The following is a 57,671-nucleotide window of genomic DNA, read 5'->3' as shown; positions in this document are numbered from 1 at the left end:
CAGGGCTAAATATCCTGAAAGTTACCAGCGAAAAGCGACGACTAAGCTTTTAGCCGCTGTGTTTAAAGTTATCAATAGTGAGATTTGCGCCGATCCACATCAGGCAAAGTTTCGCCAGGGCGATACGCTGGGAGAACAAAATAAGCATTGGTTCCGTACAAAGTTTTTGATGCAGTATCGTTTGTTCTTTAGATTCAGCGAGCAACATAAAACCATCATCCTTGCATGGATGAATGACGCTGAGACCAAACGTGCTTATGGCAGTAAGCGTGACGCCTATAAAGTATTTTCAGGAATGTTGCATAACGGCTATCCACCTGACGACTGGGCTTTGCTGTTAAAGCAATCTCAGGATTGGGCGAATACAAATTCTTAAGTTCATTAAATCCTGAACAGAATCCGGTGTGCTTTTTTCAGACGCTCGTGCTCAGGGTGATCTTATCACTGTTGAGAGGCGCTGATTACAGTAGCAGAGTGCGAGCCGTTGCCGGCCCGCACGCTGTAATAACTGAAAATTATATAAAACAGGCAGCGTCAGAGACGAGTGTGAGTCGCGCGTTAACCTTCAATCGCGCAGTAGTCGCTTCCGGCGTGCCGTCAGATCACGCAGCAGCGTGTCAGTGGCAGGATCGCTGAACAGCGTTTCCAGCGTGGCGCTGAGCTTGCGTCGCCAGTTCGGATATTCATCGCTGGTGCCCGGAATATTGACCGGCGCCGCCATATCCAGCCAGTCCTCCGGTTGCAGTCCCAGCAGGGCGCTGTGGCTATCAGCCAGATAGCGCTGCATCGCCCGGTTTAATGCCTTGCTCATGCCGGTGCGACGTGCATCGCGTCCGGCACGTTTCGGCAGGGCACCAACGCGATGCAGACTCTGCAGCAGCGCCTGCTTCGCCCGCAGCCGATCCTGATACAGCCCGGCCAGCACCACTTTGTCAGGATAGAGGCCGAGTTGTGCGCCGGTGGTCAAATCATCGCTCTGCCACCAGCCACGCAGCGTCGGAAGATCGTGCGTGGTGGCGACCGCCATTGCCTGCCGTGGCCATTCGGCGGGCGGACGAAAACTGTGGGCTGACTCCTGCTCAAAATAGAGCACCTTATAGGAGTAGACCCCGCCATCACGCAGCTTATCGACAATCGCTTCCGGCACCGTACCGAGATCTTCGCCAATTACCATGCAGCGATGACGCTGACTTTCCAGCGCCAGAATCGCCAGCAGATCGTCGATGGGATAGTGCACGTAGGCACCGTGCATCGCGCTATCACCGGCCGGAATCCACCACAGTCGCATTAGCGCCATCACATGGTCAATGCGCAGTGCGCCGCAGTGGCGCATGTTGGCGCGCAGCAGGGCGATCCACGGCTCCCAGGCGCGCTGACGCATCACCTGCGGATCCATGGGCGGCAATCCCCAGTCCTGGCCGCGCGGGCCGAGAATATCGGGCGGCGCACCGATGCTGGCCTCCATGCAGTAGAGATCGCGCTCGCTCCAGGTCTCTGCGCCACCCTGCGCAACACCCACCGCCAGATCGCGGTAAAGTCCAATCGGCATCTGCTGCTGCTGGCAGATGTCCCAGCAGTCGGCAAACTGCTTCGCGGCCAGCCACTGCAGCCAGAGCCAGAAGCGCACCTGATCGGCGTGCTGTTGCAGGAAGGCCTGCACGGCCGGACTGCCGGGATCCTGCAACGCCTCCGGCCACACCGGCCAGCCCCAGCGATCACTATCCTGTGCTATCTGATCGGCGTGCAGCGCATCAAACAGCGCCTGATGCTGAAGACTCTCGCCTCCTTCACGTATAAATCTATTAAACGCCTGCACCTCGGGATCGCTGGCGTCACGCTGAGTAAACTGCGGCCACGCCAGCCTCAGCGCGTCCATTTTCAGCCGGGTCACCGCCGCATAATCCACCCAATCTGCTGCGCGAGCCTGCTCCAGCGCCTGTTCTGTTTCCGGACGTTGCCACCAGGCCTGAGCGGCAGTGCTCTGCCGGAAATCAGCGACTGCGCCCACATCGATGTAGAGCACATTGAGCCAGCGCCGGGACGAGGGGCTGTAAGGGCTGGCACTCTCCGGGCTGGAGGGAAACAGCGCATGGATAGGGTTAAGACCGATAAACGCGCCGCCGCGTGCGGCCACCTCCGGCAGCATCCGGCGCAGATCGCCAAAGTCGCCGATTCCCCAGTTCTCCGCCGAGCGCAGGGTATAGAGCTGCACGCAGGCGCCCCATAATGACTCACCTGCCAGCAGGGCCGGGGGTTCATAACAGCGGGCCGGGGCAATTATTATCCGGCACGACCACTGCTGCGCACCCTGTTGCAGCGTCAGCTCATGATAGCCTTCAGGCAGCGGCGGCAGATGCAGCGGCTGAGAGGGCTGGCAGCGACCTGAGCTGATTTCACCCGCTTCACTGGTGAGATGCCAGTGGGCATCGTCAGCGAGCTGTGGCGACAGGCTCAGCAGATCGCCGCTGCGAAAAATCACCACCGGTGGCAGCGGCGTGCTCAGCGGATGGGAAGGCTGCATCACCGCCAGCAAACGCTGGCGGGTCAGGGTCGGGATCGCCTGTGGCTTGCCGTTAGCATTGATATACTCAGCGGCGATGCCCGCCCGGGAGAAATCGTCCATAACCGGATCTGTTTTCATGGCGTTCCTTAGCGTTTCGCTTGCCAGATGCGCTGCTGGTAATCGCGGATAGCGCGATCGGAGCTGAACATGCCACAGCGTGCGGTATTGAGGATGGTGGCACGTGTCCAGGCCTCCTGATCGCTCCACAGCGCTTCTACCTGCGCCTGTGCGTCAAGGTAGGGCTGGAAGTCAGCCAGTACCAGATAGGGATCACCGCCTTCCGGGCCGAGACTCTGCAACATCGCATCAAAGGCGTGGCAGTCGCCCTGGCTGAAGGTGCCATCTTCCAGCGCCAGTAAGACCTGATTGAGCTGCGAATCTTTCTTGCGCCACTGCGCCGGGGCATAACCGTCTGCTTTTAACGCCACCACCTGTTCCACGGTATGCCCGAAGATAAAGATGTTCTCGCTGCCAACCTGCTCAGCGATCTCGACGTTCGCTCCATCCAGTGTGCCGATGGTCAGTGCGCCGTTCAGCGCCAGTTTCATATTTCCGGTGCCGGACGCTTCTTTACCGGCGGTGGAGATCTGCTCAGAAAGGTCGGCGGCGGGAATCAGCCGCTCGGCGACGGAGACGTTGTAATCGGGAATAAACACGACTTTCAGACGGTCACCGATGCGGGGATCCTGATTGATCACCTCGGCCACTTTGTTGATGGCATAGATGATGTTTTTCGCCAGTGCATAGCCGGGCGCGGCTTTGGCACCAAACAGCACCACGCGCGGCGTCCGGTTTGCCTGCGGATCGGTGACCAGCGTCTGCCACAGCGCAATGATGTGCAGCAGGCTCAGATGCTGGCGTTTGTACTCATGCAGTCGTTTGATCTGTACGTCAAACAGCGCGGTGGGGTCAATCTCAATGCCGGTCCGCTGTTTTACCCAGTGCGCCAGCGCGACTTTGTTCTGCTGCTTGATGGCGCGATATTCCGCGCAGAAGGCGGCGTCATCCGCAAAGGCTTCCAGCCCCTGCAAGGCATCGAGATCGTTCAGCCAGGGTTTTTGCAATGTTCGGGTGATCAGGGCACTCAGTGCCGGGTTGCACTGATTGATCCAGCGGCGCGGCGTAATGCCGTTGGTCACGTTGTGGAATTTCTCCGGCCACATCTGGTGATATTCCGGGAAGAGATCCTGCACCACCAGTTTCGAGTGCAGCGCCGCCACACCGTTGACCGCGAACCCGCTGGTCACGCAGAGGTTTGCCATCCGCAGCTGGTTATTATGGACCAGCGCCAGTCTGGCCCACTTCGCTTCATCGTCCGGCCAGCGCGCGGTGACAGCCGTTTTTAGCTGCGCGTTCAGGGTATTGATGATCATCATATGGCGCGGCAGCAGGCTGCGCACCAGACGCACATCCCAGCACTCCAGCGCTTCCGGCATCAGGGTGTGATTGGTGTAGGCAAAAGTGTGCTGTGTGATCTGCCAGGCGCGATCCCAGCTCAGCTGATGCTCATCCAGCAGCAGACGCATCAGCTCCGGGATGGCCAGCGTCGGATGGGTGTCATTAAGCTGGATCACTTCATGATCGGCCAGGGTTTCGATGCTGCGTCCGGCCCGATGATGGCGACGCAGAATGTCAGCCAGCGCGCAGGCGCACTGAAAATATTGCTGCATCAGACGCAGTTTTTTACCGTTCTGATGATTGTCATTGGGGTAGAGCACTTTAGTCAGTTTTTCAGCATCAATACCCTGTTGTTCAGCGCGCAGAAAGTCGCCGTCGTTGAAGCGATCAAGGTTAAACGGCTGGGCATGTTTCGCCTGCCATAGACGCAGTGGCTGGCTGATACCATTCTGATAACCCACCACCGGCAGATCCCAGGCTTCGCCGAGCAGTTCAAACGCCGGTTGCCACTGTGGCTGACCCGCAACCGTCACCACTTTACCGCCCAGCCCGACCCGCACGTTAAGCGCGGCGTTGTGGTTAAACCACGGATAGCGGTCGCGCTGCCAGTCATCCGGACCTTCAATCTGCGCGCCCTGTTCGAAGCGCTGGCGGAACAGACCGTACTGATAGTTCAGACCGTAGCCCGTAGCGGGCTGACCCACATTCGCCATGGAATCCAGGAAACAGGCTGCCAGGCGACCCAGGCCGCCATTACCCAGCGCCGGATCTGTTTCGGTTTCCAGCACGTCAGTGAGTGAGATATCCCAGGCGGCCAGGGCCTCGTTGACCGCGTCATACCAGCCCAGGTTCAGCAGGTTGTTGCCGGTCAGGCGACCGATCAAAAACTCCATCGACAGATAGTTAACATGGCGCAGTTCTGTCGGGGCCGGGGGAGCAGGCTGCGCGGCCAGCATATCGGCCAGCGCACCGCTGAGTGCCTGCCACCACTGTGTCGTGGTCATCTCCTGCGCATCGCGCAGGCCAAAACGCTGCCACTGACGGGTCAGGGCAGCATTGAACTGAATCGGGTTGAAATCGGGCTGTGTCATGGTTGATGTCCTGTAAAACGGAAAATGGATCAATGTGGCGACAGTCTGCCCGCGCGGAAACCCTCGCTCATCCTCCTGCAAAGAATTAGCGGAGGAGGATGGGGAGGGTGGAGAGGATGAGGCTAATCCGAAATCGTTGAAGGAGTGTGATAGCACACGCTTTTGTAAAGATTAGTTAATGGGTTTGCTTGCATTCATCTGACGAAATGCTGAACCTGTGTAAGGAATAATTACGAAGCGTAAAATAATGATGCGCTCGACAAATGGAGAAACGCGCGCCCATGTTAATACCCGCTAAACTCAGCCGCCCGGTGCGTCTTGAAGGCACTGTGATTCGGGAGAGATTGCTGCAAAAGCTCACCGCTGCCGGTAACTATCGGCTGGTGCTGGTCACCAGTCCGGCGGGCTATGGTAAAACCACACTGGTGTCGCAGTGGGCGGCAGGGAAAAGCGATCTGGGGTGGGTTTCTTTAGATGAGGGCGATAATCAGCCGGAGCGCTTTGCCGATTACCTGATCGCTGCACTGCAACAGGCCACCCACGGTGGCTGTCCGCGCAGTGAACTGCTGGCGCAGAAGCGGCAGTATGTGAATCTCAATGCGCTGTTTTCTCAGCTCTTTATCGAGCTGGTGGAGTGGCAGCAGCCGCTGTGGCTGATCGTTGATGACTACCATCTGATCACCAATCCGGTGATCCACGACGCGATGCGCTTTTTCCTGCGCCATCAGCCTGAAAATCTGACGCTGATTTTGATGTCACGTAACCTGCCGCAACTCGGTATCGCCAACCTGCGGGTGCGTGAGCAACTGATTGAGCTGGGCAGCCAGCAGCTGGCTTTTACCCACCAGGAGGCGCGACAGTTTTTTGACTGCCGACTGGCGGCCCCGCTGGAAAGCGAAGAGAGCAGCCGACTCTGTGATGATGTAGCGGGCTGGGCCACTGCGCTGCAACTGATCGTACTGTCGGCGCGACAGGGTGCCAGTTCGGCTCAGCATTCCGCCCGGCGTCTCTCTGGCATTAATGCCAGCCACCTCTCCGATTATCTGGTTGAGGAAGTTCTGGATAACGTCGATCTGCCTACCCGTCATTTCTTACTGAAAACCGCGCTGCTGCGTTCAATGAACGATGAACTGATCGCCTGTGTCACCCGCGAAGAGAACGGCCAGATGCGGCTGGAAGAGATTGAGCGTCAGGGTCTGTTTCTGCAGCGCATGGACGATTCAGGCTGCTGGTTCAGCTACCATCCGCTGTTTGGTAACTTCCTGCGTCAGCGCTGCCAGTGGGAACTGGCGGCGGAACTGCCCGCGCTGCATCGGGCTGCGGCAGAGAGCTGGATGGCGCAGGGTTTTCCCGGCGAGGCGATTCATCATGCGCTCGCCTCTGGCGACGCCACCATGCTGCGGGACGTGCTGCTGAAGCACGCGTGGACGCTGTTTAATCAGAGCGAGTTGCCGCTGCTGGAGAACTCCCTGAAAGCACTGCCGTGGGAGATGATGCTGGAAAATCCAATGCTGGTACTGCTGCAGGCGTGGCTGATGCAGAGTCAGCATCGCTTCTCCGAAGTCGACAGTCTGCTGGCGCGTTTTGAACAGGCCAGCCGCTGCGAGATCGACGCAGCACTGCGCGGTGAATTTAATGCATTGCGCGCCCAGGTGGCGATTAACGATGGCAATACCGATGAAGCGGAGCGGCTGGCGAAAGTGGCGCTCGATACTCTGCCAGCGAGCCGTCACTACAGCCGCATTGTGGCAACCTCGGTACATGGCGAAGTGATGCACTGCAAAGGCGAGCTGGATGATTCACTCAAACTGATGCGGCAGACCGAACAGATGGCGCGGCGCGATGAAGTGTGGCACTACGCCCTCTGGAGCCTGATTCAGCAGAGCGAGATTCTGTTTGCTCAGGGCTTTTTGCAGGCAGCCTATGAGATCCAGAGCCGCGCCTTTGTGCTGGTCGACGAGCAGCACCTGGCGCAGTTCCCGCTGCATGAGTTTCTGCTGCGCATTCGCGCTCAGTTGCTGTGGGCCTGGGGACGGCTGGAAGAGGCGGAGCAGGCGGCCCGGGAAGGCATCAAAGTACTGAACGGTTTCCAGCCGCAGCAGCAGATTCAGTGTCTGGGTTTGCTGGTGCAGTGCTCACTGGCACGTGGCAATCTGGATAACGCCCGCAGCTACCTGAACCGGCTGGAAAACCTGCTGAACAATGGCAACTGGCACAGCGACTGGATAGCCAATGCCGACAAAGTCCGGGTCATTTACTGGCAATTGACCGGCGACAGCCAGAACGCCCGCGACTGGATGCGGCAGACGCCTAAACCTGCCTTCGCCAATAACCATTTTCTGCAGGGACAATGGCGGAACATCGCCCGCGCGCAGATCCTGCTGGGTGATGTCAGCCAGGCGGAAGTGGTGCTGGAGGAGCTGAATGAGAATGCCCGTGCCCTGCGCCTGATGAGCGATTTAAACCGCAATCTGTTGCTGCTGAATCAGATCTACTGGCAGACCGACCGCAAAGCGGAGGCGCAGCGTGTCCTGATAGAGGCGCTGAAACTGGCGCGCAGCACCGGTTTTATCAGCCATTTTGTGATTGAAGGCGAGATGATGGCGCAGCAGTTGCGGCAATTGATCCAGCTGAATACCCTGAATGAGCTGGACAGCCACCGCGCCCGGCGAATCCTGCTGGAGATCAATAAATATCACCGTCACAAGTTCGCCCATTTCGATGAAGGCTTTGTCAGCCGGTTGCTTAACCATCCTGACGTGCCGGAGCTGATCCGAACCAGTCCGCTGACGCAGCGTGAATGGCAGGTGCTGGGATTGATCTATTCTGGCTACAGCAACGATCAAATCGCCGGTGAGCTGGCGGTGGCCTCCACCACCATCAAAACCCACATCCGTAATCTCTATCAGAAGCTGGGCGTCACCCATCGCAGCGAAGCGATGAATCAGGTGCAGTCGCTGCTGAAAATGATGGGCTATGTCTGACGACAGGCGTTTACAGGGGCGGGCTTCAGCCCGCTCTGCCGCATGTCAGCACACCATCGAAACAGGCGGTCTTTATCAATGGGAAGCGGGGCAGTTACTTTACTGCGCAACATGCAGCTCTGATTTGCCGGATTTCGGGCCCTGATTTCTTCCAGCCGGTGCATAAATATCGCATGCATCTGCGCGTTACGGGTTTCACCTTTATTCAGCCCCGCGAGGTCCCGCCTGCAGCAGTTAGGGTAGTGCTTCCTGAAATTACGGATTTCTGAGGTTCAGGAAAATTAATTCTGAGTGGTTAAACAGTGTCCCCTTACCATACCTCTTAAAAGTCAGATGAATTATAGAAAATGATATATGCTTTTGCTTTTTTTTGAGTTCAGGATTGTCATTCCCTGCTTATGAAAAAAGTGCCTTAATAAAAATGCAATATGTATTATTTCATGAAAAGAGTAAATTGTTAGCAGGGTAATTATTAGCCTTTAATGTCATTAGCTATTAACTAGTTAGTTAAAAAATAGCATCCCCGAAAATTTTTTTTAAAATTAAACGAAAACATTCTAAAACAACGAAAAACGTTTCATTACACTCCATAGTTTTTATTTTTTAGATAATTTACTTTTAATGAAATAGCTCATTAGCTATGGGGTGGGCCAGCGATTATCTCATGTATTTATTATCTTTAAGGATGGATTATGAGACATAAAAAATTAACGCTTGCTTTGGCTGTTTTTGTTCTCTCTGCGGCGCGACTTGCAGTCGCTGCACCGTTACATAACCAACCGTTTACGAATCACTCCCCACAGACCTTCTTACTTGTCGGCGATGCTAATGGAGGTGACGGCGGCAACGGGGGTTCTGGTTCTAATTCTCCTGGTGGCCCTGGCGGCGATGGAGGAAATAACAGCGCCAGCGGTAACGGGAATGGCAGCGGTAATGATAACGGCACTGGCAACGGCTCCGCTAACGGTAATGGTTCCGGAGACGGTGACGGCGGCGGTGATGGTGGTGATAGCGGTGGCGATGGTGGTGGTGGTGATGGCGGCGGTGCGTAATCAGGCTGCAGAATCTAACTAAAAATGGTCGCCTCATGAAGGCGGCCATTAATTAAAGGATGAAACTTCTATGTCAAAGCTACACAACACGCTGATTTTTTTTCCACTATCTGCAGGGCTGCTCCTTTCCCTGCCGGTATTCAGTCAGACACTCCCGCAGGACACTATTCAGCTGTCTGCCTGTGAGAGCCTGAACGGACAAGATGGGAACGGCAGTTCGCCTGATGGAGAAAGTGGTAAAGACGGCGTGCCCGGTACAGGCTGTCTGAACGGAGGTAACGGCGGTAACGGTTCTGCTACAGGTGGTAACGGCGGAAATGGGGGAAATGGGGCAGGCGCCGCGACTGAACCTTACCATAAACACCACAAACATCATAAAAATGGACAGGGTAGCGCCAATGGTGGCAACGGGGGTGATGGTGGTTCAACTGACAATGCGCCCGGAGGTGCTGGCGGTGATGGAGGTAACAATGACCAGTCAGAACATCTGTAAACGATACCGTACCCTACTAAGGTGCTCCACTCTGATACTGGTGATTTTTACACACTACGGTTATGCCTCTCCGGCCTCCCCGATTCCTTTTCCTGATTCCTTATCACTGATTTCTGATGGTGGAAACGGCGGGGACGGTGGTCCGGGCGAAAACGGAGGGGATGGCGGTAACGGCGGTAATGCTGGTACAGGCTCCAACTCAAATGGCGGAGATGGCGGAAATGGCGGCACTAACGGAGCCGATGGAGGGGATGGTGGCAACGGAGGAAGCGGGAACAACTCATCCGGTGGTGATGGTGGTGATGGTGGTGATGGTGGTGATGACGGTGATAGCGGTGATAGCGGCGGCGGCATATAAGTCATAGCGCAGAGGATGATATGAAAAACCTTCTCATGAAAGCTGTATATCTCATTATTCTCACCTCAGCATTACTGAGACCTTTCATGGTCGTACTCACGGTAACCTCTTCTCTGGCGGCCGGAATATTCAGCACTGCGGCATGGGCAGACGGCGACGGTGGCGACGGTGGTGACGGTGGCGGTGACGGAAACGGGGGAGACGGAGGGAATGCTGGTTCTGGCAGCAACGGAAATGGCGGCGACGGCGGTAATGGTGGTGAAAACGGAGGAAATGGAGGGAACGGCGGTAATGGTGACGGATCAGGTAATGGCGGAAACGGAGGCGATGCGGGTCCTGGCGGCGTCGGCGGGCAGGGTGGCAGTGGCGGGAATGAGGGAGGACATGATGGTTCTCCCGGGATGAGTGGAGCTAAATAGTTATCCCTATGCCGTTAACGTGGTTTGCCGGAGGTTGATGACCCCGGCGACCTCATAAACACAGACTAAGCAGACAGCAAGGCAATGCGGAGACACCGGGTTGCCAGGCCTGAACTGCAAAGCCGGTGAAGTCATATCAGTCGTTTTTACCGGCACCAGTAAATCCCGATCTTCCTTAAAAGATATCGCATAGTGTCAGCCTGAGTGATGGCAGCTTATCCGGCACCACCCAACCATCCAGTTCCCGCCCGGCCTCTGCCGACTCCTGTGACATAACCCCAGCCTCTTCTGCAGGGGAACGGGTTGAATCGCGGCATGCTGGTCACGGATGTTATGTTGCATTAGATCTGAAAGCCGTTCTTATCAGGCCAGGATATTAAGGATCGCAACATAAAAAGAAGATACATGTGGTGAGTGTCCGCTATGAGCAAGGAGCGGACGTTCCGTTCTTAATGACTGACTGTTACCATTGCATCCAACATAGCACCCGGCTCATCCAACCTTACCCACAACAAAAATTAATATCCATAAATCAGCTCTATACACGTATGACATCACCAACTCCTCAAGTCACAAAATATTTTGCCGATAACGATTTTTTAACGATCCAAAGTCCTGGAAGACAGATATGAATAAATTTGTTTATTGTATGATTGCTTTGTTTTTTTCCGGTTTATGTTCCGCAGCTGAAGATTTAGGCTTGGGGACATATTTATGTGATGTCCGGATAACCAGCTCTCATACAGAGACGCAGCTTTTGCCAAAAGCTGCTGTCGTTGAAGACAATGGAAGTAACTACAAAGTGAAAATGCTGGGTAATGAGGTAGCATCCCCAGCGCTTGAAAGTGTCATGGGTGGTATTAAACAGCAGGCTACTGTTAACGGAATAACCTTCGTAAGACGTCCTAATTACGATGATCGTTTTATCATCGAAAATGCGCATTCCGGCTTCTTTTATAAAATGAGAAACTGCAAAAAAAACTAATATTTTTTCCGCTGATGCTTTAAGCATTAGTATAGGATGGCTTTTAAATTAATTGTGTTTTAAAAGTCCCTGTTTACTATATTATCTTGATTGTGAACCTCATATCTTTGCAGCCATGTTATGATTAAAATGCTTCGACAAATTGCTGTCACCTATTCGGCCGATGAGCAATTTAAACTGCTATCATGTCCGTATGCCTTCCAGTTTAACGTTCAAGCTGTATTACCTTTGTATTAATTTCTGGCAACTGCAATGAGGCGGGCCAGACTAAGTTCAGATTTATGTCCGCTATGAGTGAGGAGCAGCCATGACCCCAGGGATGGTTTAAATAAGTGATATCCCTTTACCCGTTTTGAGCTGATGCTTTTCTTAGCAGGATGCTTTATGTTGGTCACACTCATCCTGCAGGGTATAACCATGATAAAAGTAGAAAAATCAGATCCATTCTCTTCAGAATCCCATCGTTTAATCGAAATGCTATCAGCAGAACTTGCCGCTATTACTGGTGATAACGGCAAAAGCAATTTCACCACCCAAGCAATGGGTGATGACAAAGCTTTATGGGCATTAGCAAAGAATTCTCAAGGCAAAGCTGTGGGATGCGGTGCTATACGGCCATTTACCCAAAATATAGCCGAGCTTAAAAGAATGTTTTCAGACCGAAGTGAGTCAGGGATTGGTGGTGCTTTACTCACTTTCCTTGAAAAATCAGCAAAAGAGATGGGATATATCGAAGTTAGGCTGGAAACCCGCCACATCAACTATCGTGCTGTAAATTTCTACATGAAAAATGGTTATGTCCCTATTGAGAATTACGGCCCATATATAGGCAGGACAGAAGCTATCTGTTTCTCAAAGGCATTGCGCTGACTATATTAATTGGAACTGACGTCTGCTCCTGTCACAAAGTGGACTGTCATCGGGCTGATGACCGCTATATGCCAGTAGCGGACACTGTTTTTAATGTGATTCATTTTGTTCTGCACTTCCTGGAGCACAAAGGAAGTCAAACTACGTAGCGATTATTGCTAGCCCCGCTAAGGATAAAACCCATTAGCTAAGCAAACGAACCGCGCCTGGAGACTTACCCGTTACACGCTTAAAAGCCCGGCTGAAAGCAGCCTGAGAGGAGTATCCCAACCGTTGCGATGCGGTGTCGACGGTGATGTTTTCTGACGACAGCCAGCGGACAGCGAGATGCATCTTTACTTCTGTTGCATACCGTAGCGGTGGGACGCCGATGGTGGTCTGAAACCTTTCGGCGAATGCGGAGCGGGATATATGCGATTCGGCAGCGAGTTCTGCCACGCTCCAGTCACGGCCCGGTTCGCGATGAATCGCCAGGATGGCCTGAGCCAGACGCGGATCGCGCAGTGCTGCAGCCAGGCCAGGGCTATTGCCGCAACCATCTTCCACCCATCCTCTGATAAACATCGCTCCAGCCACATCGGCAAGCCTGGCGAGAATACCTGCATAGCCCACGCGTCCGGAGCATATCTCACGCTTCATCGCATCAAGTATATGCATGAGTCCCGGCCACTGAATCCCCTTTGCATCGGCATGCATAATTTCAGGCAGCACATCCGCCAGCCGCTGCATGCTTCCCAGATCGATTTTCATGCAACCAAAAAACAGCACAGCGCCTGGCGTTTCCTGAGTACTCGGGCAGGTATCAATGCCACTCACTTTTTCATCCAGTGGTGCCGTTTCAATATTGTCGATATCCAGCACGTCGGCGGCTGTTGCCGACAAAAGCTGATGCCGTTCGCCGTGGGGAAGAAATACAGCCTCTCCGGCTGAAAGCGTAAGAACTTCGCCGTTTGCACTATGGAGCACCATCTCCCCCACAGCGACGTAGTGCAGATAAGCATGACCGGGCCTGCTTGCGAAGTTCAGGCCAAACGTATCTCCCGTCTGGATACGCTGATATCGCACGCCGTATAGCCGCAGGCCGGAAAGCAGCTCGCTGATGAGTTCTGATGACAGAGCGAAGGATGAAGTCATATGCCTTTCCGGGTTTTGGGTAAAAAAGTGAGGGTTTTAGAGCATAGATCATCCAGCTGCGCCTGAATAGACTTCTTCTCCTGAAACGACTTTCCAGGAGACTTAGAAATGACGGATGAAACTTCTATCAGGGTTCACAAAGAAAGAGTGCAAAGAGATGAGAAAATCCAGCCAGCCTGGCTTGCGGTTTTTTCTTTAACCATGGGTGTTTTTGGCCTGCTCACCGCAGAGTACCTGCCTGCCAGCTTATTAACGCCTATTGCCCGGGATTTGGGTGTGTCAGAGTCTCTTGCAGGACAGGCCGTAACAGTGACGGCGGTGATTGCGTTATTTGCCGGATTACTGATACCGCGATTAACGCGTGCGCTGGACCGGCGCATCGTGTTGTTGAGCTTTACTGCCCTTATGATCTTCTCAAATCTGCTCGTGGCGCTCTCTTCAGGTATTGTCATGCTGCTGGCAATGCGCATCCTGCTGGGTATCGCGTTGGGTGGATTCTGGAGTATGGCAGCGGCGGTTGCGATGAGGCTAGTGCCGGAGAGGCTGGTACCGCGGGCGCTGTCGATCATTTTTAGTGGAATCGCGGTAGGTACTGTTGTTGCCGTACCGCTGGGAAGTTATCTGGGCGAGATGTCTGGCTGGCGTAGCGCGTTTATTGCCGCTGCTGCGGTTGGCGCACTCTCTTTCATTTTTCAGTGGCTGACGCTGCCCGGAATGCCGCCGGTAGTCAGGACCAGGACGGCATCCGTATTTTCTCTGCTCCAGAGGCCGGGCGTGAGCGTGGGCATGCTGGGGTGCGTGCTTGCACACACCGGCCAGTATGCGCTGTTTACCTATATACGGCCTGCGCTGGAAGGACTCGCACACATAGATGCAAAAGGGCTGGCGTTAATACTTCTGGTGTTTGGCGTTGCTAACTTTATCGGGACACTGTCGGCAGGGTGGCTGATGGAACGCAGCCTGCGTTTTACGCTGATTATTATGCCTGCTCTGGTGGGAGCTGCGGCACTGGGTATGATCACTCTGCCGTTATCAATCGCCGGGCTTACGGCGCTGGTCATGCTGTGGGGGCTGGCATTTGGTGGCATACCGGTGGCATGGTCAGGTTGGGTCGCCCGGACTCTTCCCGATGAGGCCGAGAGCGCAGGGGGTATGGTGGTCGCCGCCGTTCAATCCTCCATTGCCGCGGGTGCAGCAATAGGTGGTCTGATATATGGCCTCAACGGGGTGACGGGGGTATTCATTACAGCTGCCTGTATCATGCTTACTGCCGCGCTGGTTATTGCATTCCGGGTCAGGGTCTCGCCATCAGCTGAAGGAACGCAAAGCATATAATTTCAGTGGCATTTTAATATGTTGGGACACCTCAATCGAACAGCTTAACATCCCCGGACCGCACAGCGTTCCGGGCCTGCTGGCTGAGTCTGTTGGCAAAGGGGCGGGTTAACTGCTGAAGCTGGTTAAATGCGTTTTGAGCGAGGAGCGGAGCTTAGCAATAATCAGTAAGTGCCGTTTACTCGCTATTCTGAAATATCACCATTCTCAGTGGTGATTCAAACGTGCAGAGAAAACATTCCTTAACAGAGACGCTTGAAAAACAGTTTCCAGGTGATATCTTCAACACATAACTACCTCATCAGGAAGACAGTGTGATTACTCTCAGGAATATGAATGAAGAAGAATTCGTAAATTATCGTTCTCTTTTCATCCATGAATATTCGCAGGATCTGCAAAACAATCGCGGATATCTTTCCGAAAAAGCACGAATCAAAGCCATAGAATCTATTGATACAGTGTTAACAAAGGGAGTTGTGACCCCGGCTAATCAGCTGTGGTGTATCCAACAGCCTGATGAACCAGAGGACGTTATTGGCATCCTCTGGCTGTCGATCACCGGGTCATCAGCCTGGATAAGTGATTTCTACATTTATCCTGACTGGCGCGGCCGTGGATTCGGTGGTCTGGCCTTATGCGAAATGAAAAGATTGCTAAAAATAATGAACATCGATGAAGTCGGACTTAGGGTAGCTCCGAATAATGCCTCAGCCAAAGCACTGTATCAGAAGAATGGCTTTCATATTACCGGCATCAATATGTCTCAAAATTTAAAATAAATAATTTAATAAAGCGTTCTTACCAGTAGCCAAAGAGAATATCTTTTTTAAAGACCCCGCCGTGCAGCGCCTCATAATACACATTTGAGGAAATATTTTTTACGACACACTGCATTATTCTCCATAACCCGCTGAGAAAAGAACGGCCTCTTAATCACAACGGGTTTAACCGTTACCTCATGGGTGATTTTGACTAAGTTTGTCCCGTGAAAAGAATCAGCTTTGTAAGGGGCCGCTCCTGGCATAGAGCAGTCTGACATCGGATAATGCGCGCTATGAGCGAAAAGCGGATGCGATGAAATGAACGCTTACGACCTTATTCGATCAGGATTTTTCACACATCTCTGGCCAGCGTATTGCCTGCAGCACAGCCCTGCCTCTGCCGACCCAGGGTGATCCAGACCATTAGCGCGCAAATCAGCGTGACAGCAGCCAGAACTCTAAAAAGAAACGTATACGCAGTGTCATAACTGTCCTGAAGCAATAATCGTGAAATACCGGGTAACATCGCAGCGGCCTGCTCAGTACTGCCGCCACCCAGCCATGCGGCAGCCTGGTGAATGACCTCTGGCGCATACCCGTGAACGGTGTTTTTCAGATTCAAATCATTCATTTCTGTTAAAAATGCTGACGCCATCGCCAGAGCGATCCCTTCTCCGGCAACGCGAACGGTATTAAAGAGGCCTGCGGCCATGCCCGCTTTCTCCACAGATACAGCTGAAAGTGCCAGACCATCCATCAGTCCCCATGGAAGCGCAGCGCCGGTACCCGTCATAATCAGTGAAAGCACAAGAAAATTACTGCTGTTACGCGGTAGTGCGTATCCGAGGAAAAGCAGCCCGACTGATGCAATAATAAGTCCTGCAGCTGAAACGGTTCCTGGAGAAAACCACCTTGTCAGCAGTGCGGCAATGGAAGGGAAAACCAGCATTGGAGACGTCAGCGCCATAAGATAAAAAGCGCTCCGGGACTCACTCATCCCGTCACCGCCCATAAAATGCAGCGGAATAATAATCAGCAGCACAACATAGCAATAGCATGTTGCTATCGGCAGTAGCAGAACGCCGGCAAAGCGCGGGCGCAGCAGCAGAGAGATATCCAGAACAGGATTTTCAACCCCCAGGCAACGCACTACGAACCCGCTGAAAAGCAGCATGGCGCAAATGAAAAGGGTGAATGTGGGAAACGATAAAAACCCAAAGGCAGGTATAAGCATCACCGCTGATGTAAATAACATCAGGGATGCAGTAAACATGATTAATCCTGTGCCGTCTGGTTTCTGATGTCCGCTCTCTTCTGATGCTGGCAGAAACGCAGCACCGGTCAAAATTACAATGCCTGAAAGCAGAGCTAACATGGCATACAACCATCTCCAGCCCAAAGCATCCGTAATGAAACCCATCAACACAGGGCCGAACGCCAGGCCCACGCCAAACATAGTGCCAAGTACGCTGAAGGCCCGGGTCCTGTCCGGACCTTCATAGAGACGGGCCAGTGCGGCGCTGCCGCTGGCCAATATCAAGGCCGCAGCAAGACCCTGCAGTGACCTGAACAACCCAGCCATAAAGATATCCTGTGTCAGGCAGATCATAACGCTGCTCAGGCAAAACAGGGCTGAGCCTGCGGTAAAAATGCGCTTTCTGCCAGTAACATCCGCAGCAACACCGGCTGACAACAAAAAACTGCCGAAATTCAGCATAAATCCATTCGTCAGCCATGACAGCGCGGCAGGCGAGCCGCCAAGAGCCTGTTGTATTGCCGGCGTGGAGATTACACCACCGGTAAAGCTTAACGGCAGCAATATAGCCGCCAGATAGACAGAAAAGGCTGCCATATTCCTGGCGATTGGACTGGGTGTTCTGGCTGAAGTTGCCATTGGGTGACCTTATGTTTCCGAAAAGCGGATGGGTTAACAAACTTCAGTAATGTTATTGCAGACATCAGAGTGAATAAATACACTGAAAATCTCTTCTTAACGGACATTAAGTTTATAATTAATGGACAGTCTGACCTCTCTTACTTCGTTTGTCCGGACAGCGGAGACGCTGAGTTTTGTACAGGCCGCAAGGCTGCTTGGGATTTCTGCCTCAGCGGTCGGGAAGAATGTCGCCAGACTTGAGCATAAACTGGGCGTACGTCTCTTAAACCGCAGTACAAGAAACGTGAGTCTGACAGCGGAGGGGGCTGCTTTATTAATCCGCTGCCAGCATATTCTTGAGCAATTACAGGAGGCGGAGTCAGAACTGACGAGCAGCTTAGCGCAGCCTGCCGGGAAGCTCAGGGTTTCACTGCCTGTCATTGGCTACAGGTTGATCCTTCCTCTTCTGCCGGACTTTTCCCGCCGTTATCCTCATGTAGAACTCGATCTCGATTTCAGCGACCGGCTGGTAAACATCATTGATGAAGGATTTGATGTAGCCATACGAAGCGGTGAACTGACGGACTCCCGACTGAAATCTAAAAAGGTTGGTGATTTTCGTTTTGTGCTCTGCGCCAGCCCTGACTATTTGAATGAGTATGGCGTACCCGGCTCGCCAGCGGATTTAACGATGCACAGGTGCATTTCTTTTCGTTTTCCTTCAACTGGGCTGCTCCAGCCCTGGGAACTGCGCGGTATGTGCCCGGGTACTGACTTGAGGACAGCCTCTGTTCTGACCGTAAATAATATAGAGGCTTCTGTTCGCCTGAGCCTGTCAGGTATGGGGATTTGCTATGTGCCCGGTTTTGTCGTTCGCGAATCTTTGAACACGGGGCAACTGAAAGAGGTATTGCCAGGTAGCTGTACCAGGCAGGGGGTTTTCTCGGCACTCTGGCCGGCTAGCCGGTATCTTTCACCGAGAATACGCTGCTTTGTCGATTTTATTGGTGAGTCCGGCCTGTCTCTGTAATCTGTACCAGGCAGTTAATGCTTTCTGAAATCGTATGCACTTTTATGCTTATCTCAAAATCATGAACGTCCGCTCCTGGCACAAAGTGGACATGAATCATGTATAAAATTCGTTAAGAGAGAAGTTGATATTAACAATCTTTCCTACCTCTTATGAGGTAATTGTTAACATCAGTATTGTCTAATTACTGGGTAACAGGTTAGACCTTGTTGCGATTCAACCTAAATATTCTCTTTCTTACGCCTGCTATAAAGTTAATGAATAGTTAACCGATAATGATGATTAAGATGCTTTTAATCTGCATTATTTGTGTTCTTATAAAAATTAATTCAGCAGGGTGTAAAAATGAGTAATATTCTTAACAATATTAATCTTACCGCTAAGTTTGCAATTCTGGGCTTGTTTTGCCTTGTTCTTTTTTCAGTTCCTACCGTGCTTTTTGTGTCAGAAGGTAATAAATATATTCAGGACAAGCAGAAAGAAGTAACAGGAGTGCCTGCTGAAAACAAAATCCTTGCCCTGTTGAATCTGATACAGCGCCATCGCGCTGAAACAGCCCTCGCTATTGCGCAAAAAAATCCTGCCACCTCATCGCGTCTAAGTGTTAGAGATGACATTGTTACTATCACCGATGCCATCAAGAAAGAGATGGCGCAGACAGAAGGCAGTGCGGGTTTAATCGAAAAAATCAATGGGGTGCGTGCACAGTGGGACGCGCTGCAGCAGGACATTGATGCTTCGAAACTGAATCAAACGACCAGTCTTGACGCACATGCGCAACTCATCCGCAAACTTCTTAACACAAACCGCGACGTGCTGGATTTTTACGGTTTGTCGCTTGATTCAGATATCAGTACGTACCGCCTGATTATCAGCAATTTCTCATCATTGCCTGAGCTTACCGAAAGTCTGGGTAAAATTCGTGCGTTCGGGACTTCACTGCTTGCCAGGAAAGAAGCCGTTAGTGAGGCTGACTCTGTCCGTATGGAATCATTAATCAGCACGGGTGCCTATAATCTGGATATGTTTGCTCAGGACTCAGAGAAGCTTTTTTCGTCTGATACAGGGCTGAAGCAGAAATTCAGTGCCGATGCAGACGCGGCCGTGCAGGAAGCACAAAATGCCCTGAAAACTGCAGGGGCGTTATTTATTAGCCGCAGTATGACGAATCAGAATCCTCAGGACTATGCCGCAATTTTTACCAGCGCGATTAACAGATTCAGCACCTACGCGATTGCGGGCGGTAATGAACTGAATGACATGCTGAACCAGCAGATTACGGACCACCGGAATGCACAGTATGGTTTGCTGAGCGTTCTTCTCTTTATGGTCCTGCTTTCTGTCTTTTTCGCATTGATCATTATCCGTTCTGTTACACGACCTATCGGTGCCGCGTCAAAGCTTGCGCTTGAAGTAGCAGAAGGCGATCTGACAGCATCTTTTTCCGTGACAGGACGCAATGAAACAGCCGGTCTGCTTAAGGCATTACTGCAGATGAGTCAGCGCCTGACGGTGACGGTAGAAAACATTAAATCTAATGCCGTCACCATTGCCACCTCATCTGAGGAGATTGCCCGCGGTAACGGCGATCTTTCTGCGAGGACGGAAGAACAGGCTGCATCACTGGCTGAAACAGCCGCCAGTATGGAACAGCTCTCTTCGATCATCGGCAACAATGCTGAAAACACCCGCCATGCTGCAGAAATGGCCAGCTCGGCTACCAGCGCGGCATTGCGTGGCGGTCAGGCAATGGAATCAGTGCTGGGTTCCATGGAGAAAATCAGCAGCAGTGCAGGGCAGATTAAGGAAATCATTTCTGTCATTGATGGGATTGCGTTTCAGACGAATATTCTCGCGTTAAACGCGGCTGTTGAAGCTGCCCGGGCCGGTGAGCACGGTAAAGGCTTTGCCGTTGTTGCGGCGGAAGTCAGGTCGCTGGCACAGCGCTCGGCTGGCGCGGCGAAAGAAATTAAAGGACTGATCGAAAAGTCTGTGGAGAATGCTGAGCAGGGCATTTCGATGGCCCGGGATGCAGGTGAAAAAGTGAAGGAGAGTATGGATGCGATTGAACAGACAGCACAGCTGGTGAGAGAAATTTCATCTTCTTCAGAAGAGCAAAGTGCAGGCGTATCGCAGATAAATATTGCCGTTACTCAGATGGATCAGGTCACACAGCAGAATGCCGTGCTCGTTGAAGAGTCAGCATCGTCTGCTGATGAACTTGCAAGTCGAGCCGCTAATCTGAGGGACGCTGTTAGCGTGTTCCGCACAAACGCTGGTTAAAATTTCCGTTAAGTGCTTCTTTTATATGTCTGTAAACGGCGTGCTGTCGGCGCATTTCTGAGGTCTGTCATCTCAGTAACAGTATCTCATAAGCCATCCTACGGGATGGATTAATTCCTTCCTTACATAACTTTGGCACAAAGCGGACATACGTGCTGCAAGGTCCGCTTTGAGCGAAAAGCGGCCGTCAAATGTACGATGACAGTGTAGTTTTGCCAAAATAGACATAACATACCTATCGCACATGCAGGCGACAGGCAAAAAACCGCCATCTGAGTGGGTCAGCTGCGGAAGCAGCCGGGGAGAAAAGGTTATGCATCCCGGAAAATCCGGCGTTCAGCGAACGCTGTCACCTGTAAGCCTTGCTAAAAAAAAGCGAACGGCACAAACCATGTGCTGCCGATCACGTAACGCCGAGAGAAGAATAAAAAAACCGCCGTGCAGGCGGTTCAAAGAGGTATTCAGTGGTTTTTGCTCTTATCATGGCCGGTCGGAGCAGCCGCCGTTTGAGCTTAATGATAAAAGGCATCGGCAAGATAGCAAGCGTATCTCGGGCCGCGTTCCGGACGGATCCCACGGTATCTGCAGGATAAATAACCCGCTTTAGGCAAAAAAAAACCGCAGGGGGCCGAAGACGTGCAGTGGCTGAAAACTCCTGAATCCCTGGCCTGGTGTTGGCTTGCCGCTTATCTTGAATCTACTATGTGTAGTATCGATAGTAGCTTAGAAAACTACAACATATTGTATCTGCGACAGCTCGTTGCGGTCCGACATTCAGAGTTATAGGGGTTTTACCAACCAGCGGAAGATTAAGAGTACTAATGAGGGGGCCATTATTCTGAATCAATCGTAACCAATTTTATATCACCTATAATTTTCAGGAGTGTACAGCATAAAATCAACCTTTCCTGACTTATATTCATCAGGCTGCTCACCCATTTCAAGATAATGTAGCGCCAGTGTTATTGCCAGCTGAGCATGCCTCAACGTATTTTGATCTATGGTCAATGTCAGCACTCGTTGTTCGAGTAATTGCCGTGTTGTATTGTAAAGTTCATGAGTGACGTAAACTACTTTACCTCTAAGATTATAATCATTCAAAATCTCACTAACCTGAGTGTTACCCATGCCTGTATTATAAATTCCGACAATATCTTTATCAGATGCAAGGGTTCGGTTTAATAAAAGACTGATAAGCTCCCGTTCATCCTGACTGTAAATAGGTTCGCGCACATTGATTTTAGGATAAAATTTCTGCATTACTGAAATAAAGCCATCGACACGCTGACGATGGACTGCGTATTGCGTACGGCCGCTAATTATCACCACGTCCCCATGTGATGGTAGCATACCACCAAGTACAAAGCCTGATGTACGGCCTGCGCTATATTGATCAATTCCTACGTGGCACAATCTATCAGATCCTGGTAAATCTGCCACAAGGGTTATTACCGGGACACCGCGAGATTTACACAGGGTCAGCATTTCATAAATAAGTGGGCTCTCATGTGCAAATATAATCAAAGCGTCCATTTTTTTACTGCTGGCTTCAATGTGTTTTGCCATTTTTTCCGGAGAAGCTTCAGAGAATAAAGTTTTATGAAGTGTTATTCTGCGATAGCCTAAGTTATCAGCCAGCATGGAAAAATCTTTAGCAAGCTGTTCGAAAAAAAAAGATTTATTACTGCTCAACAGGACCTCAAGCTGCCAGGAGGGTCTATGCTTTTCCGGCAGAATACGCTTAAGTCCCGCATCACGGGCGGCCTTGAGTATTAGATTCTCCATGGCCGGCGATACTCCACCCCGATCATTAAGCACCCGATCAACTGTTGCAACACCTACACCTATTTTCTTTGCAAACTCAGTAATAGTTAATTTTTTCATATTTTATCGTATTTACTTTAACAGGTTTCGTCACTATCAAACTATAGTAAGTAATCTATAACACTGCCAGCGTTACAATCTTAACTTCAATTTATATTCTTTTCACATAAAAGACAAATAAATTTCACTTAAAATTAAGAGTAACACTCCAACAAAACTCTACTTTAAGAAATACATAAAACTTACTCGCATAAAAATTAACTTGAACTTATAGAACTTTTTCAAAAGCAACGCTGCGAGACATCGCATTCCTTACGAACAAATCAGCCGACTCTAAGTTTGACCAAAATGGCATTTAATTTTTAACAGAATCATATCATTAAACAATGAGTAGAATTATTTGCCACAATAAATAATGGCAATATTTAAAGTATTATTTACTCTGGATTTTTGACGCGATTTAAATATAGACCCTTTTTTCATGCAACAAATAGATGCATATGAAAAACATTAATATTCAGCCTTACCATGTCAATCAGCTTTTATATTAGATTATACTTAATAATAGTTTGATAGGATAAGATTTTACTCTCTACGAAAGTTTTCAGCCGGCGTAAGGAACTAACAGCATGAGTGAGTTAAATTGAAGATGTTAACAGCAATAGATGCTAACCATAATGTTCACTGCCTGAGTCAGCAGAGCCCGTCAGGAACCCGGACTCAGCAAAGTTATTAAAAGCTTAGTTATTTTTATAGCTCTGAGCCCGTGTTAAACAGGGGATTCACCTAATATCCAGTTAGGCCCGGTATCAGGAAAGCCTGCCGGATAGCGGCTCGCGGCATTATATGACTGAATCCATCCGGGATAACGTGTACCCGGATGACTGACCTTGTCCAGCATTTCTTTTTCCTCCTCGCTGAGATTAACAGACAGCGCGCTAAGGTTATCTCTGAGCTGATGCACATTGCGCACACCCGCTATGACGCTCGTCACCTGCTTAGAAGACAGCAGCCAGGCTATTGCGATGCTGGCAGGAGTAGTGCGGTGTTTTTCAGAAATTGTTTTGAGAACATCCACGATGTCCCATGCCAGGCTTTTATCAACGGGTGGAAATTCAATTTTTGCGCGTCTTGCAGAGGCCTCATGACTACCACTGCGGTCAAATTTGCCTGAAAGCAGGCCTCCTGCAAGAGGGCTCCAGCATAACAGTCCGGTTTGGCTATCCTTAATTGCCGGAAGGAGTTCATGTTCAATGTCGCGGCAGGCCAGTGAATAAAAAGACTGTACGCTGGCAAATTTCTCCAGCTTATGTTCACCTGAAATACCCAAAGCTTTGGCAATCTGCCAGCCGGCATAATTCGAACAGCCTATATAGCGAACCTTGCCCTGACGCACCATGTCGTCCAGTGTCCGCAGAACCTCTTCAATCGGTGTTACGGTATCAAAATTGTGGACCTGATAAAGGTCAATGTGATCGGTCTTAAGCCTTTTAAGGCTGGCTTCCAGCGCCTGCATAAGGTGATAGCGCGACTGCCCTGCATCGTTTGCGCCCGCATTCATTCTGCTGTGCGCTTTTGTTGCAAGAAAAACCTGACTGCGTCGCTGTGCCAGCACTTCGCCCAGCACGCTTTCAGAGCCCCCCATACCGTAGATATCCGCGGTATCAATAAAATTGATGCCGGCGTCCAGCGCCTCACCAACGATAATGTCCGCCTCTTTGCCCGTCAGGCGGCCGATGGCATTACCGGCGGCATTATCCGCCCCGCCAAATGTCATCGTCCCGAGACAAATGCGTGAAACATAAATCCCAGTTTTACCCAGTTCTGCGTATTTCATTTTGTTTTCTCCGTTAAGCTTCAAATGATAATGACGCAGACAAACGCTTTCTTTTATTATAGAAATCCCTTTTTTATTATTCATTCGTCCAGGAAGTTATGGATCCGTTGTCTGATATTCTTTCACTTCTGAAGGCAGAGGCCATCCTTACGGCCCGTATGGAAGCACGTGGCCCCTGGGCAATGCGGTTTCCCTCTTATAAACACATTAAGTTCGGCACTGTGCTTGAGGGGAAATTCTGGCTTTGGATGGACGGAATGCAGCCTCTGCTGCTTGAAAAAGGGGACTTCTATCTTCTGACTTCGGGTGACGCTTACTGCTGTGGCTCAAGTCCGGCATTGATGGTAAGTGACGGACGGCAGATATTTTCTTCTCACCGTGAAGCGGATGGTGTGGTCCGCTACGGACAGGGAGAACTTATCAGTGAGGGGATTGGGGGGAGATTCGTATTTGAGGAGGCTTCCAGCCCGCTGCTTTTAAAACATCTGCCTCAGGTGCTGGTTTCACGACGAGAGGAAAGTTCTTCTCCTGCACTCACCGCCCTTATCACTTTGCTTTCGCATGAAACATCAGCGCTTCGTCCCGGACACGACATTGTGGCCAGTAGCATGGCAATACTTGTTCTGGTGCAGATGCTGAGGGAATACTTAGAGATTAATCAGAAAGGGACATCCTGGCTGAATGCCCTCGGTGACAGGAAAATAGGACCCGCACTGACACTGATACATTCTTCTCCATCTGCAGACTGGACGCTGGCAAGTCTGTCTGCAAAATCGGCTATGTCCCGCAGTGCGTTCGCCAGTAGGTTTCATCAGCTTACCGGTTCAACGCCCGGGAATTATCTGACGTCATGGCGAATGGAGCTGGCATGCGCTGAACTCAGAAAGCATCACTTAAGTATTACTGAGATAGCCAGATTAACCGGATATAAATCTGTTCCCTCTTTTTCTCTGGCCTTCAAACGTCATACCGGAAGAACGCCAGGAGGCTATCGTAATCTGCATAAGAACTGTTAACAGGCCACTCCGATAATTGTCTTTTTAATGCATATGCATAATTATCAAAAATTTATCGCAGTATTCAAATATACAATGTCCGCTTCTGGCACAAAGCAGCCGTTCTGGCGGCGACTTATCTAAACAACACGGGGAACAGTTTATTCCCCATGTATGGCAGGAATATACCCGCCGCGCGTTCATCATGATTACGGTTGCTTGCTGTTACCCAGCACTTTGTTAATCGCTGCGGTCCCACATTGATCGTCGGATTCCGCACTGCCAGTGCCCGCCATGCCGATAGCGCCGATCCACTGGCCGCGATATTGCACCGGCACGCCGCCGCCAAGCAGCAATAGCTCATTAACCGTATTCAGGTTGACGCTTTCCGGTGAGGATTGCGCCTTTATGGTCAGTTGTCTGGTTGGCGTTTTGGTGGAGAGCGCAGTAAACGCTTTACGCCATGCCGCCTGAGTGTTGTGCGGCCCCACGTTGTCATCCCGCATCAGCGTGACCAGATTTCCACCCCGATCCACCACGGCGACTACGCCTTGACGATTCATATTATGGCAGGCGGACAAGGCCTCCGTTGCCAGTTGATTACTCAGCGCCTGCGTCATGTCATAGACGGAGGCTGGCTCAGCAGCGAGCGCCACGGCAGGTCCGGTAGTCAGCATCAATGCCAGCAGTAAACGTTTCATTTATTTCAGCTCCCGCGATAGGTGGAATATCCGTACTGGCTCAGCAGCAACGGAATGTGATAGGTGGTCGTGGTATTGGTGATATGGAACTCCACCGGGATTTCGGGGAAGAAACTCTGCTGTTGATGTGCCGCAAAATAGTGACCGGTTTTAAAAATCACCCGATAGTCTCCCGCCTCAAAGGGCTTTGCTGGCCAAAGGGCATCAATCCGACCCTGCTGATTAGTATTGGCGGTATTCAGTACTTTCCAGCTTTCTCCCTGTTTCTGCTCAAGCATTACCTCAACCTCTGAGGCCGGCAGCCCGGTCTGCTGGTTCAGCACGTGAACGCTCAGCGGATTTTTACTGTCCGCGAAGGTGACCGCGGGAACGGCAAGCAGCGTAGTGAGGGCCAGGGCAGTGAGACTCTTTTTCATTTTTTAATACTCCGGTGTTAATCACCCCGCTGTTATACCTGTACGGTTGTTCGTTCTGCCTGTCAGAAAGATGACCATATTGTCATCTGGCGCTGAAACGCTGGGGCGGTCATAAATTTCATGGCAAACTGCGCCGATGAAACTATTACTGATTGAAGATAACCAGAAGGCGAGCGCCTGGGTGCGTAAGGGGCTGGAAGAAGCGGGCTATATCGTGGATTACGCTGCAGATGGACGGGATGGTCTGCATCTCGGGCTGTCACATCCCTACAGCCTGGTGATACTGGATATTATGCTGCCGGGAATGGATGGGTGGCAGGTGCTGAAAACCCTGCGTACCGCCAGTCAGATTCCGGTAATTTGCCTGACTGCCAGAGACTCGGTGGATGATCGGGTGAAAGGGCTGGAACTGGGGGCCAATGATTACCTGGTTAAGCCGTTCTCTTTTGCGGAGTTGCTGGCTCGGGTAAGAAATCAGCTCCGGCAGCAGCAGCCGCACAGTAGCGTACTACGGGTGGGCGATCTGGTGCTGGACTCAGCGCGCTTTCAGGTTCTGCGTGACGGTGTCACTCTTGCACTGACGCGCAAAGAGTTCATGCTGTTATGGCTGCTCGCCAGCCGTCACGGTGAGATTCTGCCGCGGACGCTGCTGGCCAGCGAAATATGGGGCGTTAATTTCGACAGTGAAACCAATATCGTCGATGTTGCTATCCGCCGCCTGCGCCGTAAAGTCGACGATCCCTTTCCTCAAAAGCTCATCACTACGGTAAGGGGCATGGGATATTGCCTGTCAGAAAAAGGAGGCGAGGGTGACTAGCCCTTCTCTGACGCTGCGGCTGACCGCGATTTTTACGCTGATCATGGCGATGGCCTGTGGCGGCATCAGCCTGATTCTGTATAAAGCGTTACGCAGCGAACTGGTCTGGCGGGACGATCAAACATTGATTAACCGGGCGGCGCAGTTAAGACAACTGCTTGAAGATGGTGCCCATCCCAGCTCGCTGCCGCTCTACTTCAATCGGATGGTCGATATCCATCAGGACATTCTCAGCATCCGCTCGCAGCATGAGCAAAACGTCAGTATTAATCATACCGGAATATCGTTGCCCGCAATCTCGCCCACGCCGGTCAGCATGCCACCCAGTGAGAAACAGCTGCACCGCTGGATCAGTGCGGATAAGACGGAAGCGTCGGCGTTAAGCCTGCAGGCAAACTCCTCGCTCGGGCCGGTAACCATTACGCTTGCCCGGGTCGCGCGGGAGCGAGCACTGATGCTGGAGCGTTATCGCCAGCAAAGCATTCTGGTTTCACTGGCGGCCATTTTGCTGTGCGCCGCTGTCAGTCCGCTGTTGATTCGCAGAGGGCTAAGGGCGATCGGCCGGTTAAGTAAGATCGTGGCAGAAACGGCCAGTGACCGGTTAAATCAGCCCGTGCCGCTTCAGGCTATCCCGCAGGAGCTGCTACCGATTGGCAATGCGCTTAACGCTATGCGTCAGCGCTTATCCACGGACTTTATCCGTCTGACCCAGTTTGCCGACGATCTGGCCCACGAAATCCGCACGCCCATTAATGTGTTACTGGGCCAGAATCAGGTCGCGCTGGGTCATGAACGCTCAGCCGCTGAATATCAGACGCTGCTCGAAGGCAACATTGAAGAGCTGGAGAGTCTGTCGCGTCTCACTGAAAACATTCTCTTCCTGGCTCGCGCCACGCACCACAATATCAGACTCAATAAACAGGACTTCCTGCTGCAGGATGCGCTGGAAGCGCTGATCGACTTTCTTGAACCGGTTGCGGAAGAGCAGGAGAAGGCCATTGAGCTAAGCGCCGAAGGCAGCCTCAACGCAGATAAAATGCTGTTCCAGCGTGCGATGAGTAATCTGTTGATCAACGCCATTCGTTATTCGCCAGAAAAAGGCACGATTCAGGTCAGTACCTGTCATCACGCTGACTACGTTGAGATTGAGGTGTCGAACGCGGGCGAAGCGCTGGAGGAGCCTGAAAAATTATTTGAACGCTTCTGGCGGGGCGATAACGTCCGTCATACGGCCGGAAGCGGGCTGGGACTGTCGCTGGTACGCGCCATCGCCGCTTTACATGGCGGAAGTGCTTACTACCGGCATGAGAACGAGCACAATATTTTTGGCCTGCGCCTGCCCCGAAAGTGAGTGTCTGTACGAAAACTTTATCGGTGCGGCTTTAATGAAAGCAGAGGGGGATGGAAGCGATCTGCGGAAGTCATAAAGTCAGACACAGCCACCCCCTTGCCTGTTACACGCTACCTAACCGGCACGGTGGTCAGGTAGCGTCAATTACCAGAATATACCTTGTCACTTTCTCGGGTAAATCCCGGCACCACTGAGCATACTGGTGACATCCTGCGGGCCCCAGGTTCGCTGGAGTCTGCATCGGCACATGACGGTGAAGTGTTTAAAGGCTGGCCCCTTCAACCAGCACAAACGTCCCGTGCGCAGCCCCTGCACGCAACAGCCTGGCAGCCTGATACGCAGGGCTTTCATAAAAACCTTTGGCTTCGGCAAAAGATTCGAACTCAAATACCACATGCCGTTCATGCGCCTCTCCCTCCAGATTTTCATACTGCCCTGACCAGGCAACGATCTTCGGATTAAACGCCTGCATGGCTTCGCCTGCAGCTCTGGCATAGTCAGCGTATGCGACAGGGTCCGATACGGTCACGTGAGCGATTAAATAACCTTTGTTCATTTCTCTTTTCCTTCCTGACAGGGGGGGAAATCCAGCGTAAGGTAGCGCGACTGGCGTTAACCAAATCCGGAATGGGGGCTAAGTTTTCAAATCTTCCTTCGGGTCAACGGATTGAGTGGTGAGTAACAACCTTTTCACTGAGTGCTTCCCGATACCCTGAGCAATGTTTGCCGCGAACCGACAGTGCTCTGAATGATGCGGGGATCTGAGCCAGTGCTTATGTACACAAACCTGCATGGCAGTTCGCAACGGCGTTGAGCCTTTCAGAAAGACGGTTCACCTTCACAACGTTCAGATCGCGTTCTGCAATATCCGCGGTGTGAAAGCAGTCTATTACCCATTAATATGGTGATAAATAACGTAATAAATAACGCACTGTTACTCAGAAGGAGAACAATGAATGAAAAACCTTGAGGCGCTGATTATTTTTGCACGCGTGGCGGAAATGAAGAGTTTTACTCAGGCAGCTGAAAGCCTGGGAATTCAGAAAGGACGCGCCTCATTAGTGGTGCGCGAACTCGAAAGGGAGACAGGCGCGACGCTTCTGCATCGCACCACGCGAACAGTGCAGTTAACGGAAGATGGACGGGCTTTTTACTCACGCGCCCGCGATCTGTTATCGGAAGCCGAAGAATTACAGTCCATGTTCTCTCACTAGGGGATGTCATTGCGGGGCCGGATACGCGTTGATATGCCTGCCGTGCTGGCACAATGCGTGGTAATCCCCGCGCTGCCGCAGTTGCTGGAGGCACACCCTGAACTGGAGATCGAGCTTTCAAGTACCGATCGGCGCGTTGATTTAGTTCATGAAGGATTTGATTGTGTCATCCGTCTGGGGCCAATCGTTGATGACACGCTTATTGCTCGCCCTCTGGGGCAGCTCCGCATGATTAATGCCGCCAGTCCGGGCTATCTGGCGCGCTTCGGAGTACCGCAGACGATTGATGACCTTCTCAGTCAGGGACACCAGATGGTCCATTACCAGCGGAGCTTTGGTTCGAAGCCAGATGGCTGGGAGTATCCGGTGGATGGCGGCTACCAATTGCTGATGTTACCCGGCGCCATAAGGGTAAATAGCGTACCGGCCTATCATGAGGCGGGACTGGCCGGGCTGGGCTTGATTCAGGGCGGTTACTCCACGCTGGCGCCCTATATTGAGCGCGGTGCGCTGGTTGAAGTCCTTACCGATCTGTGTCCTGAGCCGCTCAGTGCCTCTTTTGTTGTCGCGCACCGACGAAATCTGTCGCGGCGTGTCAGAGCCTTTATGCACTGGACCGAAGAAATTTTAAAACCTTATTTTGACTGATAGCACAGTGATTCTTACGCCAGATAAAAGTACAACAACAGGGTATGTGGCAAACCAAACCAGAAGTACAAATTTAATCACCGCTATGCTAATATTTCCGCGCTTATTAAGGCGTCCTGCCATGCGTAGAATTTTTGGGAACGCAGTATGATCGATAAATATCAAATTCATCATGACGTCGATGTGCTGCTTTTCATACGCCACATCTGCAAACTCGTTTATACGGGACTTATTTTGCTGCTGCTTATTCCTCATATTGCCAGTGCCGAAATAAAAGATGGCAAAGCCAATGATATCGTCAGTGGTATTATCAGCTTCACCCAGTGGACGAGCTTAAAACAACCGCCTCAATTATGTATTTTTTCTTCAGCCCGGCATCTCTCCTTGCCGGACTCTGCCTCCTCGGCGGCAGCCACATTCACCGTTGTTTATCTTGCCAGCGCAGGCGACCTGCCGTCGCACAGATGCGACGCCGTCTATTTCGGCGATCAGACGTCACAACAGCAGGTGGACCTGATTCAGCAGTTTAAGGGCAGAGCCGTCCTTACCCTCGCGGAGAACAATGCGGATTGCACGCGGGGCGCCGCGTTTTGCCTGATTTTTCATCCGGGCCACACGCTTTTTTCCGTTAACCTTGATTCGCTTGCCAGAAGCGGTGTCAGGGTGAGTCCGGACGTGCTTTTGCTGTCCCGCGAGAGAAGCGAATAAAATGAAATTCGATAAATTAAGAAATGACAAATCATCGATACGCAATAAACTGCGAAAAATAAGCACCATCAACGCTGCGGTGATATTACTGTTGTGCTGGCTGTTGCTCTCTTCGACGTCGCTGCTATTTATTAAAAATTACGAGAAGCGAAACCTTGAATTAATCGGCGCAACCCTCAGCACCACGCTAACCGCTGCGACCGTTTTTTCCGACAGTTACGATGCGCACAATAAAATTGCACGGCTCGGCAATGAAGGGATGTACGCATCTGCGAAACTGGTCACTAAAGATCAAATTGTTCTGGTCAACTGGCATGCTCAGCAGGAGCAGACGGGCTGGTATTCGCGGTTATTACGTGAATGGATTTATCTTAAACCGCTTAACGTCAGTATCATTCACTCTGACGTTGCTGTCGGTACATTAACGCTGGAAGGCACCGTGACCGGCGCGGTGAGTTTCATTCGATACTCCTTCATGATTCTGACCAGCGGTATGCTATGTGTACTGATTATCTCCCTTTTGCTGAGTGAATTTCTGCATCGGGGTATGCTCGCTACACTGCGCAACATTACCAGCTCGATTCACTATGTGATTCATTCCGGTGATTTTTCCTTGCGTATACCGGAGAGCACGACGAGTGAGTTTCAGCTATTTTCAGATGATCTGAATTCGTTGCTGAGGGAAATGCAATCGCTAAAGGCTTCGCTTATCCGAGATAATCGCTCGCTGGCAGCCAAAGCGCTGGAGGACCCGTTAACCGGTCTTGCAAACCGCAGCGCGTTTGCTGCTCACCTTTCCCGGCTTCTCGACCAGCAATATGCTGAGGAGCGTTTTGCCTTACTGTTTCTTGATGGCGACCGCTTTAAAAGTATCAATGATAACTGGGGCCATGCCGCCGGGGATGAGGTATTAAAAGCGATAGCAGCACGGCTGTTATCACTGGCATCTGAACAGGATCTAGTCGCCCGGTTAGGTGGGGATGAATTTGCCATGCTGGTGAGCAGTCAGGTCAGTGAGGAGCAATTACAGCAACTCATGCAGGACATCCATGACCTCATCATGGAAAAAATCATCCTTGCAGAAGGTACGCCGATTAATACCTCGGTTACCATTGGCTACGCCTGGTCACAACACGGCGATACGGTTGAGTCTATTCTCGAACGCGCTGACATGAATATGTATAAAAATAAGCGAACAAATAAGGCTTAAAGATGAAAAAAAATATTTCCCTGATGCTGCTTATTTTGGCGCTGGTCGGTTGTCAGTCTAAAGAACGTTTTAATGAGGCGCAGATCGCAGCGATGCAGCGTGCGGGATTCACTCAAAATAGGGAAGGCTGGGGATTAGGCTTATCAGATAAGATCCTGTTTGGTGTAAACGAATCAGAACTTACACCCTCCAGCAAAAGAAATATTCAGGGGATGGCAAAAAACCTGGCGTCGACCGGTATTAAGCATGTGCGAATTGACGGGCACACCGATAATTACGGCAAACCAGATTATAACCAACAGCTGTCGCTAAAAAGAGCTAACGCAGTCGCGGCACAGTGGGCGGAAGGGGCTGCTATACCGCGCGAAAATATTATCACACGTGGATTAGGCATGAGTGCACCGGTTACCAGCAACAATAGCGCGCAGGGACGCGCGCAGAATCGACGTGTGGCAATTGTGATTACTGCGCCGTGATAATGAGTAGTGCTGCACGCTCAGGCCGGTATGACTCCATGTCCTGCTGGCGGCTTTATCCTGTTACCGATGATGCGTGAAGAGCCGCTGGAAAAGATGAAACGGAGGGGGAAATGCACGGCGGAACCCGCCGTGCAGCGTTGCTATAAGCGATAAAAAGCCGGTCTTGCTGGCATAGTGACCGGCACAATCTCACCGGAAGTCTGGGCCGCGACGCAGGCATCAGCGGCCACCGCGGCGGCGTAACCATCCCAGGCGGAGGGACCGGTCATCTCACCGCTGATGACGTTGTTGATAAATGCCTGTAACTCCACGTCATACGCATCGATAAAGCGCTTTTTCCAGTCAGTCAGAATGGTGGTGGAGAGCTTAGCCGCGCTGCGAAGCTGCACAGAGACCGGCTCCGGCAGACGAGCAATGCCGCTTTCACCCACCACTTCACACTGAATGTCGTAACCATATTCACAGTTCACGAAGATTTCGACATCAATGCGCGCCCCTTTGGTGGTCTCAAGCAGCACGATTTGCGGATCGCGCAGATGTGACGACGCCTTACGGGTTTTACGCGGGAAGATCACCTGCACGTTGGCATAATCATCATCCAGCAGCCAGCGCAGCACATCGAGTTCGTGGATCAGGGTGTCGGTGATCGCCATGTCGGTGGTGTAGCTGTCGCCCACTTCCGGGTTGCGGTGTGCGCAGTGCAGCATCAAAGGCTCACCAATTTCGCCGCTGTCGATCACCGCTTTTAGTGCGCGATAGCCGCTGTCATAAGGGCGCATAAACCCGACCTGCACCAGCTGACGTCCTGCCTTAATTTCTGCTTCCACAATGTTCATGCAGCCCTGCGCGGTGACCGCCAGCGGTTTTTCGCAGAACACCGCTTTACCCGCCTCAATGCAGGCCAGCACGAAGGCTTCATGCGTCGGGCCCCAGGAGGTGACCAGCACCGCATTGACCTGCGGATCGTTAATCAGATCGATAGCATTGTCATAAATACGCGCTTCCGGCGTCAGCTCGTTAACGATTTGCTGGCAGTTTTCACGGTTGATATCGTTAAGCGCCACCACGCGCGCATTCTGTAACACGGTGCTGCAACGGCGGATGTGTTCGCGACCGATTGCGCCGGTGCCGATGACGCCAATATTAATAGTCATGATAATTCCTTAAGCTGAGTGGTTTAACAGCTGGATGCTGTCGCGAATTTCGCGGGCAATGTCCGCTTCCTGCCAGCTGTTCATCACTGAGGAGAACGGCTCAAAGGCGTAAAGGCCGGTGTAACCCATCTTCTCCAGTCGCTCGACCTGCTGCTTACTGCGCAAGCGGTCTTCCGCGCTGAGCATGATGCGCTCTTCGTCGGTTAGCTGATTAACCGGGCGCGGGTCGGTGACGCCGGAAAGGTGAACCAGACCGATCTGCTGAATATCGATCTCCTGTTCGAAAGTCTGTTCCGCATCTTCAAACAGATGATGATGGAAGGTATCGATCAGCAATCTGAATGGCACACCCGCTTCATGGATCAGCGTCTGAGCCTGAGTAGCCGAACGCAGCGAGCTTTGCGGAAAGCCCAGCGGCTCCACCAGCCCCTGAATACCTGCCTCAGCGAACAGCGGGGCCAGGGTTTTCAGCGCGCTTACGGTGTCGGCAGCGCTGATCGGCGTGCCGTCATTAAGCGGGCAGAGCACCAGCGATTCAGCGCCGACCGCCTGCGCATCACTTAACAGCTGGCGGGTGCGTTGCAGCACCTCTTCATTCAGCTGATTAAAGGGATAGAGCGCATTGATGGTCACAATCCGGATGCCTGACTCACGTGCCAGAGCTTTTACCTCGTCGCCGCTGAGATCGTCGGTGACGCGGCCACTGGGCATATCATTACGCAGTTCGACATTATGGATACCGAGCTGGCTGACCAGTTTAAAAAACTGCGGAAGGGTGAGGCTGGGCGCAATTTTACGGTTGATGCAAAAGCGCGCGTTGGGAATATTCAGGCTCATAACAATTTCCTTGAATGTAGGGGTACAGTGTTAATAGCAATCGGGTAGTCAGCGTAATGCTGCGGGCCGTGAGTTTTTCAATACGGACGTTTCAGGCACTATTTTTTGCCGTTGCCGTTATAAAGCGCATAGAAATAGTGCTCGACCTGCTCAAGACTTCTTCCCCGGGTCTCGGGAATAAACTTCACAACAAAAACAGAACCGCCGATGCCGATAGCCGCGAATATAAAGAAGGCTCCGGCCAGACCAAATGCGGCTAATAACAGCGGGAAGGCCATGGAGATGGCGAAATTGGCGATCCACAGCGAGAAGACAGCGCCACCCATACAGATGCCACGCATCCGGGCGGGGAAGATTTCCGACAGCAGCAGCCAGGTAACGGGTGACAATGCGCCCTGCTGGAAGCAGAGAAACATCAGCATTCCCGCCAGCACCAGATAAGCCCGCAGCAGGTTGACCGTGCCGTTGAGGTATTCCGGCATCAACCAGCAGACCAGCCCGATAAAGAACAGGCAGCAGGTGCAGCCCATCTGTCCGATTAACACCAGCGGACGGCGTCCCACTTTGCCGATTAGCCAGATACCCGCCAGCGTCATCACCACGGAGATCACGCCATTGGCGATGGTGGCGAACAGCGCGGCATCGTTGCTCAGTCCGGCGGCGGTCAGCATGGTGGGGGCGTAATACATAATGGTATTCACCCCGGTCAGCTGCTGGATGGCGGCAATACCCACGCCCAGCAGGAAGATTTTCATCAGCCAGGGTGTGGCGAGATCGCGCAGGCGGCCTTTGCCACGCTGACGGTTCTCTTCAATGGTTTCCTCAATCTCTTCCAGCTCCCACTCGACATCTTCGGCGGCACGGGTTTTTTCCAGGACCTCGCGCGCTGCCTGACTGCGGCCTTTCATTACGTGCCAGCGCGGGGTTTCAGGCATAAAAATCATGCCGATCCAGAGCAGAACAGCAGGGACAATCGACAGCGCCAGCATCCAGCGCCAGGTATTTTCGCCGCCCCAGATATCGTTAAAGGTGGCGTTGGAGATGTACGCCAGCAACTGACCGCTGACGATCATCAGCTCCTGCAGGGTGACCAGCTGGCCACGTTTATTGGCGGGTGCGATTTCTGCGATGTAGACCGGCACGGTCGCGGCAGCACCCCCCACGGCAAAGCCCAGGAACAGGCGAGAAGCGATCATCCAGGTGACATCAGGCGCCAGCGCCGAGCCGACAGCGCCAAAAGCGAAGATAAGCGCCAGCGCAATGATAATGCGTCGTCTGCCGAGGCCATCCGCCAGATGACCGGCTGCCAGCGCGCCGAAGGCTGCACCAAACAGCAGGGAGCTGGTGACCAGCCCGGTAGTAAATGGGGTGAGATGCAAATCGCCGCGCATAAACAGTAATGCGCCTGAGACTACACCGGTGTCATAACCAAACAGCAATCCACCCAGGGTGGCGACCAGCGCAATAATCTTCACAAAAGGCTCGGTGCGGGTGGTGCTATTTGGACCGGATGCCGGGTTCGACGAGATATAAAGTTCTTTTTCCATGAATACTCCTGGTAATAACGGCAAAGACAAAACGTCAGAACATGAAGAAGACATCACCCTACTGATATTTTTATTTCGGGTTAAATTATATTTGAAACTTAGTTTTCATTATGTGAGCTCAACCCTTCCGCCATTTTTATTTTGATGGGATTCCATCAAGGCGAAAATAAAAACATTAAATTTAAGCGGGTTATAGAGGAGGTTGATAAGTTACCGGCGGTTCAGGCAGGGCGGAACAACGGGAAATCAGCGTCTGGAAAGAGTAAATGATCGCGGTCAGGATGAAACATCCCAACCGCGATAAACAGATAGCAGGGCGGGTTAGCGGATTTCCAGCGCGGTGAGCGCCGATAACAGCGCATCGACCTTAGGCAGGAACTGTTTACGGCGTGGCCACACCACGCTCAGCGTCAGCCCCTCGGGCTGCAACTGCGGCAAAATTATCTCCAGGTCGCCCTGTTTCACGGCATGCTGAATCAGCCACGAGGGCATTTGTGCCACGCCCAGCCCGGCGATGACAGCCTGCAGCTGGGCATCAACGTCGCCCAGTGCCAGCCGGTACGGCACCTCGCGCCAGTGCGGCTGACCATCTTCGGTGGTGAACAGCCAGGGTTTGGTGCTGCCGTCTACACGCTCATAAAGGATGGCGCGGTGGTTCAGCAGCGCCGCCTCATCTTCAGGTCGTCCTTCACGTGCCAGATAAGCGGGTGAGGCACAGAACTGCATCTGCTCGCGGCCCATATTACGCCAGCCCAGCGAAGCAGGCAGGTCGGGCGCGCCGCCGATCCGTACCGCCACATCCACGCCCTCTTCAAACAGGTCAACGAAGCGGTCAGAAAAACTCAGGCTCAGTGCCAGTTCCGGGTGTTGCTGACAAAAGGGCATCAGCAGCGGCATCACATTGAGGCGGCCATAGGTGGTGGGCACCGCCAGGCGCAGGCGACCGGAAGGAATCGTTCGCTGTGCCGCCAGTACCGCTTCGGCTTCGGCCAGATCCTCCAGAATGCGCAGGCAGGTCTGGTAATAGGCGCTGCCCGCGTCGGTGAGGTGCAGGCTCCGTGTGGTGCGCTCCAGCAGTCGCGAGCCTAATCGTGTCTCCAGGCGGCTGACGCTTTTACTGATCGCCGATCCGGTCACGTGCAGACGCTCCGCAGCGGCGGTAAAACTGCCACACTCTACGCTGGCAACAAACGGCAGAATATCTTTGAGGCGATGATCGTGCATCGATTAATGAACTCAGGTTGAGAATGCTGTGAATAAATGCCAGAGATAAGAACTGAATTCTCTATTAGGCTTAGCATTACGCAAAACGAGGAGAAATCAAATGAAAAAGCATGCTTTGATTGTGGGCATCAGTGGCGTTATTGGTCGCGGACTGGCAGATAAATTACAGAAGGAAGGCTGGCAGGTCAGCGGTCTGTCACGCGGACGTGGCGCGGTACCTGAAGGTGTCACCAGCCTGACGGCCGATCTGACCGATGCGGATGCCGTCCGGGACGCGCTGAAAACAGTGAAACCGGATGCGCTGTTTTTTAGCGTCTGGGCGCGTCAGGAAAATGAAAAAGAGAATATCCGCGTTAACGGCGGCATGGTGCGAAATGTGATTGAAGCACTCGGCGACCGCTTACAGGGTTCGCACGTGGCGCTGGTAACCGGACTGAAGCACTACCTGGGGCCGTTTGAAGCTTACGGCAAAGGCGCTGTGCCAGTCACGCCGTTCCGTGAAGAGCAGGGCCGTCAGCCGGTCGATAACTTCTACTACGCGCAGGAAGATGAAGTGTTCGCTGGTGCAGAGAAGTATGACTACCGCTGGAGTGTGCATCGCCCGCACACCATCATCGGTTATGCCGTGGGCAATGCGATGAATATGGGTCAGACACTGGCGGTCTACGCAACACTGTGTAAAGAGAAAGGCTGGCCGTTTATCTTCCCTGGCTCACCTGAGCAGTGGAACGGTGTCGTTGATATGACCGATGCGGGCCTGCTGGCTGAGCAGCTGCACTGGGCGGCGACCTCACCTAATGCCGCTAATCAGGATTTCAATGCGGTAAACGGCGATGTGTTCCGCTGGAACTGGATGTGGCCAAAACTGGCTGACTATTTCGACATTGAAGCAGCAGAATACCCGGCGCAGATGATGCCGCTGGAAGATCGCATGCAGGAAGCCGCCAGTGCATGGCAGACGATTGCAGAGCAGCATCAGTTGCGTGAATCGGATGTCACCAGACTGGCTTCCTGGTGGCATACCGATGCCGACCTGGGACGTCCGATGGAAGCCTTTACTGATATGAGTAAGAGCCGCAAAGCGGGCTTCACCGGTTATCGCAGCACGCTCGACTCCTTTATTCAGCTGTTTGATAAGCTGAAAGCGGAAAAAGTGATCCCGCAATAACCCAGCAGGCGCCGCATCAGGCGCCTGTTTTGTTTCTGACTGATAGCTATACTCTGGCACTCAATCAGTAAATGGAGGATTGGATCCTATGGCGACATGTTTCATTATCGGCGCAGCGGGCAAAGTGGGCCAAAAGCTGACTCGTCAGCTGAGCAGTAAAGGCCATACAGTGACGGCGCTGCACCGCAAACCGGAGCAGGCAGAGACGCTGCAGGCCGCTGGTGCTAAACCGGTGGCTGGCGATATTCAGCATCTGAGCGTGACGGCACTGGCAGATCTGATGACCGGTCACGATGTGGCTGTCTTCACGGCGGGTGCGGGCGGTGCCGGGATCGAGCTGACCAATGCCATTGACGGTGAAGGGCTGAAGCTGGCGGTAGCCGCAGCAGAGCAGGCGGGGGTATCACGCTTTATGCTGGTTTCCGCTTTCCCGGATGCGGGTCGCGGTAAAACACCCTCAGAGGGATTTGAGAATTACATGCGGGTGAAACGTCTGGCGGATGCGGAGCTGGTAGCGAGTAAGCTGGAGTGGGTGATCCTGCGACCAGGTACGCTGACCGATGAAGCCGGTACCGGTCGGGTTCATGCCGATCTGGCTATTCCGTATGGTGAGATCCCGCGCGAAGATGTGGCGGCGACACTGGTCGGCCTGATCGAAAATCCGGCGATTAAGTATCAGATCATCGAACTCACCAAAGGTGATGTGCAGATTGATGTGGCGTTGCAGCGGTTGCAGCGGAGCTAAAAAACCGCCTCAAAAAGTTGGAAACTCAACTTAATCAGACGCAGTTCAGGGAAGAGTCCAGGCTCTTTTCCTGTATTACAGTTTACGGTAGTCAGACATTACCCGGAATAAGAGGGATGGCTACCGTAAAACTGCTGCCCGTTATGGCGTTGGCGCAAGGTTGTTGGTCGCCGAATCTCTGCTCATTATTAATTAGCCTGTTAAACCCACGCCGTTACTCATCAATTATTTATCTGAAAAACTACCAAATACCAAATTGAAGGCTGAACGCCGATGATACGCCATGTAGTTATCCCGTCTGAAAATATCGCTCATGAAAATGGCCGGTCGTAAGTATTTTACAGCGTGACTGCACCGGTGGCAGCGTTAATCAAAAGAGGGCAATGAGGTAGCTGTATTTTATGTTTGCGGCGAAAAGCGTTAACTCTCTCCGATAATTTACCCCTTCAGTACTGAAGTCATGTCCGAATGTCGTTCAGAAAATCCCGCCACGGCGCGAGTTAATAAATGTCAGTCAAGGCATTTACGCGGCTATCAGCGGCTGATTCACCTGTGCTTCATATCAATCTGCGGTTGCAGATCCAGATGACAACTTATCATTAAAAGCTTCGGTCAGCATATGTGGTGCAGATTCCTTCGTGTAAGTGAAACTGCTTTAATAACGCTATAGCTGAAAGCTTTTTCGTCACGCTTCAATCCCAGGACTTCATTCTGGAGGAGTCAGATAGAATTAGTTGTGCAGAGAAAGGTCATAGACACTGGGATCCCCACTATAACTCTGAACGCATCAGCCTGCGTCTCAATAGCTTCAGCCCGGTTAAGTTCAGATTACAGTAAAAGAGGGTGTCCTGAGGGCAAAGATAGGATGCGTGAGCAGACCGAAAAGGGAGAAATATATGCGTTTTTATTGATTGCCATTAATTAAATATCATTCAGCATTTCATAATGGGAGTGCAGGCGGAGGATACTATCACTCTTCATATGACAAAGGAGTGTGTTAAATGGCTATACCAGTATATCTGTGGCTTTACGATGAAGAAGGGAAGTTAATAAAAGGCTCTGTCGATGTCACTGAACGCGAAGGAAGCATTGAGGTAACTGGGATGCAGCATAATTTATTTATTCCAACGGACGACACAACAGGTGCAGTGACAGGCACGCGGCAACATGAGGCTTATACTTTTGAAAAAACTATTGATAGCGCATCGCCGCAATTGTATAAAGCGCTAACAACAGGGGAAACGCTAGCAAAAGCGGTGTTCAGCTTCTACCGCATCAATTACAACGGTCAGGAAGAGGAGTATTTCGTAACGAAACTCGAGAATGTGAAGGTTTGTCACGTCGTGACGGTTATGTTCGATACCAAAGACCCGGATTTTGAAAGGCACGGTCACGTAGAGCATGTCGGGCTGCGTTATGAACAAATAGACTGGCATTATACAGACGGCAATATTAAACACACCGATAGCCTGGAAGAGCAGAAAACAGCATAAGGAAATCACAATGGCTAAATGGATTTATAAACAAAGTACGGGTGAGTTATATCGCGATGGCAAGTTAATTGAAACAGGCTACTCTGGTATTCTTACAAACAAAAATAATCCTGACCGCGAGCAGGTTCGTGGTATGGGTCCAATCCCGCGAGGAACCTGGAGAATCGGCAGTGCCGGAACCAGCAAAGGCCCGCTCACAATTACTCTGGTTCCGCTCAGCGTCAACGCTTATGAGCGTGATATGGGTACATTCAGGATGCACGGAGACAAACGCCACGGCATCAGAGGTTTTGCCTCTGCTGGCTGCATAATTATGGGACCATCAACACGCTTACTGGTTAGTAAAGATTACGGCGCAATTCTGGAGGTGGTGCGGTGATTAATCATTATGTGCTGAGTCTGGCCCTGGCCCTGTTACCGTTCGCTGGTTACACAGCAGATACACCTGGCAGTGAATGCGCCGCTCGGGGTCATTATGCCGAGGAGATGCTCTTATCTGCTATAACCAAAGAAGGTGTTAATGGGATTGAGCGAGATAAAACAACAGTTGAAGTGCTAAATCTTTCCCTCGTTTCCGATGCGTTAGCGCATCAGTTTGCGCAGAAAGACGCTAAAACAGGTAAAGGTCTCTTGCTCAAAGATTACTTCGATATTTACCACAATAACGGCGCAATGAACCTGACGGTTAAATACACCTATACCAACGTGAAAGGCGCAAAAAATGTATATATTGTCTCCAGTATACTAAATAACGATGAGTGCTCTGTCCGATTCAACGGATATTTGACACTTTCCCGTGAGTTCTGAAGGGGGTTAGCTATCCCGGGAAAAGTTGTCAGATAAAAGAGTTGCGAATTTATGTTGAGTTCCCCGGCCAACCTGAAATTGATTAGCCGGGGAAATTTTTAAAATCTCCTGCGTCCTGCCTTTCGGAGGCTGTTCGATTAAAGGTCTTTTTCGTTACTTAACGCATTTCGCGCAGTGCGCGCGCTCAATGTGCTGGAAGAAATCGTTACCTTTGTCATCGACCAGGATAAAGGCAGGGAAGTTCTCAACCTCGATTTTCCAGATCGCTTCCATTCCCAGCTCGGGATACTCCACGCATTCCAGACTTTTAATGCTCTGCTGCGCCAGCACCGCTGCCGGACCACCAATGCTGCCGAGATAGAAGCCGCCATGTTTATGACAGGCATCCGTCACCTGCTGGCTGCGATTGCCCTTGGCCAGCATGATCTTACTTCCGCCGTGCGCCTGCAGCAGATCCACGTAGGAATCCATACGACCGGCAGTGGTCGGGCCGAGTGAACCAGAAGCATAACCGTCAGGCGTCTTCGCCGGGCCAGCGTAATAGACCGGATGATCTTTGATGTACTGCGGTAATCCTTCGCCGTTATCGATGCGCTCTTTGAGTTTTGCATGTGCAATATCGCGCGCCACAATAATAGTGCCGGTCAGTGACAGGCGGGTTGAAACCGGATAAGCGGACAGTTGCGCCAGAATCTCTTCCATTGGGCGGTTGAGATCAACCTGCAACGCTTCACCTTCGCCCTGCTGACGCAGTGCTTCCGGGATCAGGCGGCCTGGGTTGGCTTCCAGTTTCTCAATCCAGATACCTTCACGGTTAATCTTCGCTTTGATGTTACGGTCAGCCGAGCAGGAGACGCCCATGCCGATCGGGCAGGAGGCGCCGTGACGTGGCAGACGCACCACGCGGATATCATGTGCAAAATATTTGCCGCCAAACTGCGCACCCAGACCGAGCTGCTGCGCCGCTTCCAGCAGTTCCTGCTCCAGCTGAACGTCGCGGAACGCCTGACCGTGCTCGTTGCCTTCAGTGGGCAGCCCGTCGTAATAGTGAGTTGAGGCGAGCTTCACGGTTTTCAGGGTGCTTTCTGCCGAGGTGCCGCCGATGACAAACGCAATATGGTAGGGCGGACAGGCTGCGGTGCCGAGGGTACGCATCTTATCCACCAGGTAATTTTTCAGCTTGCCCGGGCTCAGCAGCGCTTTGGTTTCCTGATAGAGATAGGTTTTATTGGCGGAACCGCCACCTTTAGCGATACAGAGGAACTTGTACTCATCGCCATCCACGCTGTAGAGGTCGATCTGCGCTGGCAGGTTAGTGCCGGTATTCACCTCTTTATACATATCCAGAGCGGCATTCTGCGAATAGCGCAGGTTATCTTCGATATAGGTGTTGTAGATACCCTGTGACAGCGCAGCTTCATCACCGCCGCCGGTCCAGACGCGCTGGCCCTTTTTGCCCATGATGATCGCGGTGCCGGTATCCTGACAGGTTGGCAGCACGCCTTTGGCGGCAATTTCAGAGTTTCTTAAAAACTGCAGGGCGACATATTTATCATTGTCGCTGGCTTCCGGGTCATCAAGGATGGAGGCGACCTGCTGCTGGTGGGCCGGACGCAGCATAAAAGAGGCGTCGTGGAACGCCTGCTGGCTCAGTAACGTTAGTGCCTGCGGATCGACTTTAAGGATCTCCTGACCCTCAAACTCGGAGACGGAGACATGCTCACGACTCAGCAGATAGTATTCGGTATCTTCGTGGGACAGCGGGAAAGGGTTCTGATAGACAAAAGGCTTGTTCGACATTTTTTCTCACTTAATGACCGGCTGAACCTCCGCGGACAGGCTGCGGGGCGCAACATCATAGGCGAATTAATTGTTTATTATGCTTCCCCACCGCGGGTGCGGTGGGGAAGTGCAGGAATGGTATCTTATAACGCGTTGATCTGCATGTTGTATCCGTCAGAACAACCACACCATCCACGGATAGGCAATCAGCATCATGGAGCCTAAGAAGATGGCACCGAAGATGGTTCCCAGACGCCAGTAGTCTTTGGTAGGCAGATAACCGCTGCCGTAGTAAATCGGGCTTGGACCAGTACCGTATGGCGTGATGATGCCCATCACACCCAGAGAGGTACACAACATCAGGCAGAAGACCGGCATATTGATGCCCGGAATGGAGGCTGCAATGGTCAGCATGGCCGGTAACAGCGCGGTGGTGTGTGCGGTGGTACTGGCAAACAGGTAGTGCAGCAGGAAGAAGGCGATTAACAGCACCACGGCCGAAACCTGTGGGTCATAACCCTGCAGCAGCATGCCACCCTCTTTACCTAACCAGGTGATAAAGCCGACGCGGGCCAGACCATCGGCCAGTGCCACCAGGGTGGCGAACCAGGCAAAGGTGTTCCAGGCCGGTTTATTACTGGTGATGTCATTCCAGGTCAGTACGCCGGTCCACAACATCAGAACGACCACCAACAGCGCAGCCATGGCAGGTTCGATCCACGAGGTGGCGAAAATCCACATCAGCAGGGCGCAGACCACAAACACCAGCAGCAGGATTTCATTGCGGGTCAGTCTGCCCAGTTTTTCCAGTTCAGCGATGGCCCATTTCGGCACTTCATCATTGATTTTAACTTCAGGTGGGTAGAACCAGTAAGCCAGCAGCGGCATGGTCAGAATCAACAGCACACCCAGCGGCAGGAAGGCCAGGAACCACATGCCCCATGAGATATCAAAACCGACGATGCTTTTTACCAGTGCCAGTGCCAGCAGGTTAGGTGCCAGCGCAGAGAGGAACATGGAACTGGTAATACAGGCCGCGGTAATCGCTACCCACATCAGATAGGAACCGATTTTTCGGGCGCTCGGGTCGTTAGGTTTAGAGCCGTAAAGCGGCGGCAGGTTGGCGATAATCGGGTAGATGGTACCGCCACTGCGCGCGGTGTTTGACGGCGTAAAGGGCGCAAGAAGCAGGTCAGCAAAGGTAATAGCATAACCCAGCGTCAGACTGCGGCGACCCAGATACTTCACCAGAATCAGGGCCAGGCGGCGACCAAACTGGGTTTTGTCATAACCTGCGGCGAACATAAAGGCACCGAAGATCAGCCAGACCGTGGAGTTGCCGAACCCACTGACCGCCCATTTGAACGACTCACTGGCGACTTTGAATTTCGGGTTAGCCAGTTCAGCCGGGCTGAAGAGCAGAAACTGGCTGAACAGCGCGATGACTACCACGCCGGTCAGGCCGATCACCGCGCCTGGCAGGGGTTCAAAGATCAATCCGACAATCACGCCGACGAAGATGGCGAAGAAGTGCCAGGCGTAGGGTTCGAGTCCGGCTGGTGTGGGCACCAGCAACAGCAACACGGCAACGAGCACCGGCAGAGCAAGCATGATAGCTTTCTTTTTACCCGGCGCCGCAGGTGCGACTTTTGGGGGTTCAGTTACAGCTGAGAGTGGTTTCATAGTATTTTATCTGCAAGTTAAGAAGAATGCGATTTGCGCCCCGGACCTTCACTGATGACTTTCTTTCTTATTCTTAATAGTGTGAATAAACCGCGATGCACTGATTTTTTAATCGACTGCTTAGCTATTGAGCTGCATTTTTAAATCCATGTAAATATGATGCGATTTTTGCAAATATAGATTTTGATCCAGATCAAAGAAATTAATTCATTATTCCCCATTTTTAACATTTATTTTTTATTTATATTTACGGCATCGACATTTTGACGGTTCTGTGAAGCTGGTCGACAAATCACCAGCTCACGCAAACTGAATGCCTTGCTTTAACCACATGATGATAAACGATTTATTTTTTATGTAAATGAATAGTTGATTTTTGGTTACCCATGATTAACAATTAATATAACTGCACTTCCTGCATCCGGCAAATAAAAACTCTAAATCATTTAAAAGTTAAAAAAGTAAATTTATCGCTTATGAAGGCAAAGAAAAGGGTATATTAGTCTCATGACATCGGACCACTTAATTAAGCGATAATTTGCGTCCGCTAAAAAATTTCCAGACTTTTAAATCTTGGAGTTTATCGCAATGAAATCTCTCACCCCCATCCTTAATCCATTGACTCTGCCTAACGGCGCTGTGTTGAAAAACCGACTGGTAATGGCACCGATGACCACCTGTACCGGCTTTTATGACGGTACGGTCACCAGTGAGCTGGTCGAGTACTATCGCGCACGTGCAGGCAGCATCGGAACCGTGATCGTTGAATGCTGCTTCATTGACAACCGTGGCCCGGCATTTCCGGGTGCCATTGCTATCGACAGCGACAACAAAATCCCTGGTCTGAAACGCATCGCGGACGCGATTAAATCTGAAGGCTCTACGGCCATTTTGCAGATCTATCACGGCGGCCGTATGGTGGAGCCGGAGCTGATTGGCGGCAAAACGCCGGTTGCGCCAAGCGCCATCGCGGCGCCGCGTGAAGGGGCAACCAAACCCCTGGCGCTGAGCGCCGAAGAAGTTGAAACCATGATCACCAAATTTGGTGATGCGGTGAACCGCGCTATCAAGGCCGGTTTCGATGGCGTCGAAATTCATGGTGCTAACACCTACCTGATTCAGCAGTTCTATTCGCCGAACTCTAACCAGCGCGATGACAAGTGGGGCGGCAGCCGCGATAACCGTGCACGCTTCCCGCTGGAAGTGCTGGAAATCACCCACAAGATGGCTGAGCGCTTCGCCCATAACTCTTTCATCATCGGCTATCGCTTCTCCCCGGAAGAGATCGAAGTGCCCGGCATTCGCTTTGACGACACGCTCTATCTGCTGGAAAAACTGGCGGCGCGCGGACTCGATTACGTCCATTTCTCGGTAGGCCAGCTGCTGCGTCCGTCAATTGTTGATACCCAGGATCCGACGCCGCTGATTGAGAAATTCGTCGCGATGCGTTCGCCTGTGCTGGCAAAAGTGCCGGTGATTGGCGTTGGTGGCGTCGTCAATAAAGCCGATGCCGAACTGGCGCTGGAGAAGGGCTACGATCTGGTGGCGATTGGTAAAGCCTGCATCGCTTACCCGAACTGGGCTGACCGCATCATCAATAACGAACACCTCGATCTCTACATCGACAGCAACAAACGCGAAGAGCTGCAGATCCCGGAACCGTTGTGGCGCTTCTCCCTGGTCGATGCGATGATCCGCGACATGAGTGAATCGGGCCGTAAATACAAAGCGGGCGTCTATCAGGAAAAAGTCGAAGCCGAAGCGCTGAAACTGAAAATCAACGTCACGCTGGATACTGACCGTATCACCGACATCTCGCTGGTGCCGGATGACACCCTGGATGTGGACTTCACCACTACCTTTGAAAGCCTGCGTAGCCGCATCCTGGTAGCCAACAGCCCACACGTCGATGCGATTACCGGTGCGACTACCCAGAGTGAGGCGCTGAAAAAAGCGGTTTCACGCGCGCTGACCACCTCCAGCAAAGAGCATGTGATTGAAGAGGGCGGCAACCCTAACGCACCGCAGAATTACGATGTGGTGATTGTGGGCAGCGGCGGCGCCGGTCTTGCGGCGGCGATTCAGGCGCACGATGAAGGTGCGCGCGTGGTCATCATCGAGAAGATGCCGACCATCGGCGGTAACACCATTAAAGCTTCAGTGGGCATGAACGCCGCGGAAACCCGTTTCCAGAAACTCAAAGGCATCGAAGACAGCAAAGAGCTGTTCTACGAGGAGACGCTGAAAGGCGGTCAGTTTAAAAATAATCCGGTGCTGCTACGTGAGTTTGTAGAGCTGGCGCCGGAGGCTATCGAGTGGCTGGCGAATCACGGCATTGAGCTTAACGACATCACCATTACCGGCGGGATGAGCATCGATCGTACCCACCGTCCGGCGGATCGTTCAGCGGTGGGTGGCTTCCTGATCAGCGGTCTGGTTAAAAACATCAACAGCCGCAACATCGAAGTCCTGCTGGAAACCTCAGTCTCAGAAATCCTTTATGAGAACGGTGCGGTAGCGGGTGTGAGAGTGGTCGATGAGTACAACGAAAGCCGTATCCTGAACGCGAAAAGCGTGATTGTGGCGACTGGCGGATTCAGTGCGAACCGTGAACTGGTAGTGAAATATCGCCCTGAACTCGATGGCTTTGTCACCACCAACCACAAAGGCGCCACCGGCAGCGGTATTGCCATGCTGGAAAAAATTGGTGCCGGTACCGTGGATATGGGCGAAATCCAGATTCACCCAACGGTTGAACAGACCACCTCTTATCTGGTCTCCGAATCCATTCGTGGCGGCGGTGCTATCCTGGTCAGTCAGGCGGGTGAGCGCTTCTACAACGAAATGGAAACCCGCGATAAAGTCTCGGCGCAGATTATCGCCTTGCCAGAGAAGAGTGCCTGGATTGTGTTTGACGAGCAGGTGCGGATGAATAACAAAGCGGCTGACGAATATATCGCCAAAGGCTTTGTGGTCAGCGCGCCAACCGTGGCAGAACTGGCGGTGAAACTCAACATGAGTGAGCATCATACGCTGGAAGCCACGCTGGCCCGTTACAACAACTTCGTTATCATGCAGAAAGATGAAGACTTCGGTCGTCAGACCGCGCTGCGTCATCCTCTGAGTGAAGCACCGTTCTACGCGATTCGTGTTGCACCGGGCGTACACCACACCATGGGCGGCGTCACCATCGACACCACCACCGCGGTGCTGGACAGCCAGAAACAGGTGATTAAGGGCGCCTGGGCCTGTGGCGAGGTGGTTGGCGGCATTCACGGCGCGAACCGCATCGGCGGTAACGCAGTCGCCGATATCATTATCTTCGGCATTCTGGCCGGTGGTAACGCCGCCGCTTACGCCCGACGTTAAGGGTCGTCTCCGGCATCCGCGCTCTGCGGATGCCGCTCTTTTCTTTTTAAAGCAGAGTCGCCTATGTTAACTGATGCGCGTGTCTATGCTTACTCCGCTGTCTTAATGGGTTCACCCATCCTGCTCAAACTCTTCGACGATAATCAGACCCTGGCCGGACAGGTCTTCCGCCTGATTAAACAGCAGGAGAATCTCTTCACGGTTAACCGCGCGGCGTCGGAAGTGATGGCGATTAATCACGCGGCAGGGCAGCATCCGGTGGTCGTCAGTCAGCCGGTGTTTGACCTGATCGCCTGCGCGCATGCGGTGAGCCTGCTGCCCGACAGCCTGTTTAATCTGGCTATCGGCCCGCTGGTGAAGTGCTGGAAAATCGGCTTTCAGGGCCACAGTGTTCCATCAGAGACAGAACTTCAGGCGCGCATGGCGCTGACGAATCCGCATGATGTTATTCTTGATGACGCAAGCCGCAGTGTCATGCTGGCCCGGCCGGGGATGGAGATTGACCTGGGCGCCATCGCCAAAGGCTATATCGCCGATGTTGTGCAGGCATTCTTGCGCCAGCAGCAGGTCAGCAGTGCGCTGATTAATCTGGGCGGAAATGTGCAGACAGTGGGTGCGCCGCCAGAAGAGGCGGGCTGGGCAATCGGCCTGAAAAAACCGTTTGGTGAGGCCGATGAGCTGATCGGGGTGATCGGGGTGAATAATCGCTCGGTGGTGACATCCGGTATCTATGAGCGTTATTTCGAGCTGGATGGCGTCTGTTATCACCACATCCTCGACCCGCGTAGCGGTTATCCGCTGGATAATGACCTGCTGAGCGTCACTGTGATCTCTGACCGGTCACTGGATGGCGACATCTACACCACACTGCTTTACGGCCTCGGCGTTGAACAGGGCATTGCCTGCCTGGCAGAGCAACCGGGCATTGAAGCGATATTTGTGACCCGTGACAGGCAGGTGATCTGCTCGTCACAACGTCACTTTTCTTTTCAGTTACTGGACACCGATTATCGGCTGGTTCACTGACAATATTGTTTGAGTAAAGTGTGATACTCCGGCTGCAGGCGATAGCGATAAACCGGACGGCCCGTGACCCCATAATGAATGCTGGTGAACAGGATATTAATCTGCGCCAGCCAAATCAGATACTTGCGGCAGGAGACGCGGGAGATATTCACCTCGGTTGCCAGTTCGTCGGTGGAGAACTCGGTACCCGGGTGGGCGTCGATCCACAGACACAGGGTGCGCAGGGTCTGCGGTGTTAATCCTTTCGGCAGTCGCTTCTGCTCGCTGGCCCCCGGCGGATTGCCATGCAACAACTGATCAACGTCCGACTGCTGATAGAACTGATGATTATCCATCAGCGATTTTTTCTGTCGCCAGCCAGTCAGCGCCTCTTCAAAGCGGGCAAACTGGAAAGGCTTGATCAGATAATCCACCACACCGTAGTTGAGTGAGGTTTTGATGGTGGCGGCATCTGCTGCTGACGAGATAATAATCACGTCAACCGGACGTCCTGCGCTGCGCAGTTCCGGCAACAGGTCGAGACCGTTCTCCTGCTGCATATAGATATCCAGCAGGATCAGATCAACCTGAGGTTCGGCCTGCGCCAGCCGCTCTTTGGCCTGCTGTAAGGTTGAGGCGGTGCCGCAGCAGGTAAAGCCTGGGATCTGCCCGATATAACAGCGATTCAGCTCGGCTACCATGGCGTCATCATCGACAACTAACACATTGATCATTGGGTAATCATTCCTCTCTCCCACGGAAGTTGTACTAAGAATTGGGTGAATACACCCGGTTCCGACTCGGCACTGACACTGCCGCCCAGGCTTTCGGTCTGCTGCTTAACCAGAAACAATCCGACACCGCGATCTTCGCCTTTTGACGAGACGCCACGCTCAAAAATGGCGCTGAGCTGCGTACCGTCGATCCCGGGTCCGTCATCACTCACTTCACAGGCTAACCAGCCATTCTGATAATGCAGCATGAGGTGGATCTCCCCTTCGGTTTCAGGGTCCAGCGCCTCAAGCGCATTTTCAATTAAATTGCCCAGCACCGTAATCAGTACCGCGCTCTGCTCCTCGCTGCCGCAGTCGGGCAGAAAACTCGCCTCATCGATAATCAGCTGATGGCCTTCATCGGTCACCCGGTTGATTTTGCTGAGCAGGAAACCCGCAATGATGGGCGATTTGATCTTTTGCAGCAGCGAACCAATCTCCGTCTGATAGGCGTTGGCGGTTTTCAGGATGTACTCTTCCATCTGCGCATAGTTTTTCATATGCAGCAGGCCCAGAATGACATGCAGCTTGTTCATGAACTCATGGGAACGTTCACGTAACGCGTCTACATAGTTTACCATGCCGTCCAGACGCTGCATCAGCTGGCTGATTTCGGTCTTGTCCCTGAAGGTGGTCACCGCGCCGATAATGCGGTCACGACTGCGAACCGGCACGGTATTGCTGATCAGGATGCGATTACCCAGCGTCAGCTCCTGATCGTGCCAGGCTTTACCCGCATGCAGCGCATCCTGCTGATGGCGGTGCATTACGCTCTCTTCAGCAATCAGATCGCCGCTTAATGGCATCTTGCGGGTGGTCTCATGCAGCAGCTGCTGCGCCGCGTGGTTAATCAGGCTGACGCGTGACTCATCATCTACCGCAATCACACCCTCTTTAATAGAATTCAGGATCGCCTGACGCTGCTCGAACAGGCTGGAAATTTCGTGCGGCTCCAGCCCGAGCAATATGCTCTTCAGGCGCCTGACCAGAATAAGAATCCCCAGCAGGCCAACCAGGCCGCCAAATAAGACAGTCCAGACGATGTTCCAGCGGCTTTTGGCAATCTGCGCCGCCACATCATTCAGCGCGATGCCGATCGCCACCACACCAATCTGCTGATGCTCTGCGTTATAAACCGGGGTAAATACCCGCAGTGCCTCTACCAGCACGCCGTGATTTACCGCCACATTTTCCCGCCCGCTGAGGGCCGGATAGATATCGTTGCCGACAAAATGTTTGCCAATCACCGCCGCGTTCGGGTGTGAAAAGCGAATGCCACGCATATCCGTCACCACCACAAACAGCAGGCCGTTGCGTTTGCGCGCGGCTTCAGCCAGTGGCTGAATCTGGCTGCTGCCGTCCGGTAACAGTAACCCACGCTGGACTTCAGGGCTGTCTGCCAGAGTGCGTGCCACCGCCATCGCCTTATCTTTAAGATGCGACTGAGCAAAGTTATCGATCTGCACAAAATAGAGCAGATGGACAGCAAGCAGCACGGTGACGATAACCGCTGTCATCATCAGGGTGGTCAGGGTACTGAGTTTCATGGGTCGTTTAGTCACGGCATGTCGGTTCTGTGGTTGGCTTGTCATTGGCGTTCAGCACGGGTGGGAGATCGCCCGGAAACATACGCTAACTGACCGCATCAGTACAGTTTTAGCGGTCTGCGCGCGGGCAATCGCCGGAGAACAATATTTGTGTTAGGGGATTGTATAATTCAAAGGACACCCTTAATGTGTGGTTAAAATATGTGAGCAATTCGGTAAGCCTTTTGTAATTAAATTAAGGCTAAATTGCTATTTTTAATTTTATAACTATTTTCACATTAACTCACAAATAACATTATTTTAAACTTTAAGGACTTTTTTTAACCAGTACCGTCTGAGCTGTAGATTAAAATGATGAATTCAAAGAAAGTTATCCCCACTCTTTCCCTCGCGGCCTTGTTAGTTTCTTCAGCACTGCATGCTGAAACTTCACCAGAAAAAACCGACGTCCTGTTAATTGGTGGCGGCATCATGAGCGCCTCAATGGGCACCATGCTGGAAGAGCTGCAGCCTGGCTGGAAACAGATCATGGTTGAGAAGCTGGATGGTGTGGCACTGGAATCCTCTAACGGCTGGAACAACGCCGGTACCGGTCACTCTGCCAATATGGAGCTGAACTATACGCCAGAGCGTAAAGACGGCTCGATCGACGTGACGAAAGCGCTGGAAATCAACGAAGCCTTCATGGTTTCACGCCAGTTCTGGAGTTCGCAGGTCAAAGAGGGTGTGATGCACGATCCGCGCTCTTTCATCAACTCAACGCCACACATGAGCTTCGTCTGGGGCGACAACGTCGACTTCCTGACTAAACGCTATGCGGCGTTACAGAAAACCGCGCTGTTCCAGGGCATGAAGTTCTCTACCGATCACAAGCAGATCGAACAGTGGGCACCGCTGGTGATGGAAGGTCGTGATCCACAGCAGAAAGTGGCCGCAACCTGGACGCCAGTCGGCACCGACGTAAACTACGGCGAAATTACCCGTCAGCTAATCGGCAGCCTGAAGAAGAATGACAACTTCCGTCTGGAAACCTCGTCTGAAGTCACCGATTTCAAACGTAACGGTGATAACTCGTGGCACGTCACCATTAAAGATGCCAAAAACGGCAACGAGCGTGCAGTTGACGCGAAATATGTCTTTATTGGTGCTGGCGGCGGCGCGCTGAAATTACTGCAGAAAACCGGCATCCCGGAAGCGGAAAACTATGCAGGCTTCCCGGTCGGCGGTTCATTCCTGGTAACCGAAAACAAGGCGATTGCCGATCGTCACCTGGCGAAAGTCTACGGTCAGGCGTCTACCGGTGCACCACCGATGTCCGTTCCGCATCTGGATACCCGTTATCTGGATGGCAAACGCGTCGTGCTGTTTGGACCGTTCGCGACCTTCTCAACCAAGTTCCTGAAAAATGGTTCACTGTTTGACCTGCTGAGCACCACCACTACTCATAACATCGTGCCAATGACCGACGTGGGTATGGATAACTTCGACCTGGTGAAATACCTGGTTGGCCAGGTGATGCTGACAGAAGAAGATCGCTTCGAAGCGCTGAAAGAGTACTACCCGGACGCGAAGAAAGAGGACTGGAAACTGATTCAGGCCGGTCAGCGCGTACAGATCATCAAGAAAGATGCTGACAAAGGTGGCGTGCTGAAACTGGGTACAGAAATTGTGACCGATCAGCAGAAAACCGTGGCGGCACTGCTGGGTGCTTCTCCTGGTGCATCGACCGCTGCGCCTATCGCGTTAAGCGTGATGCAGAAACTGTTCCCGGAAGAGTTTAAGTCAGCGGAATGGCAGGCCAAAATCCACAAGATGATCCCAGGCTACGGTCAGAAACTGAATGACAATGTGCCGATGCTGCAGCAGGTATGGAATGACACCGCTGCAACTCTGCAGCTGACCACGCCGCCGGTTATCAACATGGATGGCAAAGCAGCCGAGGCGCCAGCAGCACAGCCTGAGCAGGCAGCGCCTTCAGCTAAGCACGACATGGCGCTGTAACAGCGACCTGACTTAAAAAAAGCCCGCACAGGTTATCCTGCGCGGGCTTTTTTATTGCTGCGTTTTCTGCCCGTTACTCCGGCTGGTTACCGCGCCAGTTGCCCCAGGGATCTTCTGCGGGTGCTTGATCCGCCTCTTCAGACGCTTCTTCGCGGGAGGCCGGTTCCTCTTTTAACGAGGCGAGATAAAGCGCTTCGACTTCAGCCCGCGCCCAGGGCGTGCGCCGCAAAAACTTCAGGCTTGATTTAACACTCGGATCGCTTTTAAAACAGTTAATGTTGATCCGTTTTCCCAGCTCCGCCCAGCCATACTGCGCGACTAAACTGTTTATCTGCATCTCCAGCGTTACGCCATGCAGAGGATCTTTTGAGGTTTGTGCGTTCATCATCTATCCGCCTGATTCATTCAATGCCGCACATCCTGACAATCGTAAAGCCGTTGTGCAAGGCGTGAAGGTGAAAAAGGGCGTGCCGTGGCGCGTTAAGCGCAGATTTCTGTGTCTGAGTTAACGTGACAGGCAGAAGAGTGCGCAGGCGTGCGGCGATTGTGCTAATCATAAGCGACTGATGATGCTCAAAAAGGATCCCCTGCCATGTCTGTGCCCGTCGATAATCTGCTCAGCTCCGCCAGCCGTAAACGTGCTCTGATAGCCGGTTCGGTAGGTAATTTCATTGAATGGTATGAGTTTGCCGTCTATGGCTTTCTTGCCACCGTGATAGCGCAGAACTTTTTCCGGCTGGAAGGGGAGTCAGCGCTGACCGGGCTGTTGCTGACCTATGCGTCATTCGCCATCGCCTTTTTCTTCCGTCCACTCGGAGCAATCATTTTCGGCCGGATGGGTGATCGCATCGGGCGCAAACCCACGCTGATTTTTGTGTTAATCATGATGACGCTGGCGACGGCGGCTATCGGCCTGGTACCCACCTATGCCCATCTGGGCATCCTGGCGCCGCTGATCGTGACCGGTCTGCGTATTCTGCAGGGCCTGTTCGCGGGGGGTGAGTATGGCGGGGCGGTATCGTTGATGACCGAGTTTGCACCACGCGGTAAGCGGGGCCTTTATGGGGCGTGGCAATCTTTTACTGTGGCGCTGGGATTACTGGCTGGCGCGGGCATCGTAGCGCTGCTCTCACTGCTGCTGTCGCCTGAGCAGATGCTGAGCTGGGGCTGGCGCATCCCGTTCTTCATTGCCCTGCCACTGGGTGTTATCGCGCTCTGGCTGCGGGTTCAGATGGAGGAGACCCCGGCGTTTATTCAGCAGCAGGCAAAACCCGTTACAAAAGTTGACGCCAGCCTTGGCGATACGCTGAAAACGATCCTGCTCGGTATCTGTCGGCTGATGGTCTGGTCGGCGGCCGGTTACACCTGGCTGGTGATTATGCCGACGTACCTGCAGGCATCGCTGCACACCGGCTTTAACCAGGCGTTGCTGATTGCGGTGATATCGAACCTGGGCTTTGCTGCCACCATCATCCCGGCCGGCATGCTGAGTGACAGGATTGGCCGCCGTGCGGTGATGGTGACAGCGGCGGTATTGCTGCTGGTGCTCTCTCTGCCGCTGCTTAACATACTTCAGGCAGAGAGCACCGGGCTGCTGCTGAAAGCGCTGGTGGTGTTTATCGCGGGCGGAGTGGTCGGGTTGCTGGCCGGACCGGGACCTGCGATGCTGGCAGAGATGTTCCCGACGCGGGTGCGTTATACCGGACTGGGTCTGGCCTATTCGCTTTCTAACGCGGTGTTTTCTGGCTGTGCCGGATTGATCATCACCGGGTTGATTAAACAGACCGGTAATCCCGATATCCCCGCCTGGTATGTGATGGCGACTGCGCTGGTCAGTATTGTCGCGCTGATGACCCTGAACAAAGATGATCATCTGCGGCTACTGGATGAGCCACCGTCGCGCTAAGTGTCGGCAAGCAAGCTGAGCGGGAAATTCAGGCTGCATAAGTGTTATGCAGCCTTTTTTACTGACAGGTCTGCCGGGAAGGGCAACAAATAAGCCTGCTTATCAGAAATGCAGCTGTAATATCACCGGCGTAACGTGCCGCTCTGTTCAGGCCGATGTAACAGGGTTTTATCCCGTAAGCGATTCAGCCGGGTCAAAGTCTCTGGCCTTCACGCTTCATCAACACCGCCAACAGGTCTGAAACCATAGCGGATGCTGGGGAGAAGGATTCAGACAAGGTCATTCACTTTGCGATGATGGCAAACTGAAAACCTGATCGCGGCAATTAACTTTATGAGCATGGTTGTCGGCAATAATGATGACAGCAGCCATAATCATACCGAGAAGAATGATAACTATTTTACGCAGGAGCATAAGCGTTAATTCCTGTGAAATTAAACTATTCTTATCTGTAATATGTTATTCACTTTTATCAGTGACTTAACGTGAGTGTTGATTAATTATGGCTGAAGTAAAATCTTTATATATTGATCGCGATGCGGTTTTCCAGACTCTGCTGAAATAAAGGCGTCATGCAAATTCTTAAATAAACGAAATCTAAATGAGGGAATAAAAGCTGTTAATTTATCTTGTGTCTGTTTGACTGAAAAGGGTTGAACCTGTATGGCTTCAGGCTGTGAAGAGGAAAAGCTGAATAACGGCCCACAGTTGAACACTGCGGGCAGCACGCTGGACCCGGTCGGGACTCATCCGACAACCGGATCCCGCTGGTGGCGGTCACATCACTAACTTTAAACAGATCACAGACTGAGAACGGTGTCGTCAGATTTCTGTTTCTCCGGCTGAGTGATGAAATCCTGTGCCAGGTCGGCGACGATGGCTGCAACGGTTCGCACCGATTTGATCATCGAAATGCCGGTGCCTGTCGAAACAACACCTTTGTCAAAATTGCCCAGTCGCATCGCCTGCCATAAAGAGTGGTAGCCATTCATTGCAGTGAACAGGGTTTCACGGTCAGCGCCCTGCGCATCAAGCTCTGCCAGTCTTGGGCTGAGCGGCGTGGACAATGTCCGGTAATAAGCGGGCAGGGTGCGGAAAAGTAGCAGATCTTCTGCGCTTGATGAAACAATCAGCTGCTTGACCTTCTCATCCGCCGGGTTCTCCTGCGCGGTTAAAAACAGGCTGCCTATCCAGACGCCTTCTGCACCTAACGCCATGGCTGCACGCACGCCCCGCACATCCCCAATGCCGCCTGCCGCCAGCACCGGAATTTTCACACTGTCAGCGATTATAGGCACGATGCTGAACGTTCCGATAATGCGTGATGGCACGGTGCCGCCTTCATCAAATCCCGTGGCGACAATGATATCGGCGCCAAGCTTTTCAGCCTGCTGAGAATTCGCTACGTCAGGCGTCAGCGCACGATAAAGGATTTTGATGCGATGTTGTTTCAGAAAATCGAATATTTCGGCATCAAGCACTTCATTAACTAAAACGACCTCTACCTTCTCTTCAACAAACATTTCAGCTGTTGGACGCCAGAAACTCATATCGGGCCCATTGATCAGCGTTGCCCCAAAAGGTTTATCCGTCAGCTGTTTGGTTTTTCTGATTTGCTCACGCATGCGCTCCAGCGCCATGAAACGAGAGTCTGGCAATGTATCCTGCCCGGCGTTGGGGCCAATTATGCCTAATCCGCCTGCGTTTGATACTGCGGCAACAAACGTTGCATTGGTCAGAAAGTACATGGGTGCCTGAATAATGGGATAGCGAATATTCAGAATTTCTGTCACACGGT

Annotated in this window: 47 protein-coding genes and 1 pseudogene (2 of these 48 running past the window's edge); 28 read left to right on the top strand and 20 right to left on the bottom strand. The window is 52.3% G+C overall.

Translation table 11 applies throughout. From position 1 onward, the window contains the following. A protein-coding gene (locus HFD87_RS07875) for a type II toxin-antitoxin system YhaV family toxin (protein WP_167423205.1) crosses the window boundary here: on the top strand, positions 1-376 show its 3' portion. It extends 95 nt beyond the left edge of the window; 376 of the gene's 471 nt are visible here — the last part of the coding sequence; the start codon falls outside the window, past its left edge; its stop codon occupies positions 374-376. A gap of 189 nt (positions 377-565) precedes the next feature. Here the strand turns inward: HFD87_RS07875 and malQ are convergent, their stop codons facing one another. Further along, positions 566-2,641 (bottom strand): 4-alpha-glucanotransferase, encoded by a 2,076-nt coding sequence (gene malQ / locus HFD87_RS07870; protein ID WP_167423204.1) that lies wholly within the window; start codon positions 2,639-2,641, stop codon positions 566-568. Between the two features lie 8 nt (positions 2,642-2,649). Then, a complete protein-coding gene (gene malP / locus HFD87_RS07865) occupies positions 2,650-5,052 on the bottom strand; it encodes a maltodextrin phosphorylase (RefSeq protein WP_122889339.1) in 2,403 nt (800 codons plus the stop codon). 281 nt (positions 5,053-5,333) lie between these two features. On the opposite strand from malP, the gene malT reads away from it, so the two are divergent. From malT to HFD87_RS07830, 7 genes are all read left to right on the top strand, one after another. Then, complete coding sequence (malT, locus tag HFD87_RS07860) at positions 5,334-8,036, top strand: HTH-type transcriptional regulator MalT (protein WP_033760251.1); 2,703 nt, start codon at positions 5,334-5,336, stop codon at positions 8,034-8,036. 921 nt (positions 8,037-8,957) lie between these two features. Next, positions 8,958-9,110, top strand: a complete 153-nt coding sequence (locus HFD87_RS22960; RefSeq protein WP_232526453.1) for a hypothetical protein — start codon at positions 8,958-8,960, stop codon at positions 9,108-9,110. A gap of 48 nt (positions 9,111-9,158) precedes the next feature. Continuing rightward, complete coding sequence (locus HFD87_RS07850; RefSeq protein ID WP_010247334.1) at positions 9,159-9,581, top strand: hypothetical protein; 423 nt, start codon at positions 9,159-9,161, stop codon at positions 9,579-9,581. Positions 9,582-9,697: 116 nt separating this feature from the next. Then, positions 9,698-9,946, top strand: a complete 249-nt coding sequence (locus HFD87_RS07845) for a hypothetical protein (protein ID WP_010670286.1) — start codon at positions 9,698-9,700, stop codon at positions 9,944-9,946. Positions 9,947-10,098: 152 nt separating this feature from the next. Continuing rightward, entirely contained in the window at positions 10,099-10,344 is a 246-nt protein-coding gene (locus tag HFD87_RS07840) for a hypothetical protein (protein ID WP_022624743.1), read from the top strand. 642 nt (positions 10,345-10,986) lie between these two features. After that, positions 10,987-11,343 (top strand): hypothetical protein, encoded by a 357-nt coding sequence (locus HFD87_RS07835; RefSeq protein ID WP_060679078.1) that lies wholly within the window; start codon positions 10,987-10,989, stop codon positions 11,341-11,343. 384 nt (positions 11,344-11,727) lie between these two features. After that, the gene (locus tag HFD87_RS07830; RefSeq protein WP_045140149.1) at positions 11,728-12,213 is read left to right on the top strand and encodes a GNAT family N-acetyltransferase; all 486 of its coding nucleotides are present in this window, start codon (positions 11,728-11,730) and stop codon (positions 12,211-12,213) included. A gap of 183 nt (positions 12,214-12,396) precedes the next feature. On the opposite strand, the gene HFD87_RS07825 is transcribed toward HFD87_RS07830, so the two are convergent. Continuing rightward, positions 12,397-13,347: an AraC family transcriptional regulator gene (locus tag HFD87_RS07825; protein ID WP_031592446.1), complete on the bottom strand. Its 951-nt coding sequence runs from the start codon at positions 13,345-13,347 to the stop codon at positions 12,397-12,399. 108 nt (positions 13,348-13,455) lie between these two features. Here HFD87_RS07825 and HFD87_RS07820 point away from each other — a divergent pair, with 108 nt between their 5' ends. Continuing rightward, positions 13,456-14,682, top strand: a complete 1,227-nt coding sequence (locus HFD87_RS07820; RefSeq protein WP_158149930.1) for an MFS transporter — start codon at positions 13,456-13,458, stop codon at positions 14,680-14,682. 332 nt (positions 14,683-15,014) lie between these two features. Then, complete coding sequence (locus HFD87_RS07815; protein WP_157353375.1) at positions 15,015-15,461, top strand: GNAT family N-acetyltransferase; 447 nt, start codon at positions 15,015-15,017, stop codon at positions 15,459-15,461. Positions 15,462-15,795: 334 nt separating this feature from the next. On the opposite strand, the gene HFD87_RS07810 is transcribed toward HFD87_RS07815, so the two are convergent. Continuing rightward, entirely contained in the window at positions 15,796-17,337 is a 1,542-nt protein-coding gene (locus HFD87_RS07810; protein WP_167423203.1) for an MFS transporter, read from the bottom strand. A gap of 121 nt (positions 17,338-17,458) precedes the next feature. On the opposite strand from HFD87_RS07810, the gene HFD87_RS07805 reads away from it, so the two are divergent. After that, complete coding sequence (locus HFD87_RS07805; protein WP_124890541.1) at positions 17,459-18,349, top strand: LysR family transcriptional regulator; 891 nt, start codon at positions 17,459-17,461, stop codon at positions 18,347-18,349. A 345-nt stretch (positions 18,350-18,694) separates the two neighbouring features. After that, a complete protein-coding gene (locus HFD87_RS07800; RefSeq protein WP_033760282.1) occupies positions 18,695-20,632 on the top strand; it encodes a methyl-accepting chemotaxis protein in 1,938 nt (645 codons plus the stop codon). An 864-nt stretch (positions 20,633-21,496) separates the two neighbouring features. Here HFD87_RS07800 and HFD87_RS07795 read toward each other — a convergent pair. Continuing rightward, positions 21,497-22,516: a LacI family DNA-binding transcriptional regulator gene (locus HFD87_RS07795; protein ID WP_033760284.1), complete on the bottom strand. Its 1,020-nt coding sequence runs from the start codon at positions 22,514-22,516 to the stop codon at positions 21,497-21,499. Between the two features lie 709 nt (positions 22,517-23,225). Then, positions 23,226-24,293 carry an aldo/keto reductase gene (locus tag HFD87_RS07790; protein ID WP_033760287.1) on the bottom strand — a complete coding sequence of 356 codons (1,068 nt, stop codon included), beginning with the start codon at positions 24,291-24,293 and terminating at the stop codon, positions 23,226-23,228. A 98-nt stretch (positions 24,294-24,391) separates the two neighbouring features. On the opposite strand from HFD87_RS07790, the gene HFD87_RS07785 reads away from it, so the two are divergent. Further along, positions 24,392-25,309: an AraC family transcriptional regulator gene (locus tag HFD87_RS07785; protein ID WP_010670295.1), complete on the top strand. Its 918-nt coding sequence runs from the start codon at positions 24,392-24,394 to the stop codon at positions 25,307-25,309. A 188-nt stretch (positions 25,310-25,497) separates the two neighbouring features. Here HFD87_RS07785 and HFD87_RS07780 read toward each other — a convergent pair whose 3' ends face one another. Together HFD87_RS07780 and uraH are read right to left on the bottom strand one after the other, a co-directional pair. Beyond that, complete coding sequence (locus tag HFD87_RS07780) at positions 25,498-25,989, bottom strand: heme-binding protein (protein ID WP_167423202.1); 492 nt, start codon at positions 25,987-25,989, stop codon at positions 25,498-25,500. Between the two features lie 5 nt (positions 25,990-25,994). Then, positions 25,995-26,405 (bottom strand): hydroxyisourate hydrolase, encoded by a 411-nt coding sequence (gene uraH / locus HFD87_RS07775; RefSeq protein WP_167423201.1) that lies wholly within the window; start codon positions 26,403-26,405, stop codon positions 25,995-25,997. 136 nt (positions 26,406-26,541) lie between these two features. On the opposite strand from uraH, the gene hprR reads away from it, so the two are divergent. Continuing rightward, entirely contained in the window at positions 26,542-27,222 is a 681-nt protein-coding gene (gene hprR, locus HFD87_RS07770; protein WP_033773881.1) for a response regulator transcription factor HprR, read from the top strand. Next, entirely contained in the window at positions 27,215-28,573 is a 1,359-nt protein-coding gene (locus tag HFD87_RS07765) for a heavy metal sensor histidine kinase (protein ID WP_167423200.1), read from the top strand. Before hprR ends, HFD87_RS07765 begins: the two co-directional genes overlap by 8 nt. Before the next feature lie 262 nt (positions 28,574-28,835). Here HFD87_RS07765 and HFD87_RS07760 read toward each other — a convergent pair whose 3' ends face one another. After that, positions 28,836-29,129 (bottom strand): DUF1330 domain-containing protein, encoded by a 294-nt coding sequence (locus HFD87_RS07760; RefSeq protein WP_010670299.1) that lies wholly within the window; start codon positions 29,127-29,129, stop codon positions 28,836-28,838. A gap of 400 nt (positions 29,130-29,529) precedes the next feature. Here HFD87_RS07760 and HFD87_RS07755 point away from each other — a divergent pair. The 4 genes and pseudogenes from HFD87_RS07755 to HFD87_RS07740 all read left to right on the top strand — a co-directional run bounded on the left by HFD87_RS07755 (position 29,530) and on the right by HFD87_RS07740 (position 32,829). Continuing rightward, positions 29,530-30,435, top strand: a pseudogene (locus tag HFD87_RS07755) (LysR family transcriptional regulator). 147 nt (positions 30,436-30,582) lie between these two features. Continuing rightward, positions 30,583-31,143, top strand: coding sequence for a YfiR family protein (locus HFD87_RS07750; protein ID WP_167423199.1), 561 nt, complete (start codon positions 30,583-30,585; stop codon positions 31,141-31,143). Position 31,144: 1 nt separating this feature from the next. Next, entirely contained in the window at positions 31,145-32,353 is a 1,209-nt protein-coding gene (locus tag HFD87_RS07745; RefSeq protein ID WP_010247285.1) for a diguanylate cyclase domain-containing protein, read from the top strand. A 2-nt stretch (positions 32,354-32,355) separates the two neighbouring features. After that, positions 32,356-32,829 carry an OmpA family protein gene (locus HFD87_RS07740; RefSeq protein WP_061703441.1) on the top strand — a complete coding sequence of 158 codons (474 nt, stop codon included), beginning with the start codon at positions 32,356-32,358 and terminating at the stop codon, positions 32,827-32,829. Between the two features lie 143 nt (positions 32,830-32,972). Here HFD87_RS07740 and HFD87_RS07735 read toward each other — a convergent pair whose 3' ends face one another. The 4 genes from HFD87_RS07735 to HFD87_RS07720 form a co-directional block, all read right to left on the bottom strand. Beyond that, a complete protein-coding gene (locus HFD87_RS07735) occupies positions 32,973-33,986 on the bottom strand; it encodes a Gfo/Idh/MocA family protein (protein WP_167423198.1) in 1,014 nt (337 codons plus the stop codon). A gap of 9 nt (positions 33,987-33,995) precedes the next feature. Beyond that, on the bottom strand, positions 33,996-34,823 hold the full coding sequence (locus HFD87_RS07730; protein WP_060679100.1) for a TIM barrel protein: 828 nt from the start codon (positions 34,821-34,823) through the stop codon (positions 33,996-33,998). 98 nt (positions 34,824-34,921) lie between these two features. Beyond that, complete coding sequence (locus HFD87_RS07725) at positions 34,922-36,370, bottom strand: sugar porter family MFS transporter (RefSeq protein ID WP_010670306.1); 1,449 nt, start codon at positions 36,368-36,370, stop codon at positions 34,922-34,924. A gap of 321 nt (positions 36,371-36,691) precedes the next feature. Next, entirely contained in the window at positions 36,692-37,594 is a 903-nt protein-coding gene (locus tag HFD87_RS07720) for a LysR family transcriptional regulator (RefSeq protein WP_010247278.1), read from the bottom strand. A gap of 100 nt (positions 37,595-37,694) precedes the next feature. On the opposite strand from HFD87_RS07720, the gene HFD87_RS07715 reads away from it, so the two are divergent. The 5 genes from HFD87_RS07715 (at position 37,695) to HFD87_RS07695 (ending at position 41,807) form a co-directional block, all read left to right on the top strand. Continuing rightward, positions 37,695-38,762, top strand: a complete 1,068-nt coding sequence (locus HFD87_RS07715) for an SDR family oxidoreductase (RefSeq protein ID WP_167423197.1) — start codon at positions 37,695-37,697, stop codon at positions 38,760-38,762. A gap of 88 nt (positions 38,763-38,850) precedes the next feature. Further along, positions 38,851-39,507 carry an SDR family oxidoreductase gene (locus HFD87_RS07710; protein ID WP_167423196.1) on the top strand — a complete coding sequence of 219 codons (657 nt, stop codon included), beginning with the start codon at positions 38,851-38,853 and terminating at the stop codon, positions 39,505-39,507. Positions 39,508-40,508: 1,001 nt separating this feature from the next. Further along, on the top strand, positions 40,509-41,000 hold the full coding sequence (locus tag HFD87_RS07705) for a type VI secretion system tube protein TssD (protein ID WP_064690754.1): 492 nt from the start codon (positions 40,509-40,511) through the stop codon (positions 40,998-41,000). Between the two features lie 10 nt (positions 41,001-41,010). Further along, a complete protein-coding gene (locus HFD87_RS07700) occupies positions 41,011-41,379 on the top strand; it encodes a DUF2778 domain-containing protein (protein WP_045140134.1) in 369 nt (122 codons plus the stop codon). Continuing rightward, positions 41,376-41,807, top strand: coding sequence for a Shiga toxin A subunit (locus HFD87_RS07695; RefSeq protein ID WP_235038343.1), 432 nt, complete (start codon positions 41,376-41,378; stop codon positions 41,805-41,807). Before HFD87_RS07700 ends, HFD87_RS07695 begins: the two co-directional genes overlap by 4 nt. A gap of 153 nt (positions 41,808-41,960) precedes the next feature. Here HFD87_RS07695 and fumA read toward each other — a convergent pair whose 3' ends face one another. Both fumA and HFD87_RS07685 read right to left on the bottom strand, forming a co-directional pair. Further along, positions 41,961-43,607, bottom strand: a complete 1,647-nt coding sequence (gene fumA / locus HFD87_RS07690) for a class I fumarate hydratase FumA (RefSeq protein WP_010670309.1) — start codon at positions 43,605-43,607, stop codon at positions 41,961-41,963. 156 nt (positions 43,608-43,763) lie between these two features. Further along, positions 43,764-45,272, bottom strand: a complete 1,509-nt coding sequence (locus tag HFD87_RS07685; protein WP_010247273.1) for an anion permease — start codon at positions 45,270-45,272, stop codon at positions 43,764-43,766. A gap of 588 nt (positions 45,273-45,860) precedes the next feature. On the opposite strand from HFD87_RS07685, the gene HFD87_RS07680 reads away from it, so the two are divergent. Next, positions 45,861-48,641 carry a flavocytochrome c gene (locus tag HFD87_RS07680; RefSeq protein WP_167423195.1) on the top strand — a complete coding sequence of 927 codons (2,781 nt, stop codon included), beginning with the start codon at positions 45,861-45,863 and terminating at the stop codon, positions 48,639-48,641. Positions 48,642-48,704: 63 nt separating this feature from the next. Then, complete coding sequence (locus tag HFD87_RS07675; protein WP_045140132.1) at positions 48,705-49,667, top strand: FAD:protein FMN transferase; 963 nt, start codon at positions 48,705-48,707, stop codon at positions 49,665-49,667. Here the strand turns inward: HFD87_RS07675 and dcuR are convergent. Further along, the gene (dcuR, locus tag HFD87_RS07670) at positions 49,661-50,380 is read right to left on the bottom strand and encodes a two-component system response regulator DcuR (RefSeq protein WP_009093030.1); all 720 of its coding nucleotides are present in this window, start codon (positions 50,378-50,380) and stop codon (positions 49,661-49,663) included. The two genes, HFD87_RS07675 and dcuR, sit on opposite strands and share 7 nt — an antisense overlap. After that, positions 50,377-51,966 carry a DcuS/MalK family sensor histidine kinase gene (gene dcuS / locus HFD87_RS07665; protein ID WP_033760332.1) on the bottom strand — a complete coding sequence of 530 codons (1,590 nt, stop codon included), beginning with the start codon at positions 51,964-51,966 and terminating at the stop codon, positions 50,377-50,379. The genes dcuR and dcuS overlap by 4 nt, the downstream gene beginning before the upstream one ends. Before the next feature lie 351 nt (positions 51,967-52,317). Here dcuS and mqo point away from each other — a divergent pair, with 351 nt between their 5' ends. After that, a complete protein-coding gene (mqo, locus tag HFD87_RS07660) occupies positions 52,318-53,967 on the top strand; it encodes a malate dehydrogenase (quinone) (RefSeq protein ID WP_033760335.1) in 1,650 nt (549 codons plus the stop codon). A 73-nt stretch (positions 53,968-54,040) separates the two neighbouring features. On the opposite strand, the gene HFD87_RS07655 is transcribed toward mqo, so the two are convergent. Further along, positions 54,041-54,352, bottom strand: coding sequence for a VF530 family DNA-binding protein (locus tag HFD87_RS07655; RefSeq protein ID WP_010670314.1), 312 nt, complete (start codon positions 54,350-54,352; stop codon positions 54,041-54,043). 207 nt (positions 54,353-54,559) lie between these two features. On the opposite strand from HFD87_RS07655, the gene HFD87_RS07650 reads away from it, so the two are divergent. Next, the gene (locus tag HFD87_RS07650) at positions 54,560-55,873 is read left to right on the top strand and encodes an MFS transporter (RefSeq protein ID WP_111534113.1); all 1,314 of its coding nucleotides are present in this window, start codon (positions 54,560-54,562) and stop codon (positions 55,871-55,873) included. Positions 55,874-56,152: 279 nt separating this feature from the next. Here HFD87_RS07650 and HFD87_RS23050 read toward each other — a convergent pair whose 3' ends face one another. Then, the gene (locus HFD87_RS23050; protein WP_254920067.1) at positions 56,153-56,287 is read right to left on the bottom strand and encodes a hypothetical protein; all 135 of its coding nucleotides are present in this window, start codon (positions 56,285-56,287) and stop codon (positions 56,153-56,155) included. A gap of 386 nt (positions 56,288-56,673) precedes the next feature. Then, positions 56,674-57,671: the 3' portion of a nitronate monooxygenase family protein gene (locus HFD87_RS07645; protein WP_167423194.1), read on the bottom strand. Its footprint extends 7 nt past the window's final position; the window shows 998 of its 1,005 coding nt (coding positions 8-1,005); its start codon lies off the right edge, out of view; its stop codon occupies positions 56,674-56,676.

The organism is Pantoea sp. EKM21T, from assembly GCF_011800405.1.
GTDB classification, from domain to species: domain Bacteria; phylum Pseudomonadota; class Gammaproteobacteria; order Enterobacterales; family Enterobacteriaceae; genus Pantoea; species Pantoea agglomerans.
The sequence above is the reverse complement of the archived record's forward strand: the minus strand, read 5'-3'. Positions and strand labels throughout refer to the sequence as shown.

Excerpts from the sequence above, each read along its gene's own strand:
- HFD87_RS22960 (WP_232526453.1), top strand. The coding sequence starts at position 8,958 with ATGGCAGCGGTAATGATAACGGCACTGGCAACGGCTCCGCTAACGGTA.
- HFD87_RS07750 (WP_167423199.1), top strand. The coding sequence starts at position 30,583 with ATGATCGATAAATATCAAATTCATCATGACGTCGATGTGCTGCTTTTC.
- HFD87_RS07805 (WP_124890541.1), top strand. The coding sequence starts at position 17,459 with ATGGACAGTCTGACCTCTCTTACTTCGTTTGTCCGGACAGCGGAGACG.
- dcuS (WP_033760332.1), bottom strand. The coding sequence starts at position 51,966 with ATGAAACTCAGTACCCTGACCACCCTGATGATGACAGCGGTTATCGTC.
- HFD87_RS07830 (WP_045140149.1), top strand. The coding sequence starts at position 11,728 with ATGTTGGTCACACTCATCCTGCAGGGTATAACCATGATAAAAGTAGAA.
- HFD87_RS07760 (WP_010670299.1), bottom strand. The coding sequence starts at position 29,129 with ATGAACAAAGGTTATTTAATCGCTCACGTGACCGTATCGGACCCTGTC.
- malQ (WP_167423204.1), bottom strand. The coding sequence starts at position 2,641 with ATGAAAACAGATCCGGTTATGGACGATTTCTCCCGGGCGGGCATCGCC.
- HFD87_RS07790 (WP_033760287.1), bottom strand. The coding sequence starts at position 24,293 with ATGAAATACGCAGAACTGGGTAAAACTGGGATTTATGTTTCACGCATT.
- HFD87_RS07655 (WP_010670314.1), bottom strand. The coding sequence starts at position 54,352 with ATGAACGCACAAACCTCAAAAGATCCTCTGCATGGCGTAACGCTGGAG.
- HFD87_RS07835 (WP_060679078.1), top strand. The coding sequence starts at position 10,987 with ATGAATAAATTTGTTTATTGTATGATTGCTTTGTTTTTTTCCGGTTTA.
- HFD87_RS07785 (WP_010670295.1), top strand. The coding sequence starts at position 24,392 with ATGGATCCGTTGTCTGATATTCTTTCACTTCTGAAGGCAGAGGCCATC.
- HFD87_RS07650 (WP_111534113.1), top strand. The coding sequence starts at position 54,560 with ATGTCTGTGCCCGTCGATAATCTGCTCAGCTCCGCCAGCCGTAAACGT.
- HFD87_RS07710 (WP_167423196.1), top strand. The coding sequence starts at position 38,851 with ATGGCGACATGTTTCATTATCGGCGCAGCGGGCAAAGTGGGCCAAAAG.
- HFD87_RS07810 (WP_167423203.1), bottom strand. The coding sequence starts at position 17,337 with ATGGCAACTTCAGCCAGAACACCCAGTCCAATCGCCAGGAATATGGCA.
- HFD87_RS07740 (WP_061703441.1), top strand. The coding sequence starts at position 32,356 with ATGAAAAAAAATATTTCCCTGATGCTGCTTATTTTGGCGCTGGTCGGT.
- HFD87_RS07850 (WP_010247334.1), top strand. The coding sequence starts at position 9,159 with ATGTCAAAGCTACACAACACGCTGATTTTTTTTCCACTATCTGCAGGG.
- HFD87_RS07815 (WP_157353375.1), top strand. The coding sequence starts at position 15,015 with ATGAATGAAGAAGAATTCGTAAATTATCGTTCTCTTTTCATCCATGAA.
- HFD87_RS07795 (WP_033760284.1), bottom strand. The coding sequence starts at position 22,516 with ATGAAAAAATTAACTATTACTGAGTTTGCAAAGAAAATAGGTGTAGGT.
- fumA (WP_010670309.1), bottom strand. The coding sequence starts at position 43,607 with ATGTCGAACAAGCCTTTTGTCTATCAGAACCCTTTCCCGCTGTCCCAC.
- HFD87_RS07820 (WP_158149930.1), top strand. The coding sequence starts at position 13,456 with ATGACGGATGAAACTTCTATCAGGGTTCACAAAGAAAGAGTGCAAAGA.
- HFD87_RS07675 (WP_045140132.1), top strand. The coding sequence starts at position 48,705 with ATGTTAACTGATGCGCGTGTCTATGCTTACTCCGCTGTCTTAATGGGT.
- HFD87_RS07725 (WP_010670306.1), bottom strand. The coding sequence starts at position 36,370 with ATGGAAAAAGAACTTTATATCTCGTCGAACCCGGCATCCGGTCCAAAT.
- uraH (WP_167423201.1), bottom strand. The coding sequence starts at position 26,405 with ATGAAAAAGAGTCTCACTGCCCTGGCCCTCACTACGCTGCTTGCCGTT.
- HFD87_RS07735 (WP_167423198.1), bottom strand. The coding sequence starts at position 33,986 with ATGACTATTAATATTGGCGTCATCGGCACCGGCGCAATCGGTCGCGAA.
- HFD87_RS07825 (WP_031592446.1), bottom strand. The coding sequence starts at position 13,347 with ATGACTTCATCCTTCGCTCTGTCATCAGAACTCATCAGCGAGCTGCTT.
- HFD87_RS07730 (WP_060679100.1), bottom strand. The coding sequence starts at position 34,823 with ATGAGCCTGAATATTCCCAACGCGCGCTTTTGCATCAACCGTAAAATT.
- malP (WP_122889339.1), bottom strand. The coding sequence starts at position 5,052 with ATGACACAGCCCGATTTCAACCCGATTCAGTTCAATGCTGCCCTGACC.
- HFD87_RS07715 (WP_167423197.1), top strand. The coding sequence starts at position 37,695 with ATGAAAAAGCATGCTTTGATTGTGGGCATCAGTGGCGTTATTGGTCGC.
- HFD87_RS07745 (WP_010247285.1), top strand. The coding sequence starts at position 31,145 with ATGAAATTCGATAAATTAAGAAATGACAAATCATCGATACGCAATAAA.
- HFD87_RS07685 (WP_010247273.1), bottom strand. The coding sequence starts at position 45,272 with ATGAAACCACTCTCAGCTGTAACTGAACCCCCAAAAGTCGCACCTGCG.
- malT (WP_033760251.1), top strand. The coding sequence starts at position 5,334 with ATGTTAATACCCGCTAAACTCAGCCGCCCGGTGCGTCTTGAAGGCACT.
- HFD87_RS07845 (WP_010670286.1), top strand. The coding sequence starts at position 9,698 with ATGGTGGAAACGGCGGGGACGGTGGTCCGGGCGAAAACGGAGGGGATG.
- HFD87_RS23050 (WP_254920067.1), bottom strand. The coding sequence starts at position 56,287 with ATGCTCCTGCGTAAAATAGTTATCATTCTTCTCGGTATGATTATGGCT.
- HFD87_RS07720 (WP_010247278.1), bottom strand. The coding sequence starts at position 37,594 with ATGCACGATCATCGCCTCAAAGATATTCTGCCGTTTGTTGCCAGCGTA.
- HFD87_RS07705 (WP_064690754.1), top strand. The coding sequence starts at position 40,509 with ATGGCTATACCAGTATATCTGTGGCTTTACGATGAAGAAGGGAAGTTA.
- dcuR (WP_009093030.1), bottom strand. The coding sequence starts at position 50,380 with ATGATCAATGTGTTAGTTGTCGATGATGACGCCATGGTAGCCGAGCTG.
- HFD87_RS07780 (WP_167423202.1), bottom strand. The coding sequence starts at position 25,989 with ATGAAACGTTTACTGCTGGCATTGATGCTGACTACCGGACCTGCCGTG.
- hprR (WP_033773881.1), top strand. The coding sequence starts at position 26,542 with ATGAAACTATTACTGATTGAAGATAACCAGAAGGCGAGCGCCTGGGTG.
- HFD87_RS07700 (WP_045140134.1), top strand. The coding sequence starts at position 41,011 with ATGGCTAAATGGATTTATAAACAAAGTACGGGTGAGTTATATCGCGAT.
- HFD87_RS07680 (WP_167423195.1), top strand. The coding sequence starts at position 45,861 with ATGAAATCTCTCACCCCCATCCTTAATCCATTGACTCTGCCTAACGGC.
- mqo (WP_033760335.1), top strand. The coding sequence starts at position 52,318 with ATGATGAATTCAAAGAAAGTTATCCCCACTCTTTCCCTCGCGGCCTTG.
- HFD87_RS07800 (WP_033760282.1), top strand. The coding sequence starts at position 18,695 with ATGAGTAATATTCTTAACAATATTAATCTTACCGCTAAGTTTGCAATT.